The organism is Pelagimonas varians, from assembly GCF_003208435.1.
GTDB lineage: Bacteria > Pseudomonadota > Alphaproteobacteria > Rhodobacterales > Rhodobacteraceae > Pelagimonas > Pelagimonas varians.
In genome coordinates this window covers 336,724-394,394 of record NZ_QKMF01000002.1, presented here as the reverse complement: position 1 = coordinate 394,394, position 57,671 = coordinate 336,724, and the positions used below count along the sequence as shown (strand labels likewise).

At 56.2% G+C, this 57,671-nt stretch carries 47 protein-coding genes and 1 pseudogene (2 of these 48 only partly in view); 21 read left to right on the top strand and 27 right to left on the bottom strand.

Annotated elements, in window-relative coordinates; translation table 11 throughout:
• Window positions 1-329: pseudogene (locus tag C8N36_RS04340) on the top strand (IS3 family transposase); its annotated part reaches 80 nt to the left of the window's first position; the annotation flags it as partial.
• Window positions 330-1,790: 1,461 nt separating this feature from the next.
• Here the strand turns inward: C8N36_RS04340 and C8N36_RS04335 are convergent.
• The 3 genes from C8N36_RS04335 to meaB all read right to left on the bottom strand — a co-directional run bounded on the left by C8N36_RS04335 (window position 1,791) and on the right by meaB (window position 4,295).
• Entirely contained in the window at window positions 1,791-2,678 is an 888-nt protein-coding gene (locus tag C8N36_RS04335) for an NAD(P)-dependent oxidoreductase (RefSeq protein ID WP_097803380.1), read from the bottom strand.
• A gap of 143 nt (window positions 2,679-2,821) precedes the next feature.
• Window positions 2,822-3,121, bottom strand: coding sequence for a 50S ribosomal protein L28 (rpmB, locus tag C8N36_RS04330; protein WP_097803379.1), 300 nt, complete (start codon window positions 3,119-3,121; stop codon window positions 2,822-2,824).
• Window positions 3,122-3,311: 190 nt separating this feature from the next.
• The gene (gene meaB / locus C8N36_RS04325) at window positions 3,312-4,295 is read right to left on the bottom strand and encodes a methylmalonyl Co-A mutase-associated GTPase MeaB (RefSeq protein WP_097803378.1); all 984 of its coding nucleotides are present in this window, start codon (window positions 4,293-4,295) and stop codon (window positions 3,312-3,314) included.
• A 99-nt stretch (window positions 4,296-4,394) separates the two neighbouring features.
• Between meaB and hrpB the strand changes: the two genes are divergently transcribed.
• Window positions 4,395-6,857 carry an ATP-dependent helicase HrpB gene (gene hrpB, locus C8N36_RS04320; RefSeq protein WP_097803422.1) on the top strand — a complete coding sequence of 821 codons (2,463 nt, stop codon included), beginning with the start codon at window positions 4,395-4,397 and terminating at the stop codon, window positions 6,855-6,857.
• 64 nt (window positions 6,858-6,921) lie between these two features.
• Here the strand turns inward: hrpB and argF are convergent, their stop codons facing one another.
• The 5 genes from argF to C8N36_RS04295 all read right to left on the bottom strand — a co-directional run bounded on the left by argF (window position 6,922) and on the right by C8N36_RS04295 (window position 11,989).
• Window positions 6,922-7,848: an ornithine carbamoyltransferase gene (gene argF / locus C8N36_RS04315; RefSeq protein WP_097803377.1), complete on the bottom strand. Its 927-nt coding sequence runs from the start codon at window positions 7,846-7,848 to the stop codon at window positions 6,922-6,924.
• Window positions 7,849-7,926: 78 nt separating this feature from the next.
• Entirely contained in the window at window positions 7,927-9,108 is a 1,182-nt protein-coding gene (locus tag C8N36_RS04310) for an aspartate aminotransferase family protein (RefSeq protein WP_097803376.1), read from the bottom strand.
• A gap of 289 nt (window positions 9,109-9,397) precedes the next feature.
• On the bottom strand, window positions 9,398-10,180 hold the full coding sequence (gene truA / locus C8N36_RS04305; protein WP_097803375.1) for a tRNA pseudouridine(38-40) synthase TruA: 783 nt from the start codon (window positions 10,178-10,180) through the stop codon (window positions 9,398-9,400).
• Window positions 10,181-10,231: 51 nt separating this feature from the next.
• Window positions 10,232-10,663, bottom strand: coding sequence for a hypothetical protein (locus tag C8N36_RS04300; RefSeq protein WP_097803374.1), 432 nt, complete (start codon window positions 10,661-10,663; stop codon window positions 10,232-10,234).
• Between the two features lie 72 nt (window positions 10,664-10,735).
• The gene (locus C8N36_RS04295; protein ID WP_245910719.1) at window positions 10,736-11,989 is read right to left on the bottom strand and encodes an MFS transporter; all 1,254 of its coding nucleotides are present in this window, start codon (window positions 11,987-11,989) and stop codon (window positions 10,736-10,738) included.
• 201 nt (window positions 11,990-12,190) lie between these two features.
• Here C8N36_RS04295 and C8N36_RS04290 point away from each other — a divergent pair, with 201 nt between their 5' ends.
• From C8N36_RS04290 to C8N36_RS24820, 6 genes are all read left to right on the top strand, one after another.
• Window positions 12,191-13,606 (top strand): YcjX family GTP-binding protein, encoded by a 1,416-nt coding sequence (locus C8N36_RS04290; RefSeq protein ID WP_097803372.1) that lies wholly within the window; start codon window positions 12,191-12,193, stop codon window positions 13,604-13,606.
• The gene (locus C8N36_RS04285; protein ID WP_306456904.1) at window positions 13,603-14,100 is read left to right on the top strand and encodes a GNAT family N-acetyltransferase; all 498 of its coding nucleotides are present in this window, start codon (window positions 13,603-13,605) and stop codon (window positions 14,098-14,100) included. The genes C8N36_RS04290 and C8N36_RS04285 overlap by 4 nt, the downstream gene beginning before the upstream one ends.
• A complete protein-coding gene (locus tag C8N36_RS04280; protein WP_097803371.1) occupies window positions 14,097-15,107 on the top strand; it encodes a YcjF family protein in 1,011 nt (336 codons plus the stop codon). The genes C8N36_RS04285 and C8N36_RS04280 overlap by 4 nt, the downstream gene beginning before the upstream one ends.
• A gap of 139 nt (window positions 15,108-15,246) precedes the next feature.
• Window positions 15,247-18,021 (top strand): DUF2339 domain-containing protein, encoded by a 2,775-nt coding sequence (locus C8N36_RS04275; protein WP_097803370.1) that lies wholly within the window; start codon window positions 15,247-15,249, stop codon window positions 18,019-18,021.
• Between the two features lie 81 nt (window positions 18,022-18,102).
• A complete protein-coding gene (locus C8N36_RS04270) occupies window positions 18,103-18,825 on the top strand; it encodes a VIT1/CCC1 transporter family protein (RefSeq protein WP_097803420.1) in 723 nt (240 codons plus the stop codon).
• 126 nt (window positions 18,826-18,951) lie between these two features.
• Window positions 18,952-19,248 carry a CBU_0592 family membrane protein gene (locus C8N36_RS24820; protein WP_097803369.1) on the top strand — a complete coding sequence of 99 codons (297 nt, stop codon included), beginning with the start codon at window positions 18,952-18,954 and terminating at the stop codon, window positions 19,246-19,248.
• Between the two features lie 164 nt (window positions 19,249-19,412).
• Here the strand turns inward: C8N36_RS24820 and C8N36_RS04260 are convergent, their stop codons facing one another.
• Window positions 19,413-20,771, bottom strand: a complete 1,359-nt coding sequence (locus tag C8N36_RS04260) for an MFS transporter (RefSeq protein ID WP_097803368.1) — start codon at window positions 20,769-20,771, stop codon at window positions 19,413-19,415.
• 148 nt (window positions 20,772-20,919) lie between these two features.
• Here C8N36_RS04260 and C8N36_RS04255 point away from each other — a divergent pair, with 148 nt between their 5' ends.
• Window positions 20,920-21,984: a hypothetical protein gene (locus C8N36_RS04255; protein ID WP_245910718.1), complete on the top strand. Its 1,065-nt coding sequence runs from the start codon at window positions 20,920-20,922 to the stop codon at window positions 21,982-21,984.
• Between the two features lie 61 nt (window positions 21,985-22,045).
• On the opposite strand, the gene C8N36_RS04250 is transcribed toward C8N36_RS04255, so the two are convergent.
• From C8N36_RS04250 to C8N36_RS04225, 6 genes are all read right to left on the bottom strand, one after another.
• Entirely contained in the window at window positions 22,046-23,383 is a 1,338-nt protein-coding gene (locus C8N36_RS04250) for an SPOR domain-containing protein (protein WP_097803367.1), read from the bottom strand.
• Between the two features lie 67 nt (window positions 23,384-23,450).
• Complete coding sequence (upp, locus tag C8N36_RS04245) at window positions 23,451-24,083, bottom strand: uracil phosphoribosyltransferase (RefSeq protein WP_097803366.1); 633 nt, start codon at window positions 24,081-24,083, stop codon at window positions 23,451-23,453.
• On the bottom strand, window positions 24,080-25,087 hold the full coding sequence (locus tag C8N36_RS04240; protein ID WP_097803365.1) for an adenosine deaminase: 1,008 nt from the start codon (window positions 25,085-25,087) through the stop codon (window positions 24,080-24,082). Before C8N36_RS04240 ends, upp begins: the two co-directional genes overlap by 4 nt.
• Window positions 25,084-26,286, bottom strand: coding sequence for a phosphopentomutase (locus C8N36_RS04235; RefSeq protein WP_176527066.1), 1,203 nt, complete (start codon window positions 26,284-26,286; stop codon window positions 25,084-25,086). Before C8N36_RS04235 ends, C8N36_RS04240 begins: the two co-directional genes overlap by 4 nt.
• The gene (locus tag C8N36_RS04230) at window positions 26,283-27,578 is read right to left on the bottom strand and encodes a thymidine phosphorylase (protein WP_097803363.1); all 1,296 of its coding nucleotides are present in this window, start codon (window positions 27,576-27,578) and stop codon (window positions 26,283-26,285) included. The genes C8N36_RS04235 and C8N36_RS04230 overlap by 4 nt, the downstream gene beginning before the upstream one ends.
• On the bottom strand, window positions 27,575-27,994 hold the full coding sequence (locus C8N36_RS04225; protein WP_097803362.1) for a cytidine deaminase: 420 nt from the start codon (window positions 27,992-27,994) through the stop codon (window positions 27,575-27,577). Before C8N36_RS04225 ends, C8N36_RS04230 begins: the two co-directional genes overlap by 4 nt.
• A 177-nt stretch (window positions 27,995-28,171) precedes the next feature.
• Here C8N36_RS04225 and C8N36_RS04220 point away from each other — a divergent pair, with 177 nt between their 5' ends.
• Together C8N36_RS04220 and prpE are read left to right on the top strand one after the other, a co-directional pair.
• Entirely contained in the window at window positions 28,172-30,451 is a 2,280-nt protein-coding gene (locus C8N36_RS04220) for an NADP-dependent malic enzyme (RefSeq protein WP_097803361.1), read from the top strand.
• A 249-nt stretch (window positions 30,452-30,700) separates the two neighbouring features.
• Window positions 30,701-32,593, top strand: a complete 1,893-nt coding sequence (gene prpE, locus C8N36_RS04215) for a propionate-CoA ligase PrpE (protein ID WP_097803360.1) — start codon at window positions 30,701-30,703, stop codon at window positions 32,591-32,593.
• A gap of 88 nt (window positions 32,594-32,681) precedes the next feature.
• Here the strand turns inward: prpE and C8N36_RS04210 are convergent, their stop codons facing one another.
• The 7 genes from C8N36_RS04210 to C8N36_RS04180 all read right to left on the bottom strand — a co-directional run bounded on the left by C8N36_RS04210 (window position 32,682) and on the right by C8N36_RS04180 (window position 45,289).
• Window positions 32,682-34,718, bottom strand: a complete 2,037-nt coding sequence (locus tag C8N36_RS04210; protein WP_170125796.1) for an ATP-binding protein — start codon at window positions 34,716-34,718, stop codon at window positions 32,682-32,684.
• Between the two features lie 406 nt (window positions 34,719-35,124).
• The gene (locus C8N36_RS04205; protein WP_097803358.1) at window positions 35,125-37,242 is read right to left on the bottom strand and encodes a HEAT repeat domain-containing protein; all 2,118 of its coding nucleotides are present in this window, start codon (window positions 37,240-37,242) and stop codon (window positions 35,125-35,127) included.
• 78 nt (window positions 37,243-37,320) lie between these two features.
• Window positions 37,321-40,002 carry an arsenate reductase (azurin) large subunit gene (locus tag C8N36_RS04200; protein WP_097803357.1) on the bottom strand — a complete coding sequence of 894 codons (2,682 nt, stop codon included), beginning with the start codon at window positions 40,000-40,002 and terminating at the stop codon, window positions 37,321-37,323.
• A gap of 12 nt (window positions 40,003-40,014) precedes the next feature.
• Window positions 40,015-40,602 (bottom strand): arsenate reductase (azurin) small subunit, encoded by a 588-nt coding sequence (locus C8N36_RS04195; RefSeq protein ID WP_097803356.1) that lies wholly within the window; start codon window positions 40,600-40,602, stop codon window positions 40,015-40,017.
• A 17-nt stretch (window positions 40,603-40,619) separates the two neighbouring features.
• Window positions 40,620-41,747 carry a cytochrome-c peroxidase gene (locus C8N36_RS04190; protein WP_097803418.1) on the bottom strand — a complete coding sequence of 376 codons (1,128 nt, stop codon included), beginning with the start codon at window positions 41,745-41,747 and terminating at the stop codon, window positions 40,620-40,622.
• A gap of 11 nt (window positions 41,748-41,758) precedes the next feature.
• Window positions 41,759-42,832 carry a cytochrome-c peroxidase gene (locus C8N36_RS04185; protein ID WP_097803355.1) on the bottom strand — a complete coding sequence of 358 codons (1,074 nt, stop codon included), beginning with the start codon at window positions 42,830-42,832 and terminating at the stop codon, window positions 41,759-41,761.
• 243 nt (window positions 42,833-43,075) lie between these two features.
• Window positions 43,076-45,289 (bottom strand): hybrid sensor histidine kinase/response regulator, encoded by a 2,214-nt coding sequence (locus C8N36_RS04180; protein ID WP_170125795.1) that lies wholly within the window; start codon window positions 45,287-45,289, stop codon window positions 43,076-43,078.
• A gap of 90 nt (window positions 45,290-45,379) precedes the next feature.
• Between C8N36_RS04180 and C8N36_RS04175 the strand changes: the two genes are divergently transcribed.
• Window positions 45,380-46,099: a response regulator gene (locus C8N36_RS04175; RefSeq protein ID WP_097803353.1), complete on the top strand. Its 720-nt coding sequence runs from the start codon at window positions 45,380-45,382 to the stop codon at window positions 46,097-46,099.
• 11 nt (window positions 46,100-46,110) lie between these two features.
• Here the strand turns inward: C8N36_RS04175 and C8N36_RS04170 are convergent, their stop codons facing one another.
• On the bottom strand, window positions 46,111-46,872 hold the full coding sequence (locus tag C8N36_RS04170; protein WP_097803352.1) for an NAD kinase: 762 nt from the start codon (window positions 46,870-46,872) through the stop codon (window positions 46,111-46,113).
• Between the two features lie 180 nt (window positions 46,873-47,052).
• Here C8N36_RS04170 and glyA point away from each other — a divergent pair, with 180 nt between their 5' ends.
• The gene (gene glyA, locus C8N36_RS04165) at window positions 47,053-48,339 is read left to right on the top strand and encodes a serine hydroxymethyltransferase (RefSeq protein WP_097803351.1); all 1,287 of its coding nucleotides are present in this window, start codon (window positions 47,053-47,055) and stop codon (window positions 48,337-48,339) included.
• Window positions 48,340-48,428: 89 nt separating this feature from the next.
• Here glyA and C8N36_RS04160 read toward each other — a convergent pair whose 3' ends face one another.
• Window positions 48,429-49,235 (bottom strand): phytanoyl-CoA dioxygenase family protein, encoded by an 807-nt coding sequence (locus C8N36_RS04160; protein WP_097803350.1) that lies wholly within the window; start codon window positions 49,233-49,235, stop codon window positions 48,429-48,431.
• 162 nt (window positions 49,236-49,397) lie between these two features.
• Between C8N36_RS04160 and C8N36_RS04155 the strand changes: the two genes are divergently transcribed.
• Entirely contained in the window at window positions 49,398-49,610 is a 213-nt protein-coding gene (locus tag C8N36_RS04155; RefSeq protein WP_097803349.1) for a hypothetical protein, read from the top strand.
• A gap of 29 nt (window positions 49,611-49,639) precedes the next feature.
• Here C8N36_RS04155 and C8N36_RS04150 read toward each other — a convergent pair whose 3' ends face one another.
• Window positions 49,640-50,227: a class I SAM-dependent methyltransferase gene (locus C8N36_RS04150; RefSeq protein ID WP_097803348.1), complete on the bottom strand. Its 588-nt coding sequence runs from the start codon at window positions 50,225-50,227 to the stop codon at window positions 49,640-49,642.
• 99 nt (window positions 50,228-50,326) lie between these two features.
• Here C8N36_RS04150 and C8N36_RS04145 point away from each other — a divergent pair, with 99 nt between their 5' ends.
• The 6 genes from C8N36_RS04145 (at window position 50,327) to C8N36_RS04125 (ending at window position 56,016) form a co-directional block, all read left to right on the top strand.
• Entirely contained in the window at window positions 50,327-52,537 is a 2,211-nt protein-coding gene (locus C8N36_RS04145; protein WP_097803347.1) for an NADP-dependent isocitrate dehydrogenase, read from the top strand.
• Between the two features lie 99 nt (window positions 52,538-52,636).
• A complete protein-coding gene (locus C8N36_RS24095; protein ID WP_170125794.1) occupies window positions 52,637-52,774 on the top strand; it encodes a hypothetical protein in 138 nt (45 codons plus the stop codon).
• Between the two features lie 42 nt (window positions 52,775-52,816).
• Window positions 52,817-52,984 carry a hemin uptake protein HemP gene (gene hemP / locus C8N36_RS04140; RefSeq protein ID WP_097803346.1) on the top strand — a complete coding sequence of 56 codons (168 nt, stop codon included), beginning with the start codon at window positions 52,817-52,819 and terminating at the stop codon, window positions 52,982-52,984.
• Between the two features lie 68 nt (window positions 52,985-53,052).
• Window positions 53,053-53,538, top strand: a complete 486-nt coding sequence (locus C8N36_RS04135) for a histidine phosphatase family protein (RefSeq protein ID WP_097803345.1) — start codon at window positions 53,053-53,055, stop codon at window positions 53,536-53,538.
• 146 nt (window positions 53,539-53,684) lie between these two features.
• Window positions 53,685-54,449: an IclR family transcriptional regulator gene (locus C8N36_RS04130; RefSeq protein WP_097803344.1), complete on the top strand. Its 765-nt coding sequence runs from the start codon at window positions 53,685-53,687 to the stop codon at window positions 54,447-54,449.
• A 130-nt stretch (window positions 54,450-54,579) separates the two neighbouring features.
• A complete protein-coding gene (locus C8N36_RS04125) occupies window positions 54,580-56,016 on the top strand; it encodes an aldehyde dehydrogenase family protein (protein ID WP_097803343.1) in 1,437 nt (478 codons plus the stop codon).
• 5 nt (window positions 56,017-56,021) lie between these two features.
• On the opposite strand, the gene C8N36_RS04120 is transcribed toward C8N36_RS04125, so the two are convergent.
• Both C8N36_RS04120 and hpaR read right to left on the bottom strand, forming a co-directional pair.
• The gene (locus C8N36_RS04120; RefSeq protein WP_097803342.1) at window positions 56,022-56,783 is read right to left on the bottom strand and encodes a DeoR/GlpR family DNA-binding transcription regulator; all 762 of its coding nucleotides are present in this window, start codon (window positions 56,781-56,783) and stop codon (window positions 56,022-56,024) included.
• A gap of 4 nt (window positions 56,784-56,787) precedes the next feature.
• Window positions 56,788-57,225 (bottom strand): homoprotocatechuate degradation operon regulator HpaR, encoded by a 438-nt coding sequence (gene hpaR / locus C8N36_RS04115; RefSeq protein ID WP_097803341.1) that lies wholly within the window; start codon window positions 57,223-57,225, stop codon window positions 56,788-56,790.
• A 208-nt stretch (window positions 57,226-57,433) separates the two neighbouring features.
• On the opposite strand from hpaR, the gene C8N36_RS04110 reads away from it, so the two are divergent.
• Window positions 57,434-57,671 carry the beginning of a DUF2478 domain-containing protein gene (locus tag C8N36_RS04110; protein WP_097803340.1) on the top strand. Its footprint extends 269 nt past the window's final position, so 238 of the gene's 507 nt are visible here — the first part of the coding sequence; it begins with the start codon at window positions 57,434-57,436; the stop codon falls past the right edge of the window.

Here is a 57,671-nt window from a genome sequence, read left to right as displayed (position 1 = left end):
TGGCCATCGCGTTCCGACAACCGCCCAAAGGCTGCATTCATCACACAGATCGCGGGTCGCAATATTGATCCCACGACCACCAGAAAATCCTGCGCCAGAATGGCTTCAAGGTGTCCATGAGCGGCAAAGGCAATTGTTACGACAATGCCGCCGTCGAGACGTTCTTCAAAACCATCAAGGCTGAACTGACATGGCGGCATCCTCGGGAGACAAGGCGCAAAGCTGAAATGGCAATCTTCGAATACATCAACGGCTTCTATAACCCACGTCGCCGCCGCTCAGCACCGGGCTGGAAAAGCCCTGTCGCTTTCGAAAGGAAAGCGGCCTGAACGAGCACTAGGAGCGCCACAAAAGCGGGACAGGTCCACACTCGCTCGCACAGATAACGTGTTGGATAGGAGGAAAGCAGTAGGAGCAAACATGATAGAACTGGCACATCGGACGATAAACGATGGACGTCCAGAACCGCCACGAGCGAGAACTCTGGTCAAAGGAAACTGAATTTCGATCACCAAGCCTCTCATAGAGAAATCGCTAGGTCGAAGTTTCCAAAAATTCAAAAAACGCATCCAATTTGATCGCAGCATGCGCATTCTTAAAAGCACCGGAACGTGACGAAGATGAACACCTAGCCAATCCTGTTCGCTCGCTGGAGGCCGGAAAAAGCATAAGGGTAGAACTCGGACAACTGCCCCTGAAATTCGTAGACCCAGCAGATGAAATCAGCAACCACGAGCCCAACGTGGCGCACGACCGAGCATTTTTCTGGAAGCATGTGCCCAAAGCCTAAAAAAACAACATACTATTATAGTTCCTTACCTATCTCGCAGGCGACGAGGAAGAAAGCCCGGAACCTGGACCAGAACCGAAACGGCACTCAGCTCATTGGAAGTGACAAAAGCAACCGGCCAGCACCTTCCCAAGTGGACGATATAGATACTCGTTGCCGCCGTCAGCCAATGTCAAGCAGGCCCAACTCAGCTTGGTCCAACGACCTGGGTGTTTCATGGTTGCCGCAAGCGCAACAAAGGGGCTCCGTCTCGACGAAGTACAATATGAGCCCGACGGATTATGCGCCCCACCCGCATTGCTTAAATTGTGCGGACGTTTTGTTACTTAAGGGTACCCGCCACGTTTTCAGCAAAGCGCTAGATGAAGGTTTGGTTGAACGCTGCTCAGGGTCCTTTGTTGCGTCAATTGCTATGGTGAAAAAACAGGCATGGAAAGCACATGCATTGGCTACATAGCACCTCCCACCGTGAAAACTCATACCAGTAAGGAGACAGATCTTATGCCGTTGGTGATTCCCCTTGGCGACCCCTCGAAAGCCTCCGGCTTCGGAGCCTCCTTTAACCATATCGAATTTAATTTACCGAGATTGATCTGAATGCATGATACGTTTTGTTAAACCCTTCATTTTAATAAATAATTTTCGAGTTAATCCACTCGGATCTCGAAGCACCTGTCGACTGTTGCTAAAGTCACCCTAAGCCATTGATAATTAATGTGATCGATGCCCCACGCTACCACCGTTTTCCCAAAGTTGGTTTTCCCGACTCCCGCTGAATGCACTGACCCTAATTTTGGCCGGTTAAGCAAGCCCCCAAGGCGCAGCCATACACTGTGCGCGCCTTAGGTCGGGCCCTGCCCATCAATCCGCAAACCGGTGATCCCAGAAGCAGGAAGGTGCTACGAACGCACACCCGAAAACAAAGGCAGACCGCTACCAATAGGGCCTGCCCAGTTCTTCACTCAAGACTCCGTCGGCGCACAGGGCGGCTTTTCTTATCTCAGCGTTTGATACCATTCTGACGGGCAACAAAATCGACCAGATGCGGAATGTAGTCTTGGTCACCATCTCCCCCGGTCGACACCGCCATGGCAAAGCTGTTCTTGGCCGCGTTGCCGATCGGATTGGCCAAGCCCGCTGCATCCGCCATGCTTTCAAGATAGCGCATGTCCTTGAGCGCATTGGTCAGTGTAAATTTGTGCGACTCGCGGTTTCCCTCAAGCGAATAGGCCATAAACGTCTGATAAAATCCGCAATCCATCCGGCTGCCGCGAATTGCATTGTCAAAAGTTTGCGCCGAAATGCCGACCTTTTCGCCCAAGGCCAGTGCCTCGGAATACATCGCAGCGTACCCCAGCGACAAAAAGTTATTGAGCAGCTTCATCTTGTGGCCATCGCCCGGTCCACCAATATGAACCACCGTGCCAGCCCAAGCGTCGATGACCGGCTTCAAGCGGTCAAACACCTCTTGCGAAGCCCCAACCAGCGCCGACAGCTGCCCCTCTTCGGCCTGAACAGGAGTTCCCCCAAGCGGCGCATCGACCAGATGCAGCCCCTGCCCTGCCAGCTGTTCACCCAGCCGCAATGTCGACACCGGATCAGAGGTGGAACAATCCACGATGATTGCACCTTTGTTCAAAGTGGCCATCAGTTCCGCCACAACGGCTTCGACCTGCGGCGATCCGGGCAGGCACAGAAACACAATGCTGCTGTTTGACGCGACCTGTGCCAATGACGTGGCCTCTACCGCGCCAAGCGATACAAGATTATCAACAGGCGTGCGATTGCGGTGCCCCATAATCGTCAGCGCATAGCCTTGTTTCAAGATGTTCTTGGCCATGCCGTGGCCCATTAGGCCGACACCGATAAATCCAACTGTCTCTGTCATGTTTCTCCCCCGCAGGTGTGCAATGGCGAATTTCGCCGTCCTGCACACAAGACCCTACAAAAGCCGACAGCGCAAAAGGAAAAACCCCCGCCGAGTTGCCTCAGCAGGGGTTCAAAATCATGAGCCCGTTAGGGCAGCCTGGATCAAGCAGTCGCTGCAGCAGCAACCTGAGCCTTAGTGATTTCTTTTTTGACCTTCAGGGCGCGGTCAGACAGTTCAACGTCCTTGGCTTTGGCAAGGAACTTGTCCAAACCGCCACGGTGGTCGACAGAACGCAGCGCGTGCGCGGAAATGCGCAGTTTGATGCCGCGACCCAATGTTTCGGACTGCAAAGTCACGTCATTCAGGTTGGGCAGGAAACGGCGGCGAGTCCTGTTGTTAGCGTGGCTAACGTTGTTGCCCGACATCGGGCCCTTGGCGGTCAATTCGCAAACACGCGACATGGGTTCATCCTCATCGTAATCAGGGCAAGGATGCGGCCTTGCCAATGTCAAAGGGCACCGTTCGGAGCGAAGTATCAAGGCCACCGGGCGAAACCCTAAGTGATTCCCAAATACATAAGCCCGAGTGGCACCCGGAATCTGGTCGGGGTGGCATAGACTCACCCCTGCCCCGCGTCAAGGGTATGGCGGGTTAATCCAAGGAAAGATGTTCACAAAGCAGCGCTTCGGCCGCCGCCGAGGGGGTTAACGCCCCGTTTTCCACCTTTGAGCCCAAATCCTTCATCACACTGCGCACAGGATCAACCGCCAAACGGGCCAATAAACGCTCACGGACTTCGGCCTCGAACCAGTGGCGGGCCTGCGCGGCACGACGTGCCTTAAAATGCCCGTTCTCACGGCGCCAATTGTTCAATGTCGTCATCTCGGCCCATGCCGTATCCAACCCGTTTTGCTCGACCGCTGAGACGGTCAGAGCCTTCGGAAAGTCTTGAGGGTCTTGGGGGCGTTTGCGCAGCAACCGCAGCGCGCCGGAATAATCCGCGCAGGTCCGCATCGCGGTCAACTTCAGATCGCCATCCGCTTTGTTAACCAGCAAGATATCGGCCATTTCCATGATACCCCGCTTAACGCCCTGCAGCTCGTCCCCGCCAGCCGGTGCCAGCAACAGCAAAAACAGGTCGGACATTTCAGAGACCATGGTTTCGGATTGCCCAACCCCAACGGTTTCGATCAATATCACGTCAAAGCCCGCCGCTTCGCACAGATCAATCGCCTCGCGTGTGCGGCGCGCCACCCCGCCCAACTGAGTTTGCGACGGCGAGGGCCGGATGAACGCCATTTTGTCACGGCTCAACCGTTCCATCCGCGTTTTATCACCCAAGATCGACCCGCCAGAACGCGCCGAGCTGGGATCAACTGCCAAGACTGCGACGCGCAGACCTTGCGCGGTTAACATTAGGCCGAAAGCCTCAATGAAAGTGGATTTTCCAACCCCCGGTGTGCCGGACAGGCCCACCCGCAAGGCAGTCCTTCCATGGCCGCGCAGGGTCTCTAGCAGCTCAAGCGCCTGTTCTCTGTGGTCTGCGCGTCCGCTTTCAACCAATGTTATTGCCCGCGCCAAAGCCCGGCGATTGCCCGCCAACACCTGTTTGGCCATGTCTTGGATGTCTAGCATTGCGCGCCCTCACTTAATTTGCGCCCGTTTTGCCCGCCAAAGACCGCCTTTGTCCAGAGACCCATGGACGCGGGCGCAGCGCTTGGGGATAAGGGGCGCATGAAAACCGCATTGCCCATTGATGACGCCCTTCCTGATCTGATTGACGCCCTGCGCCGCACGGGCCGCGCTGTTTTGCAAGCCCCACCCGGTGCAGGCAAAACCACCCGCGTTCCGCTGGCAATGCACGAAGCTGGCCTCACCAAAGGCCGGATAATAATGCTGGAACCGCGCCGTTTGGCCGCGCGGGCAGCGGCGGCGCGGCTGGCCGAACATTACGGCGAAAAACCCGGCGAAACCGTGGGCTACCGCATGCGCGGCGACAGCAAGGTGTCAAAGTCCACCAAGATCGAAGTCGTCACCGAAGGTATTTTGACCAGAATGATCCAATCCGACCCCGAACTAACCGGCGTCGGCGCTGTGATCTTTGACGAATTTCACGAACGCAGCTTAAATGCGGACCTCGGGCTGGCACTGAGCCTCGAAATCGCCGCAGCGCTGCGCGAAGATCTGATCTTGTTGGCGATGTCGGCAACCTTGGACGCAGGACCAGTGGCTGCGTTGATGGAAGCCCCGATTGTTACATCGGAAGGGCGGTCCTTTCCGGTCGAGAGCCGATGGTTGCCCGCCCCTTTGACAAAACGGGCCCGCTTTGATGACGCGATGGCGGACCTCATTATGACAGCAGTGGCGGACACCACAGGTGGGATTTTGGCATTTCTTCCCGGCGAAGGTGAAATTCGCCGCGTCGAGGCACAGTTGAAAAGACGGCTGCCCGCCGATGTCAATTTGCGACCGCTCTTTGGCGCGATGGAACTGGGTGCGCAGCGCGCGGCCATCCGGCCCGAAACCGAAGGGCGCAAACTGGTTCTGGCGACATCGATTGCGGAAACCTCGCTTACGATCGAAGACATTCGGGTGGTCGTGGATGGCGGCAAGGCCCGCCGCGCCCGATTTGATCCCGGTGCTGGCATGTCACGGCTGGTCACCGAGCGGGTCACCCGCGCCGAGGCAACGCAGCGCGCAGGACGGGCCGGACGTGTCGCGCCGGGCTGTGCTTACAAGCTTTGGACCAAGGGAGAAGAAGGCGCGCTAAGCCCCTACCCACCCGCAGAAATCGAAGCGGCCGACCTTGCCGATCTCGCGCTGGAACTGGCGGTGTGGGGCGCGGCCCCCGACCAATTGCCGTTTCTGACGCCCCCGCCTGAAGGTGCCTATGCCGAAGCCTGCGCCCTTTTGCAGATGCTCGGGGCATTGGACAACTGCGGGCTGATCACGGCCCATGGTCGCGCTTTGGCCCGTTTACCGCTCCACCCCAGACTAGCACATATGTTGGTCACATCCGGCCCGAATGCCGCAAGTTTGGCTGCACTCTTGTCTGATCGCGATCCCCTCACAGGGGCACCCACAGATCTAACCCTTCGGATTGAGGCCCTGACCGACCTGCGGCGCTTCACTGATGCGCGCCCTTATGGCGTCCATCGGCCCAGCCTAGAGAGGATCAAACAAGAGACCAAACGGCTGAGGCAGATTGTCAGCAAAAGCTCTCAACATTCCTTTAATCAACAGAATTTGTCTTGGGCAGAAATGGCGGCGCTGGCCTATCCTGATCGCATAGGTATACGGCGAAAAGGGGATGCCGCACGGTTTCAATTGTCGGGGGGCAAGGGTGCCGTTCTGGATGATGGCGATGCATTGGCAAGTCAACGGTTGATCGTCGTGACCGACACCGATGGCAACCCCCGCGAGGCCCGCATTCGCCAAGCCGTTGCCATTTCACTGGCTGAGGTTCGGGGGCTGTTTGCCGAGCAAATTCAATGGCATGACAATTGTTCATGGAGCAAACGAGACCGCCGCGTTGTCGCCCGCCAGCAAGAAAAAATGGGGGCCATCGCCCTTGACGACCGGATTTGGAAAGACGCCCCTGATGAGGATATTGCACGGGCAATGCTGGACGGCGTGCGCGATCTGGGCATCAGCCTAAGCGATGCAGCCAAACGGTTTTGTGCCCGTGTCGCGCTTGGCCGGCATGGTGGGTTGGATTTACCCGACATGTCCCCGGACGCGCTAGCCGAGGGTATTGAAGATTGGCTATTGCCCTATCTGTCAGGTGTAAAAACCGCAGAGCAGTGGAAACGGTTTGATCTGCTGCCTGCCTTGCGTGCCCAGCTGGACTGGGGGCAAACACAAGCCTTGGACGCTGCAATTCCGGGGCAGTTCCAGACACCTTTGGGCAACAAAATCCCGATCGATTATGCGGGGGAACACCCGGAAATTCAGTTACGGCTACAAGAACTGTTTGGCCAGACCACCCATCCTATGGTTGGTAAAACGCCCCTGCGAGTCACGCTGTTGTCGCCTGCCCGGCGAGCTGTACAAACCACGATGGATTTGCCCGGTTTTTGGGCTGGCTCATACGCTGATGTACGCAAAGACATGCGTGCAAAATACCCCAGACACCCTTGGCCTGAAGATCCGACACAAGCAGACCCGACCCTGCGTGCCAAACCGCGAGGACGGTGATCATCCGGGATTGAGAGAAAGGCGAGCGCAGCCCTACCAATGGTTTTGCTGCACTCACTTTAAATCAAACGCCCAAGCACCAACGCATGACAGCCTTTTGCGCGTGAAGGCGATTTTCGGCTTCGTCCCAGATCACGGAGTTCGGACCATCCATCACCTCTGATGTGACTTCTTCTTCGCGGTGGGCTGGCAGGCAATGCATAAACAGCGCATCCGGCTTGGCTGCATCCATCAACTTTTGGTTCACCTGAAAGGGTCGCAGCATGTTGTGACGCCGTTCGCGGGCCGATTGCGCGTCATGCATCGATACCCACGTGTCCGCCAGAATCAGATCAGCGCCTTCAACAGCCTTGAACGGGTCACGCTCAATCACGATCGAAGATCCTTGGTTGCGGGCCAAGCCGACAAATTCCATCTCAGGGTCCAGCTGAACAGGGCCGGTAAATGTCAGATCGAAGCCGAACTGCCCCGCAGCATGCAAGAAGGAGGCGCAGACGTTGTTGCCATCGCCGCACCAAACCACCTTTTTGCCCTTGATCGGGCCGCGGTGCTCTTCGAAGGTCTGAATGTCAGCCATGATTTGGCAGGGGTGCGTGCGATCTGTCAGGCCGTTTATGACTGGGACCGTGGCAAATTCTGCCATTTCTTCGAGCACGCTTTCGTCGAAGGTCCGGATCATAATCATATCGACATAGCGGCTGAGAACACGGGCCGTATCAGCAATGGTTTCACCGTGGCCCAGTTGCATGTCATTGCCTGACAACACCATGGTTTGCCCACCCAATTGCCGCACACCAACGTCAAAGGACACGCGCGTCCGAGTTGACGGTTTTTCAAAAATCAGCGCAACCATGCGGCCATCTAGCGGTTTTTCGTCGTCAAGCATTGCCTTGGGGCGACCCAGACGTGCTTGTTTCATGGCCATTGCATTGTCGATGATCGACCGCAGTGCAGCTTTGTCAGTTTTGTGGATATCCAGAAAATGGTTCATTGCGATGTTCTTTTTTTTACGAGGTGGTACCGGGGGCCGGCCCCCGGACCCCCGGGATATTTCAGGACAAAAGAAGCCTTAGACGGCGCTTTCTTCGAGAGTGGTTGCAGCAGCATCAAGGCGGGTTAGGGCCTCGTCTATTTCCGCTGCGGTGATGTTCAGTGCGGGCAGTAAGCGCGCGACATTGTCGGCCGCCGGCACGGTGATGACATCGTTGTCATACCCGGCTTGAACCACATCGCCTGCGGGGATTTTGCAGCGCAGCCCCACCATGAGGCCAGAGCCGCGCACTTCTTCGAAGATGTTTGGATGCGCGGCGACCAACCCTTCTAGTTTTTGGCGCAGCAGCCCTGCGCGGGCATTCACGCCGGCCAGAAATTCCGGTTCTGCAACAATGTCCAGAACGGCTTTGCCAACAGCGCAGCCCAAAGGATTTCCGCCGTAGGTAGACCCGTGGGTGCCAACAACCATACCCGAGGCAGCCTTTTGGGTGGCCAAGACTGCCCCCAAAGGGAAGCCGCCGCCGATACCTTTGGCGACCATCATAATATCAGGCGTGATCCCCGCCCACTCATGGGCGAACAGCTTACCCGTCCGGCCAACGCCGCATTGCACCTCATCCAGGATCAACAGAATCTTGTTTTCGTCGCAAAACTCGCGCAGCGCTTTGAGGCAATGATCCGGGACTGCCCGGATACCGCCCTCACCCTGCACAGGTTCGATCAGTATCGCGCCCGTGTTTTCAGTGATCGCCGCTTTGAGCGCATCAGTGTTGGCCCAAGGCACCTGGACAAATCCGGGCAGCAACGGGCCAAACCCTTCGACCATTTTTGGTGTATTTACCGCGGCGATAGCGGCGGACGACCGGCCATGGAAGGCCCCTTCGAAGGTGATGATATCGGTTTTCTCTGGAGCACCTTTGTCATGCCAATATTTGCGTGCCATTTTTACAGCCAATTCGCAGGCTTCTGTGCCAGAGTTGGTGAAAAATACGGTGTCGGCAAAGCTGTTTTCGACCAGTTTGTCAGCCAAGGCTTGTTGTTGGGGGATGTCGTATAGGTTCGACACATGCCACAGATTTTGGGCCTGACTTGTCAGTGCATCCACCAGTGCGGGATGCGCATGGCCCAAAACATTCACGGCGATGCCAGATCCCAAATCGAGCATGCGGCGACCATCCGCCGTGGTCAGCCAGCTGCCCTCACCTTTGGTGAATTGTAACGGAGCACGGTTATAGGTCGGCAAGACGGAAGAGATCATGGCTTTGTCCTTCGTTTGAGGCTCTGATGGCCACACAAGCGGGAAGCCGATTGGTGGCAAGGCAGCAAGAGCCTGTCAAGTTGAGATAGTTGGGATGTGACGCAAAGAGGCAAGGCGCGCCTTTGAAGGCACGCGTGGGCAAAGTGAGCTTATGCTCGTCGGAGATGTGCCAGTTTGGTCATGGGGACGCTCTTAGGTGGATATAGGGAAATTCACAAGCAAAAAGACAGCGTTCAAGTTCAGGCACACGGTTTCGGTTCGCGCGAGTCGAATTTTCGACGAAAATTCGTTACCGCTCTGCGAGATGCGCAAAGGGATCGTCGTGATACCCAACGCCCATCAGGTACAGCCCTGCCCCAGGACAGACCGTGCCGCAGGCCGCACGCGAACGCGCTTCCAGCGCTCGCTTCATCCGCAGCGGCTCCCAGGTGCCAGATCCCACTTGTTCCAATGACCCAACGATGCTGCGCACTTGGTTGTGCAAAAAGCTCTGCGCCCGCAGACGGAAATGCACCTCGGGGCCGCCAAGACCTACTGCTGGTTCAATCGTAATTTCTGTCATGGTTTTGACGGGGGACTGCGCCTGACAGTTCACACTGCGAAAGGTTGTAAAATCATGCTTTCCAATCAAATGCGCTGCACCTTCGCGCATTTTATCGATATCCAACACGCTGCTGACACGCCACACCTGACCTCTCTCTAGAGTTTCAGGCGCGCGCCGGGTCATCAGCCGAAACATGTAGCGCCGCTCGATCGCTGAAAAACGGGCGTGCCAATCATCCGCAACCAAAGCACAAGCGCGGATCGCCACGGGGGCCGGTTTCAAATGAAAGTTTACTGCTTCGGACAGCCGGAACGGGTTCCAGTCTTTTTCCATGTCACAATGGGCCACCTGTCCGCGGGCATGCACCCCGGCGTCCGTGCGTCCCGCCGCAATGATTTTATGTTCGCGCGGCTCAAGGCGTGACAAAGCATCCTCAATCGCACCTTGGACCGAAATCTGATCCACTTGACGTTGCCACCCTACAAACGGGCGACCATCATATTCTATGAGCAAAGCATATCTGGGCATAAAGCGGCCAATACCCCGCCCCGCGCTTTGGGGCAAGACGCCAGTCGCCCCTTACATCCGCCATAGGTCATGCGTGACAATCAGCTTGGCAATTTCCCCATCGGCTTCGGCCCAATAGAACCGGTAGGCGTGTTTTATCAATCCTGCCGCGACAAAGGGGGCTTGGATCTTGGTGGCCATAAAATAACGGCATGCCTCCTCCTCGCAGGCTTGTACTGAAGCCAGGTTTTTGGGAAAATGAGCGCTGGCCTGTTTGATTGGTTGTCCGCCTTGTAGCCACTGGACCCCATCAAATTCAGCCAGTTTAAACCGATATCGCGCGACCAGCTTGTGCGCGGCTTCCGCCTTTGAGCCCACCAAGATATCTTCGCCCAATGTGGTAAAACGCCGGTCGGGCCAGATTTCTGGACCGATTTTATATCCGGCCCAGCCAAGTGCAATTGCCACGATGATAATTCTGAAAAGTCCAACGCTTCGAAACATTGGCAATTTCCTCACTCAAAACGTCACTATGTCAGACGGCGGCAGCAAACCCTAGTCGGGCATTCCGGAACGTTAGATCCGCAGACGGCGCAATCCGTAAATGGCAAGCCCCGCCATTCCAAAACCCGCGCCCCAATACGGAAGCCGCAAGGCCAGCTCACGGCCCAAAGAGGGTTCGAAGAACGCGACAACCGCTCCGCCCAAGACAGCCCCAATCGGAATACCGCCCCAACCGAAAAAGCGGTAAACGCTGTTCACACGGCCAAGCAGATCGTCCGGGATCATCCGCTGACGGTAGGACACAGTCACAATATTCCATAGCAGCGCCGCCACGCTTTCGACGAACAAAGCACCTGCCACAACAAAGGGCGAAGACGTCAGTGCAATCGCAAACATCGGCAGCGGAAACATCACCAGCGCCAACCAAAGGCTGCGCCCCTGCCCCAGCCGCTTGATCACTTTCGGCCCCAACACTCCGCCGGTAACGCCCCCGCAGGCCGCAGCCGTCAAAAGCAAACCATGGGCCGCTGCATCCAGCCCCAGTATCTCCTGACTGACCAGCACAACAAGCGTCATGCCCATGATAGATAACCCGTTGAGCAACCCCAACATCAGCGCCAGCTGCAAAACAACAGGATGGGCGCGCATCCATGTCCATGCTTCGCGCGCCTCGGAAACCGGGCTGCGCTGGACGCGTGCTTCGCGGGTCTGAATGGCAAGTCCGCCAACCAATACAGCCGCAATGGCAAAACTGGCTGCGTCCAAAACAAACGGCAACGGCAAGGCCAGCGCGATCAACACTCCGGCCAAGGGCGGGCCAATAAAATGCCCCATGACATTTTCGACGGTCCAAAGCCTGCCATTGGCGGCCTCAAGGTCATCGGGCTGAACAATAGAGGGCAACAGCGTTTGCGCCGCATTGTCCCGCAGCACTTCTGCGCTGCCGAGCATAAATGCCAAACCCGCCAAAGCTGCAATATACAGACCGCCATTGGCCGGCGGAAAATCCGCAACCGACAGAATCAGCGCGATAACCCCCAGCGTCAGACCAAACCGCAGCCAATCACTTCGTAAAATCAACTGCTTGCGGTCGCCGCGATCTGTGATCACCCCTGCGGGGATCGAAAACAAAAGCCAAGGCAAGCGCACTGCCGCCCCGACAAGCGCGATCAACAAAGGATCGCGGGTGATCAAAGTCGCCAACCAAGGAAACGCCAAGGCAGAGACACCATCCCCAAGATTGGTCACAGCAGATGCGCTGAGCAAACGGGCATAACCGGGGTTTCTGGAAAACAAAGACATAGGCACATGTCTGACCAATGCCATCGTAGGGTCAAGCCTTTGCGACTTGCGTTTGCATCCCTTCCCTGGATGCCACCAAGACCGTGCTTTCAAGGTGACGCCCCCAAAAGCAGCAGGTTTGGCCTTTGCAGCACAGTTTGTCGAATTCCCCGTCCTGCGGGCTCTGGTTGTTCGGGGCCGGGATGACTAAGTTGCATCCGAGTTTGAACCAAAGGGCGCATTTTTATGGTGATTGGCACGATTGCAGATACGGTTGCACGCTCTGTGGGCAATGTGACGGACACCATATCCGAAACATTTATGGAACCGACCATTCGCCTTGGCGTCACAGGTTTGGCACGCGCAGGCAAGACGGTATTCATCACCTCGTTGGTTGCCAACCTGCTGGATCGCGGGCGTATGCCGCAATTGGTGGCCCAATCCGAAGGCCGCATTCTATCAGCCTATCTTCAACCGCAGCCCGACGACACAATCGCCCGGTTCGATTATGAAAACCACCTTGGTGCGTTGACAGCGCGCGAACCGCATTGGCCAGACAGCACCCGCGCGATTTCCGAATTGCGTTTGTCGTTGAAAGTAGCGCCCAGCGGGCTTTTGTCCGGTTTCCAAGGCCCGCGCACCGTTCATGTTGATATCATTGACTACCCCGGTGAATGGCTGCTGGATCTGAGCCTGATGCACAAGGACTATGCCGATTGGTCGTCGGAAATGCTGACGCGGATGGAGCATCGGCCCGATGGTCCAGCCTATGTCGCAATGGCCAAGGCCGAAGACTGCGCCCAAACCTTTGACGAAACCCGTGCCCGCGCATTGGCGGACACATACACAAAGGCGCTGCATGTCGCCCGCAAAGCCGGATTTTCCGATTGCTCGCCCGGGCGGTTTTTGCTGCCCGGCGAACTTGCCGGATCGCCTGTGCTGACCTTTGCACCGCTTCCGCCCAAAGGAACTGTGCCGCGCAAATCGCTGTGGCGAGAGATGGAGCGCCGATTTGAAGCCTATAAATCGCGGGTGGTGAAACCGTTTTTCCGCGATCATTTTTCGCGGATAGACCGGCAGGTCGTGCTGGTCGATGCCTTGGGGGCAATTCATGCCGGACCGCGCGCGGTTGAAGACCTACGCCAGACTATGGCGGATATTCTGACCGCTTACCGCCCCGGTGCGAATGCCTTTTTGACCAATCTGCTGCTAGGGAAGCGGGTCGAAAAAATCTTGTTCGCGGCCACCAAGGCCGACCACCTGCACCATTCTCAACACCCGAAATTATCCGCCATCATGGAGGCCCTGATCCGCGATGCCCGCGATCGCGCCCGCTTTGCGGGGGCCGAGACCCAAGCCATGGCTTTGGCAAGTCTGCGGGCGACCACCGAACAAACCATCAGCCACGGCGGACGTGATCTGGATTGTGTACGCGGCACTTTGTTGGAAACCGGAAAGCAAGCAGCGTTTTTCCCCGGCAACCTGCCCGATGACCCATCGCACCTGCTGGGACCGGCGCGCGACGGAGCAACCGGTTGGCTTGATCAGGATTATCAGGTGATGAATTTTGCCCCTGCCCAACTGACTCTAAAACCCGGCAATGGCCCGCCGCATATCCGTCTTGACCGCGCAGCCCAATTCTTGCTGGGCGACAAGCTGTGACACAGGTCACACTGCGAACAGCAAGGTCAACGGACGCCGGCAAATTAGGGGCGATGATCACCGAAGCCGTCGCGGCCAATCCGTGGAAACCGCGCCTGCACAGCGGTGCCGAAGACATTTCGCATGCAGGACGCATGATTGACCATGGCTGGGTTTCTGTGGCCGAAGATGATGCCGGTCAAATCATCGGTTTTATTGCCCGCGAAGCCGCTGATGTGCACGCGCTTTTCGTCATGTCCAAAGCACAGGGCAAAGGGGTGGGCACCGCGCTTTTGGACCATGCAAAAACACAGGTCGACAGTCTGAACCTTTGGACATTTCAAGCCAACACCGGCGCGCAACGCTTCTATAAACGTCATGCTTTTGCCGAGGTCGAGCGAACCTCAGGTGCCGACAATGACGAAGGCTTGCCGGATGTGCGCTTTTTATGGTCCAAGCCAAAATCTGCCACGATCGAAGCCCTTGCCACCAAATCAAAGGACGCCACCACATGACTGACACAAAAGGCCCCGTCCTGATTGATCTCGAAGATGATGGCCCCGCCCCTTCCCCCTCAGAGGTGGCCCCCGTTCCCGAAACGCAGTCCGAATTGCCTCCGCAAGGGCAAGCCATGGCAACCGTGGCCGCACTGGCAACCCGCCAGCCGTCGCAACTGGCCCGCTGGTTCTGGAGGTTGTTGCTGGCCTTACTCAGCACAGTTGTCTCGATTGCGGCGTGGAATTATGTCACCGCTCTGATCGCCTCCAGCCCCATGCTAGGTTGGGCAGTCACCGGGCTGCTCGGTCTGTTTTTGCTGGTGTGTATGCTGATAATAATCAAGGAAGTCGCCGCATTTTCCCGCCTGTCGCGTATTGATGCCCTGCACCGTGCCGCCGACAGTGCGCTTGCCGATGATGACCTGCAAGCCGCCCGATCCGTCAACACCCAGCTTTTGGCCCTGTATCAATGCCGCGATGACACACGTTGGGGCCGCACACGTCTGATGGAGCGGCAAGACGAAGTCTTTGACGCGTCGGGACTGTTGGCCTTGGCAGAAACCGAACTTTTGGTGCCGCTGGATATCGCCGCGCAACGCGAAGTCGAAGCCGCTGCACGGCAGGTCGCCACCGTCACCGCATTGGTGCCAATGGCGCTGGCCGATGTTGCAACCGCGCTCACCGCCAACCTGCGGATGATCCGCCGCATTGCTGAAATCTATGGTGGCCGGTCTGGCACACTCGGCAGTTGGCGCCTGACCCGCGCCGTGATGTCCCATTTGGTGGCAACCGGCGCTGTGGCCGTGGGTGACGATATGCTGGAACCCATCCTTGGCGGAAGCATTCTGGGCAAGCTGTCACGCCGCTTTGGCGAAGGTGTCGTGAACGGATCATTGACTGCCCGTGTTGGCGTTGCTGCCATCGAAGTGTGCCGCCCGCTGCCATTTTCTGCCGCCAAGCGTCCTTCTGTCAGCGGGATCATCCGGCAGGCATTGGGCGGGTTGTTTTCCTCGGGAAAAAGCTAACTGCGCGCGCCCCTTTTCATCGTTACCGCCTATGATCGAAAGGGGTAAGGCAGGTCCGGTTTGCCCTACCTCCCTTTGCTAAAAATCCGCGCTACGGTGCCGGAGCGCGTTTTCGCAGGGCCAAGAAGGACCATGAACAATGTATGACTTTCTTTATCTTGTTATTGGTCTGCTGGTCTTGGCGATACCGGCCTCAGTTGTTTATTTGCTTGTGTCCCACGTCAGGTTGCGCCGCCAAGTTGCGGAGCTGACAGCGCAGTTGGAGCTGCTTTGGCGCGATTCCGGTCCACCCAAGGCTCCGCCAGCCAAAGCCGCAGAAAATGTGGTGCCTTTAGGCACGTCGGCGCGCCCAGCCGATCAAATTCAAAGCGCGCCGCCTGAAATCACCGTCCCCAAGCCCCCGTGGAAACGGCCCGATCACCCAAAAACCGACAGCAAGCTACAGCGCCAGCCCAGTCAGGCCACGGTTTTGAACGCACAGCGTTTTGCGGCCTTAACGCGCTGGCTCACCGCAAACTGGTTTTACGTCGCCGCCGCTGCGTCGCTTGCCTTGGCAGGTGTCTTTTTTGTCCAATACGGGATCGAAACCGGGATCTTGAGCCCGACGGCCCGCATCGCAAGCGCCCTTGTCTTTGGGGCGTGCCTGATCGTGGCCGGTGAATGGATCCGTCGCAAATATGGTGATGACGAATCCAGCGCCACTGCCTATTTGCCGTCGGTCCTGTCCGGTGCAGGCCTTGTGTCGCTGATGGGCGGCATACTGGCGGCGCGGATGATGTACGGGCTGATCGGCGCAACGCCCGCATTTGCCGGATTGTTTGCCGTTGCCATGCTTGGCATGGTTTTGGGCTGGTTTCATGGATCTTTGCTGGCGGCCATCGGATTACTCGGTGGTTTGGCTGCGCCGTTTTTGGTCGGTGGCTCATCCCAAACGCCGGAATGGCTGTTTCTCTATTTCGGGTTGATGGTCATCTTGGGTCTGGGCATCGATACGGTGCGCCGCTGGGCTTGGATCAGTGTGCTGACCTTGGTTGCAGGCATGGGGGCCGGAGCCGCTTTGTGGGCATCTGGCATGTCCAACGCAGCCCTCAATGCAGGATTTGCTGCTTATTGCTCCGGAATGATAATTGCAGCGGTTTTGATCCCGTCACGCGGGTTATGGCCCGATCATGGCGGGCCTTCTTTTGTCCAAACATTTTGGGACCTGAAGCAGAACAAGATCAGAGCGGTTTGGCCGATTTTTCCGGTGCGCTTGTCCATGGGCATCACAACCGCAGCCTGCGTGCCGCTGGTCTTGACCGCGCAGAACAGCGTCGGCACTTTTTGGCTCAGTTTGGCGCTGGCGTCCGGGCTGGCTGTGCTTTTCATCTTGTGGGTACGCGCCGCCCCCGCCATTCAAGATCACACTGTGATCCCCGCAGGCATAATCCTTGCCTTGTTGGCGTGGCCCGACGCGAACTGGCATGTCCGTCAGTTGATGCATGACACATTGTTAGCACATGAAGGCCAGACCGAAGTCCGGATGCTTTGGGGCGTATCCATGGCTCTTTTGGCAGCTCTCGTGCCAACGCTTGTCGCGGCTTGGCGCAGCTTTAACGCCGTCCAATATCAGGCGGTTTGGACGGCGTTAGCGGTGTTACTGGCCCCACTGGCAGGGATTGCGCTGGAGCTGACATGGCACCCCGTCGATCTGATCGGGGAATGGCCATGGGCGTTTCATGCTTTGGGTCTGTCCTGTTTGATGACAGCATTGGCCGTTCAATATGCCCGCACCGAGAGCGCCAACAAAATGCGGATATCTCTTGCGGTGATTTCGGCCCTGGCCTGTCTGGCGTTTGCGCTTGGCATCGTGTTGACCGAAGCGGCGTTGACGCTCGCCCTAGCTGCCACTGTTTTGTCGGCTGCCGCATTGGACCGCCGGTTCGATCTGCCCTTACTCGGAGCCTATATCCTGTCCGGTGTCATTGGCGTTGGCTTTCGGTTGGTCTTTGACCCCGGCCTTGACTGGGCCACTATAGCCCCCTTCTGGGAGATGTTCCTGACCTACGGGGGGACCTCGATTGCCTTGTTCGTGGCCTTTCGTCTGCAAATTCCGTTGCCGCGTCCCAAGGCGCAGGTGGTTTTGGAAAGCGCCACTTGGTCCGTCGGCGGGCTTACACTAAGCCTCGTTCTTTACCATGCAATCGAACACTTCGCGGGTCACGATGTCACTGGGATGCACTGGCAGATGGGCCTTTACGCAACCATCTGGGTTTTGCTGGCATCCGCGCAAATTCATCGTATGCAACTGGGAGGTAGCCTACTTTGGGTACGCGCAGCCCTTGCCGCAACCTATGCTATTTGCGCCGCCGGAGCGATTGTCGTTTCCGTAACCTTGGCAAACCCGCTGCTCGAGCCGCAAAACGTTATTGGGGTGGTGATCGTGAATACTCTGCTCGCGGCTTACTTATTACCAGCGGGTGCCTTGGTCTTATCCAGTCGGATTCTACCAAAAAAGTTTGTGCGGTTGCGTTTTGTTGTCAATGCTTTGGCCATACTGTTGACGGTGGTTTGGACCGCGTTGGCGATCCGCCACGGATGGCGTGGCAATGCAGCTATGCCCGTGCAATTTGGTCTGACCCAGCCCGAACTCTATACCTATACTGTGACGCTATTGCTGACCGGTGCCTCCCTGTTTTATCAAGCATTGGCCCGCAAATCAGACCTGTTGCGCCGCGCCGGAGTGTTTGTGATGGCACTGGCCGTCGCCAAGGTGTTTTTGATCGATATCTCTGGATTGCAAGGGTTGGTACGGGTGTTCTCTTTCCTCGTCCTTGGCCTGTCTTTGGCCGGTTTGGCGTGGCTGAACCGATGGGTCGGGCTGCGGGCGGATGATCCCGAGCCAGAAGCAAAGGCACAATCAGAACCGGATTGATACAGCGCATGGAAACGCCAAGCCGTGAATGACATGTTGCCGATGGGGCGCGAACGCGTCCGGACATGCGAGGACGTTACCATGGACAATACGCCGCTAGAACATGGACACAGCCAAAAAGAAATCGACAGCCGCTTGGCGCAGCCTCCGGGCCGCGGGGATTTGCGTGATGTGGTTTATGGCGCGATTGACGGATCCGTCACAACCTTTGCCATTGTCGCCGGGGTCGCAGGCGCGGGACTGTCGCCATTTATTATCGTTGCCTTGGGCGTTGCAAATGTGCTGGCAGATGGATTCTCTATGGCTGCGGGCAATTATTCAGCTACCAAGGCTGAACTTGATGACATCCAACGACTGAGATGCATTGAAGAACGCCATATTAAAATCACCCCCGAAGGCGAGCGGCGAGAGCTGCGCAGCATCTTGGCCCAAAAGGGCTTGTCCGGACGCACCCTAGAGGATGCGGTTGATCAGATGGCCGCCAATCGTGAAGCGTGGATCGCCACAATGCTTGACGGGGAATACGGGGTGGCACCGGTGGATCCGCATCCAATGCGGGCTGCGCTGGTGACATTCGGGGCCTTCTTGATCGCAGGCTTCATTCCCTTGATGCCTTTTTTATTGGGCCTTGAGAGTGCCTTTAGCATTTCCATCTGGCTGACAATGATCAGCTTTTTTGTGATCGGAACGTTGAAAAGCGTCTGGTCGCTCAGCCCGTGGTGGCGCTCCGGTTTAGAGACTTTGGCAATTGGCGGGGCTGCAGCCAGCATTGCCTATGTCGTTGGATCGTTGTTTCACGGCTGATTCTAGAAGGTCATAGATACATGCGTGACAGTCAGGAATACGTGACTGTCACGCCCCTCTTTGCAGGCATAGTATCCAAGGACATTTCAAAACTATCTTTTTTATGTCCATTATCGGAGGTCAGAAGTGACCGATTTAGTCGCCGGATCCAGTCCGGATCTATTTTATAGGTACATCGGAGTTGCTGGCTTTTTGCTCTATGTCACCGTCTATTCCTGCCTCTGTTTGCGGATTTTGAGCAGTGAGAGCATCAGATATTTTGTCTGCAACACCTTTGCCGCCTCTCTTGTTCTCATTAGCCTGAGCAATGAATTCAATTTGGCCTCGGCGCTGATCCAGATTTTTTGGATTGTTCTCGGAGTGATCGGCATTACCTTGAGGATTTTGCACCGCTGGCAGGACACTTTATACACTCGGAGGTAGCAGATCGCGGCCAAGTCCAGCTCGCAAATCCCTGCACCGACAATCGCAATTTCAGCCGGTGATTTTGTTTGCGTGCCTTTGTCTCCGGCCTAAAGAAAAAGCCCCGTTTCACAAAATTCCGGCACGCGTATTCAGCAAGGGCGCGCGTGCCTTTCTCGCTCTGGCTAGGTTTCGCCACTATCAGTAGGTCTTTGTGCATTGGGCCATTTAAGATGCGCGTCATCAATGACAAACTCATGTGAGTGAAACAAAAACCCCTCCTTTGTCGCTTCATCTTGTATCAATAGATCCGTGGGATGCTGGTCCATTGGCAAAGAATGGCTGTGCATTATCCGGGCGGGATCGCGTTTGGGCCAAACCCACATTGCGCAAATGGTGGCCGCCATGGCGATACCCGACATGACAGCAAAAGTCACGGGCAGGCCCAAGTTTGCCCCCATCACCCCCGCCAAAGGATAGGCCAGTAACCAAGCTGAATGGGACAGCGCAAATTGCGCCGCAAAAACCGCGGGTCTGTCTTCCGGTTGGCATGATCGCGTGATCAACAAACCGGTGGGCGTTTGGATCAACGACGCCCCAGCCCCAAGCGCCACCCAAAGCACCAGCCCCAAAGCGGCCCCTGGACCAAAGGCCGCCATAGCCAAGACCAACGCCAGGCATACCCCGCCCAAGAGCATTACGGTTCTCGGAGATTGTTTGCCCAGTATTCTAGGCAGCACCAATGCCACACACATTGACCCCAAACCACTGGCGGCAAAATACAGCGCGACCGCCTCGTCCCCCATTCCAAGAACCTGTTTGACCTGCACAACAGTGTTCACAATCACCATCGCAGTCGCCACGGCAACGGCCAGATACAAGGCCAACACGCCGCGCAATCGCGGCGTTTTCAGGTAGATCTCGGAACCTCGGGTCACACGCTTGCGAAAGGACAGCGCGACAAGGGACCGGCTTTGCGCCGGCAAAGTGACGGACAGCACCAAACCAGCCGAGGCCAGAAACCCCAGTGCCGTACCGACAAACAAGACGTCAAAGGAAAAGACCACCAAAAGCAGCCCTGCGGCCAGTGGACCCAACAAAGCTTCGAGATCATAGGTCAAACGTGAAAAAGACAACGCTTGGGTATAGTCTTCTTCGGACTTCAAGATTTCAGGGATGATCGCTTGAAACGTGGGCGTAAACGCCGCCGAAAAAGCCTGAAATCCGAAGACCAACACATAGATGTGCCAGATCTCGGACACGAAAGGCAAAACAAGCACCAGACAGGCGCGCGCCAGATCAAGCCCGATCAAAAAGGCGCGTCTCGGCAAATGCGCTGCCAATGCTGCTGCAATCGGTGCCAAACCGACATAGGCCACCATCTTGATGCCCAAAGCCACACCCAAAACAGCACCTGCCTGCGCCCCCGCCATCTCAAACGCCAGCAAGCCCAAAGCAATGGTCGTTAAACCAGACCCAAACACAGACAGTATCTGGGCAAGCAGCAAACGGCGGTACGTGGGGGTCCCAAGGGCTCCGATCATAGGCGAACACTACGCCAGTTTGAAGTCCATTCAACCGGTTTTCTATAGCGGCCAGAAACCCAAAGATTGGCCGGCACGGGAAGAGTTCTCCGCAAGGGCTGCGCCATTTCCTTCCAATTTGCTGCAAGATTGCTCCGAGGCGGCACACATGATATTCTGGTGCGAAACAGAGGCAGAGCAGCCCAAAATGACAGCACTGAAGAAATTTGAACGGCTTGAAGCAACCGGATTATGGCGGCCCAACATCGCTGAGCAACGACGCGAAGTTGTGGTCTCGCTCGGTGATGCAACACTGACCATCACCGATATTCCAGGCCGTGTTTTGGCGCATTGGTCTTTGGCTGCAATTGTGCGGTTGAACGGCACGGCCTTGCCGGCCATTTTCCACCCTGATGGCGACCCCGAAGAAACACTCGAACTGGACGCATCCGAAGCCGTTATGATTGACGGGATTGAACGGCTTTTGAAGGCCATAGATCGACGCCGCCCGCGTCCAGGGAAACTGCGGTTGATTTTGGGAATTGCGGTCGTGGCTACGGTCGCAACCGCCACGGTGCTTTGGGTGCCGGGTGCTTTGCAAAACTATGCTGTTCAGGTTGTCCCTGCTGTGAAACGGGCTGAAATCGGCGTGGCCTTACTGGGGCATATGGCGCGTGTGACCGGTCAACCCTGCATGACAACCGACGCCCGTCCGCCCTTGAGAAAGCTCGCCGGGCGGGTTCTAGGCCCGAACCGAACCGACACTGTCATCGTTTTACGCAGCGGGGTGCAGCAAAGCACGCATTTGCCCGGCGGGATCGTGTTGCTCAACAAGTCCATTATAGAAGACTATGAAGACCCCGGTGTTGCCGCTGGCTTTATCCTGTCGCAGGACACCAAGGCAAAAGCAAATGATCCGCTCAAGGATCTACTGGACCACACAGGCCCGATTGCAGCCGTCCAATTGATTACAACCGGCCAACTTCCTGACACAGCCCTCGCCGGCTACGCTGAATATATGCTCACGGTTCCTGACAGCGGCGACGATATCGACCTCTTGCTCGCGGCCTTTCAAAAGGCCGGTTTGCGTAGCACGGCCTATGGCTATGCGCGCGATATGACGGGCGAAACCACGCTGGAACTGATCGAGGGCGATCCACATACTGCCAGCGACGACAAAGACCTTCTGAGCGACGGCGACTGGCTACGGCTCCAAAGCATTTGCGAAGAATAGCAGACACGAAAAAGCCCGCCGGATTTTGTCAGGCGGGCTTTGTAACAAGAAGAAAACAGGTTTAGCGGGTGTATGCCTGCGTATAGCCGACAGAGCGAACAGACTTCAGACCAGCGTTCAAAGCACCAGCTGACCCGTAAGGCCCAACCATGACCCGCCGCAATGTTTGACCGTTGCGCTTGTAACTGCTGACCTTCACCGGCAAACCGGCTCCGTTCAAGCGTGCAGCTGCTGCCCGTGCTTTGGGTTCCGTCGTAAAGACACCGATTTCAACGAATCGAGCAGAACCGGCAACCGCCTTGGGGGCTGAACGGGTTGAAATGACAGGTGCAGCACTGACTTGACTGGTTGGCACAGCATGCGCGCGGCGCGTGGAATAGGCGATGACCGGCGCTTTGACCTCGTGCTTTTTGGCTTGAACGACCAATCCGCGCGGCACGGTGTTGGTCCATTCTTTTTGCGTCGCATAGTAACCGTCAACGGTTTGATACGCGCGGTATTGGTTCAGACGACCATCATCCCACGCAGGGCGATAACCAGCAGGAACGACGGCAACTTGGGTATCGCGCTGTTCATACACATGGCGCGGAACGATCCGCGTTTGACCTGGCAGTTTTAAATCACTGCCTTCCCAGCCTTGGCTGTTGTCATGGCGCGTACCAGGGCCAGCCACAGTGCCGCGGCGGATAACAGTCACATGCGGCGAAGTCTGCGGACCGCAACGCACTTTGTAGGTGCGCCCATTTACAACCCGCGTTCCACCACCACTGCTGCACGCATTAAAATCAGGAACGACGGCATATCGGCCCTTTGTTGGTGGTTTGGGAGCCGCCGTTGCGACCGATGCCTTTGGAACGCTGCGCACAACTCGAGGTGGCTGAGCGGCGACTGGCTTGGACGCGGGGGCGCGAACAACCCGCATTTGCCGTTGGGGCGCAGCGGTAACCGTTGCGGGTTTGGGCTGCGGCTTGGGTGCCACACGCGCAGTTTGGGTGGTGGTCCGTGGCTGGGGCGCAGGCTTGGCAGCAACACGCGGGGCCGGAGCCGCAACAGGTTTGGGCTTTGGCTTGGGCGCTGCGGTCGGGGCCGCGATCTGAACAGGCTTTGCCGCTGGTTTCGCTGGTGGTTGCGCCGCAGCGGTGGTTGACCCGAACGTTGGTTTTTGACCGCACAGTTGCGTGCGCTGACGCGATACGCGCGGCACCCAGTTTACAACTCCGTCAAATCCAGCGCGTACATAAACGCAACCGCGGCTGTCCACGAATTGTTTGCCCGTGTAAGACGCAGGCGGAAAGCTTGACGGGACGGTGTTGATTTTGCTTTGCGCCAAAGCTGGCTCAGATACGATTCCGAAACCTGCTGCCACTACGGCCAAAATAGTTAATGTTTTCAATGTCATGTCTGCCCCCACAGATGTAGGGGACAGAATGCCCGATCAACCAAGGTCTGTAAAGCGTTGAAACCGCCTATTTTGTCCCGAACATCCGGTCACCGGCATCGCCAAGACCGGGAACGATGTAACCGAGTTCATTGAGTTTTTCATCCAAGGACGCAGTCACAATCGGCACATCTGGATGGGCTTCTTTCATCCGCGCAACGCCTTCCGGGGCAGCCAGCAGACACAAAAACCGGATGTCAGTTGCACCAGCTTCCTTGACCAGATCAATCGCAGCAGCGGATGAATTTCCGGTGGCAAGCATAGGATCAACAACAATCGCGGTGCGTTTTTCCATCCGCTTGGGCAGCTTGTTGTAATATTGAACCGGCTGCAGGGTTTCTTCGTCGCGGTACAACCCAATGAACCCGACGCGCGCCGCTGGAATCAATTCCAGAATACCGTCCATCAAGCCGTTACCAGCGCGCAAAATTGACACCAAAGCCAGCTTTTTACCTTCGATAACAGGCGCTTGCATCTTCATCAGCGGCGTTTCAATTTCACGTTTGGTGACCGGCAATTCGCGCGTCACCTCATAGGCCAGAAGCAGGCTGATTTCGCGCAGCAATTGGCGGAACGACGCGGTAGACGTGTCTTTTTCGCGCATCAAACTCAGCTTGTGCTGCACCAGCGGGTGATCGACGATGGTCAGATGTTGGGTCATGACGCCTCCAATAGCTTGCGAATCCGTGCCTTTGTATCTGCCCCACAGAAGGCGGCGTCCATGGTGTTGCGGTCGATTTGGTCAAAGATTTCTGCATCCCAGTCAAAAACCCGCATCAGATCGGCATATTCCTTGCGCATGGTGGTGCGAAAGAACGGCGGATCATCCGTAGACACGGTCACTTTGACGCCCCGTTCGCGCAGTTTTTCAATCGGATGCTGTTCTAATTTGTCATAAACCCCCAAGAAAACGTTGGAGCCCGGGCAAATCTCAAGCGTGATTTCCCGTTCAATCAGCATGTCCACGACGGCCAGATCTTCGATGACGCGCACCCCATGGCCGATTCGGGTCACACCCAAATCTTCGACGGCGTCGCGCACTTCTTGGGGGCCGCGCCATTCACCAGCATGCGTGGTCAAATGTAAACCAGCCTCGCGGGCCATGTCGAAACTATAGGCAAAGTCGCCTTGACGGCCTTGGTTTTCATCGCCGCCCATTCCGAGACCCACGATAAATTCCCCGGCCGTCTCCGCCGCACATCTAGCAGCCAGTTTGGCCTTGTCCGGTCCAAAGTGTCGGATCGGCGTTGCAATGCCGCACAAAGTTATGCCCATGTCGCGCTGCGCCGCATCAGCCGCGTCTTGGATCGCGTGCAGGTATTCCTTCCAAGCCGCAACATCGCTGCCGCCGCAAAAGTCCGGACTGATGAACGTCTCCATGTAGACTACACCGTTTTCGGCGGCTTCCGTCAAAATTGCGGTGGTCAGGCGGGCAAATTCCGCAGGGCCAGTCAAAACAGATGTCGCTGCCTCATAAACCGATAGGAAATGCACAAAATCGCGATAGTCATAAGAGCCGTCTTCGCGAAAGATCCGTGAAATATCGATGTTTTTCTCTTTTGCCAGCCCCTGAATGAAGGCAGGCGGTGCAGCGCCTTCAATATGCGTATGCAATTCTGCCTTCGGACGATTGAGGATGGCGCTTTGACGGTCTTCGTCGATCATAGAAAGCTCCTGCCCGGACCTTGCGCCGGTATATTAAGATGAGCAGCGATGCTGGCTGCGACGTCAGCAAAGGCGATCTGTCCGATCTCCCCCTCGCCCTTGCCCGTGACCAAAACCGGAACGCGTTCGCGGGTATGGTCCGTGCCGGGCCAACTGGGGTCATTGCCGTGATCGGCGGTGAGAACCATCATGTCCCCGTCGCGCAAACGGCCCAACAATCGGCCCAGTTCAGCATCGAACCATTCCAAATGTCGTGCGTAGCCCGCAATGTCCCGACGATGGCCGTATTCAGAATCGAATTCGACAAAATTGGCAAAGGTCAGACTGCCATCCCTTGCGGTATCTACAAGATCGGACAGGTGGCCCATCAAGGTGACGTCGGTTCCCTTGCGCACTTCATCAATACCGGTCATCGAAAAAATATCGCCAATCTTGCCGACGGCATAAACGGCGCGGCCAGCATCTTGGGCCCAATTTGTGACGACCGGACCAGGCGGGGTGATCGCGAAATCGCGGCGGCGCGCTGTACGCTTGAAATTCCCCGGTGTGCCGACAAACGGACGCGCGATCACTCGGCCCACTTTCATCCCGTGCAACATAGGCGCGAGCCCTTTGCACATGTCATACAGGCGGTCCAAACCAAACACCTCTTCATGCGCCGCAATCTGGAACACGCTGTCGGCAGAGGTGTAACAGATCGGCATGCCTGTCTCGAAGTGCTCCTCCCCGAACCGGTCAATCATCACGGTTCCTGATCCGTGGCAGTTGCCCAAGATACCAGAGGTTCCCGCCAGTTCGCAGGCTTTGGCCGTCACATCGGCAGGAAACGCAGGCTGCGCATCCGGAAAATAGTGCCAGTCCCACGGCACCGGAAGTCCGGCCAGTTCCCAATGGCCGGACGGCGTATCCTTGCCTTTCGACACTTCGGTTGCCGCAGCAAACCGGCCGGTCACATCCTGATTTCGGGATTTTTTCCCAGCAGCAAGGTCCAAAGCCTGAAACAGCCCCAGCGAAGCCAGATTCGGTACATTCAACGGCCCTGACCGCCCCTTATCGGCACGGCCTGCCGCGCAGGCTTCGGCAATATGCCCCAGTGTATTGGAACCGGTGTCGGGCAAGTCCCCGTTGAAATAACTTGCGGCATCAGGCGCGCCGCCAATACCAACTGAATCCATCACAACTAAGAAGGCTCGCATCACGCCACCCTTTCAAGAGTCAAAGGTACAGGTTGCGGTGCAGCATCACCCAAAGTGATGGCCGCACGGATCGCTTCGGCAGCCGCATCGGCTTGTTCTTCGCGGGCAGCATGGATCACGGCCAGTGGTTGGCCCCTTGCCACTTTGGCCCCCAAGCGCACCACTTCGGTCAGCCCGACGGATGGGTTCACTTGATCGGTTTCCACACGGCGCCCGCCGCCCAGATCGACCACCGCCAATCCCAAAATCTCGCCGTCAATCGCCGTCACAACCCCAGAACCGCTGGCTGCGACTTCGCGAATAACCGGTGCTTCGGGCAAGAATCGGCGCCAGTCTTCGACAAAGCTAAGCGGACCACCCAAGGCATAGACCATCTTGCCAAACCGTTCTGCTGCTGCCCCCGATGCGATGGATGCGCGCAGTTTTGCCTCGCCACCCTGAATGCCCGCGGTTTTTAATAACTCGGCCCCCAAATCGACGCTCAGCTCCAACAGCGGCCCTTCAAGCTTGCCAGTCAAAACCTGCATGCTCAGATCGACCTCAAGCGCATTGCCAAGCGACGGGACTAAGGGCTGAGACATATCCGTGATCAGCGCCGTTGTCGGGCACCCTGCCGCGTTGGCGGTCGCCACAAGCGATTTCGCCAACGCCCGCGCGTCATCCGCAGTTTTCATAAAAGCACCGGAACCGACTTTGACATCTAAAACCAAAGACTGCAGCCCTGCCGCAAGCTTTTTGGACAAGACGGACGCGGTGATTAAATCAAGGCTCTCGACCGTGCCGGTCACATCGCGGATCGCATACAGCCGTTTGTCTGCAGGCGCGATATTCGCCGACGCACTGACAATCGCACAGCCCACATCCTGAACAATCTGACGAAACCGCGTCTCGTCGGGGGCAACCGAATACCCCGGTATCGCCTCGAGTTTATCGAGCGTGCCGCCGGTGTGGCCCAACCCGCGGCCCGAAATCATCGGATTGTACACGCCGCAGGCGGCCAACATCGGAGCCAGAACAAGGCTGACGCAATCGCCGACGCCGCCGGTGGAATGCTTGTCGACAACCGGCGCGTCCAAATCCCAGTCCAACACATGGCCGGAATCGCGCATCGCCAAGGTCAAGGCAACGCGCCCTTGCTCCGACAACCCACGCAAACAGACCCCCATCGCAAAAGCGCCCGCTTGGGCCGCACTGACCCGACCATCCGCCAATCCATGCGCAAACCAGTTGAGTTCGGCGGGACTGGGGTCCTCGCCCTTACGCAGCGCTGCGTTGATTGCCCGCGCGTCTGTCATGTTTTGTCTCCTGCTTCGGCAGCCATGTGATCGCGGCCAAAGGCACCGGGCAGTAAATCTGCGACCGTTACCTTCTGTTCTGCGCCATCAATGGTTGCCAAGGTCACCAGCACGCCCGACTTGGCGAATTCCGCCAGCTTTTGCCGGCATCCCCCACAGGGCGGCACCGGGTGCGCGCTATCAGCGATAACATAAGCTTCGGAGATTTCTGTTTCACCGGCTGCGACCATCGCGGCAATCGCGCCCGCCTCGGCACAGGTGCCTTCTGGATATGCAACGTTTTCGACATTGCATCCGGTGTAGATGTTCCCCGCAGGGGTGCGCAGCGCGGCCCCCACTTTGAAGTGGGAATATGGGGCGTAGGCATTTTCGCGCACGGCGCGGGCCAAATCAGACAACGACTCAGGGCGGGACATTATATACTCCGGTAATCTCCGCAGCAGTTTGCGAAGCGGCCTGACAGAATGCAAGACCCACGCCCTAGCGTCAATTCCGTTTTCTTTTTTAACGAGAAACTGTTAAGCCGTTTGGGAAACACACCCCCACAGACAAAATAGTTTAGCGCTAAACTATATTGAGAATCAGGACTTAAGATGACCGACTCAGCCAAGGAAACATTGCGTCAGGCCGCGCTTTTCTATCATGAAAATCCCAAACCGGGAAAATTGGAAATCCGTGCAACCAAGCCTTTGGCCAACGGCCGTGATCTGAGCCGGGCCTATTCACCGGGCGTCGCCGAAGCCTGCCTTGAGATCAAAGACGATCCCGAAAACGCTGCGCGCTATACAACGCGGGGCAATTTGGTGGCCGTTGTTTCAAACGGAACAGCGGTCCTAGGGCTTGGAAACATTGGCGCATTGGCCTCAAAGCCGGTGATGGAGGGCAAAGCGGTTCTGTTCAAGAAGTTCGCAGACATCGATTGCTTTGACATCGAAGTTGACCAGCCCGACCCCGAAAAGCTGGCCGAGATCGTTTGCGCATTGGAACCAACATTTGGTGCGATCAATCTGGAGGACATCAAGGCCCCGGATTGTTTTATCGTTGAACGAATTTGCCGCGAGCGGATGAACATTCCGGTTTTTCACGACGATCAACACGGTACCGCCATCGTCGTCGGCGCAGCCGCCACCAATGCGCTGCATGTCGCCGGTAAAAAATTTGAAGACATCAAAATCGTTTCAACCGGTGGCGGCGCAGCGGGGATTGCCTGCCTGAATATGCTGCTGAAACTGGGGGTGAAGCGCGAGAACATTTGGCTGTGTGACATTCACGGCTTGGTCTACGAAGGCCGCATCGAAGACATGAACCCGCAAAAGGCCGCTTTTGCGCAAAAGTCCGATTTGCGAACGGTTGACGACGTGATCGATGGGGCGGATCTCTTCCTTGGGCTCTCAGGGCCCGGCGTTTTGAAACCCGAACATGTCGCCAAAATGACCAAACGCCCTGTGGTTTTTGCGCTGGCCAATCCAACCCCTGAAATTATGCCAGACCTCGCACGTCAGGTCGCTCCGGATGCGATTATTGCCACCGGACGCAGCGACTTCCCAAATCAGGTCAACAACGTGTTGTGTTTCCCCTTCATCTTTCGCGGGGCCTTGGATGTTGGCGCAACCGAAATCAATGACGCGATGCAAGTTGCCTGCGTCGAAGGTATTGCCGCCCTTGCCCGCGCCACAACCAGCGCCGAAGCCGCTGCTGCATATAGCGGCGAACAGCTGACATTTGGCGAAGACTATCTGATCCCCAAACCCTTTGATCCGCGCCTGTCCGGTGTCGTGTCGACCGCGGTGGCCAAGGCCGCAATGGAAACGGGTGTCGCAAAACGCCCCCTAAAAGACCTGAACGCCTACAAGCAAAAATTGGACGCGAGCGTTTACAAATCGGCCCTGTTGATGCGCCCCGTGTTCCAAGCCGCCGCGACCGCATCACGCCGGATCGTCTTTGCTGAAGGCGAAGACGAGCGAGTTTTGCGTTCAGCCCAAGCCATTTTGGAAGAAACCACCGAAACACCTATTTTGATTGGCCGCCCCGAAGTGATCACACATCGCTGCGAAAAGCTGGGACTGGAAATTCGCCCCGAACGCGACTTCAAAATCGTAAACCCGGAAAACGATCCGCGCTATCGCGACTATTGGATGGAATACCATCAGATTATGTGCCGCCGCGGCGTATCGCCTGAAACCGCCCGCGCCATTATGCGCACAAACTCGACTGCAATTGGCGCAATCATGGTGCATCGCGGCGAGGCAGACAGCCTGATCTGCGGGACATTTGGTGAATTCCGCTGGCATTTGAACTACGTAAATCAAGTTCTTGGCACCCCCAGTTCCCATGTGCACGGGGCACTGTCGCTTATGATTCTTGAGGATGGGCCACTGTTCATTGCGGATACGCACGTGCGGTCCCGTCCCTCCCCCCAAGAACTGGCGGAATCCGCAATTGGCGCGGCGCGGCATGTAAAACGCTTTGGGTTGGAGCCAAAAATTGCGCTGTGCTCCCAGTCTCAATTTGGCAATCAGGCCGAAGGGTCCGGCCAACGCTTGCGCGAAGCCATCACCATTCTGGACAGCGAACCACGGGATTTTTGCTACGAAGGCGAAATGAATGTCGACGCCGCCTTGGACGAAAAGTACCGCGAAATGGTCTTGCCCGGAAACCGAATGACCGGCACCGCAAACGTGTTGATATTTGCGCATGCAGATGCCGCTTCGGGCGTGCGCAATATCCTCAAGATGAAGGCCGACGGGCTGGAGGTCGGACCCATTCTGATGGGTATGGGAAACCGCGCGCACATCGTGACGCCGTCAATTACAGCGCGAGGATTGCTGAATATGGCGGCTATCGCGGGGACACCGGTGACAGCCTATAGCTAAAGCACGCCGCGCGAATCTTTTGCCCGGCAGTCTCAAAAACTTCGCAACATGAATTTGCAACTTTGCAATTATTCGAAAACTTTGCTGCGAAACGGCTAAAACGCAGGGGCTTTGCATAAATTTGCAAGGCCCTTTTTGAAAAACCATATATTCTCGTGCGGTAATCTGTCCACAAACAATCATGAGGCTTGCCCGGATCAACCCCCGCCCCTTATCCCATTTGAGAGGATAGAATTAGTGGAGGATGCCATGGGCTATCAAGAGGTTTACGACAGCTGGAAATCAGACCCCGAAGGGTTCTGGATGGACGCGGCCGAAGCAATTGATTGGGACAAAAAACCAAGCAAAGCGCTGACAGACCTGGGCGACAACCTGTATGAATGGTTCGCGGACGGTATGGTCAATACATGCTGGAACGCTGTCGATCGCCATGTCGAGGCTGGCCGCGGTGAACAAACCGCCATCATCTATGACAGCCCAATCACCCACACAAAACGCGAAGTCACTTTTGTTGAACTGCGCAACCGCGTTGCCAATCTGGCCGGTGCTCTGCGCGCCAAGGGTGTCGAAAAAGGCGATCGCGTTATCATCTACATGCCGATGATTCCCGAAGCGCTTGAGGCTATGTTGGCCTGTGCCCGCCTTGGCGCGGTGCATTCAGTGGTCTTTGGCGGGTTTGCCGCAAATGAACTGGCAGTGCGTATCGACGATGCCAAGCCAAAGGCCATCATTGCCGCGTCTTGCGGAATGGAGCCGGGTCGGGTTGTGCACTACAAACCGCTGCTGGATGGTGCCATCGAACTGTCAAACCACAAGCCCGATTTTTGCGTTGTATTCCAGCGTGAACAAGAGGTTGCCGAACTGATCGAGGGCCGCGATTTTAACTGGCACGGTTTCCAGTATGGTGTTGAGCCGGCAGAATGTGTTCCGGTTGAAGGCAATCACCCCGCCTATATTCTTTATACGTCCGGCACCACAGGCCAACCCAAAGGCGTGATCCGCCCCACTGGCGGCCATCTGGTGGCGTTGAACTGGACAATGAAAAACCTGTATAACGTTGATCCCGGAGATGTGTTTTGGGCAGCTTCAGATGTTGGTTGGGTCGTTGGCCACAGCTACATCACCTACGGGCCGCTGGTGCATGGCAACACGACGATTGTTTTCGAAGGCAAACCTGTTGGCACCCCGGACGCTGGTACATTCTGGCGCGTCATCTCCGAATACAAAGTCAAAAGCTTCTTCACCGCCCCGACGGCCTTTCGCGCTGTCAAACGCGAAGATCCCAAAGGCGAATTCGTTGGAAAATACGATCTGAGCTGCCTGAAAGCCGTTTATCTGGCAGGCGAGCGTGCAGACCCAGACACGATTACCTGGGCGCAAAACCAGCTGAAAGTGCCTGTTATCGACCACTGGTGGCAGACTGAAACCGGTTGGGCCATTGCTGGCAACCCGCTCGGCATTGAAGAGCTGCCAACGAAATTAGGGTCCCCTGCCAAACCCCTCCCCGGCTATGACGTTCGTATTCTGGATGAGGGCGGCAACCCGGTGGCTCCTAATGAAATGGGCGCGATTGCGATCAAATTGCCCTTGCCCCCAGGCACTTTGCCAAACCTTTGGAACGCTGAAGAGCGTTTCAAGAAAAGCTATTTGGAGCATTTCCCCGGCTACTATGAGACCGGCGATGCGGGCATGATTGACGAAGACGGCTATCTGTACATTATGGCGCGCACCGATGACGTCATCAATGTTGCCGGTCACCGCCTATCGACAGGTGGCATGGAAGAAGTCTTGGCTAACCACCCTGACGTTGCAGAATGTGCTGTGATTGGCGTTACCGATCAGCTAAAGGGCCAGCTTCCAATGGGCTTTTTGTGTCTCAATGCAGGCACGGAAAAACCTGATGCAGATGTGGTAAAAGAATGCGTTAAACTGGTGCGCGAAAAGATCGGGCCCGTCGCGGCATTCAAGCTATGTTGTGTTGTCGATCGCTTGCCAAAAACACGGTCGGGCAAGATTTTACGCGCAACCATGGTTAAGATCGCAGATAGTGAAGCGTTCAAAATGCCCGCCACAATTGATGATCCAGCTATTTTGGATGAAATCAAAGTGGCTCTTAAGGGGCTGGGTTACGCCAAAGACTGAGCTCTTTTGAGGCTATCACACTCTACAAGAAACCCGGCGTAAGCCGGGTTTTTTCGTTTACGCCAGTTCTACCCGTCAAAGGCACACATCAGCCGGTCCGTTTTGTGGAAGGCAAATCCTTTTGCCCCATTGAGAGGTCCCATTTGGATTGCTTTTCTTGCCAATAACTGACGATCCATTCGATCAATTCTTTTTTCCGAATGGGCTTGGTCAAGAAGTGATCCATTCCAGCGTCAAGACAAGACTGTCTTTCAGTGTCAAAGGCGTGCGCCGTCAATGCGACAATACTTGGCTGCGCTATTGGCAGTTTCCGAATTTGACGCGTCGCATCCAGCCCACTGATTTTGGGCATCGACACGTCCATAAAAATCAGGTCGGGTTCAAAACTGGCTGCCACAGCAACCGCTTCAGCGCCATCTTTCGCAAATTTCAGCTTAACAGGAAGAGCTGATAGATATTTTGACAAGAGTAACCTGTTGGTTCCGTTGTCTTCCGCGATCAGTATCTTCGCACCGGTCAGAAAGGAATAGTCTAACACGGTCTTCGCGACAAATTTGTTGGCAGGTGTGCTGGAAGCACCTATCGCCACAATGGGAACCGAAACCGAAAATACAGAACCTTTCCCGACTTCTGAAATTACAGAGATTTCACCTTTCATCACCTCGACAATATGTTTGGAAATTGTCAGGCCTAAACCGGTTCCCCCAAATTTTCGCGTGGTTTCCGCTTCGGCCTGTGTAAACCGGTCAAAAATGCGATCCAACTTGTTCTCCGGGATGCCAATACCGCTGTCTTCAACTTCGAATACCAGCGTTCTGGTCACCCCAAGCCCCAAACAACGGACACGGACAGTGACCTGTCCGCGCTCAGTAAACTTGATTGCATTGCCAATCAAATTGATCGCAACTTGCCGCAATCGACTTTCGTCTGCCGTGACGATGTCGGGGCAGTCAGGATCCAAATCCAAACTGACAGTCAGGTCCTCGCTTTTTGCCGAGACGGCCAGTAAGGAAAGCGTATCTTGAAAGAAGTGACTGAGCGAAAATTCAGACGGGCTAAGTTCCAAACGCCCCGCATCCAGCTGGGACAGATCCAAGACATCATTGATCACCCCCATCAGCGATTGGGAAGACCCGACCACTGTTCGCACATACATTTGCTGTTCTTCTGATAGTTGGGTTTCAGATAGCAAATCTGCCATCCCGATAATGCCAGACAACGGCGTGCGAATTTCATGGCTCATATTCGCAAGGAACTCGGCTTTGGCGCGGGCCCCTTCTTCGGCGGCGCGGCGGGCTTCTACCATTTCGTTGGCGAAAATCTTGGCTTGCGTAATATCCCGTTCGATCGCGACGAAAAATTCAACTTCACCATCGTCATCATGCACCGGAAACAAGTTTACATCGACCCAGATGCGGCGGTTGTCTTTGGTGATATTCTCAAATTCACCTTGGAAAGCCTCGCCGGCTTCTACTGCCCTATCAATGCTTTGAGGTTGCTTGAGTGCGTCATCATTGCCGCCAAGCAAATCGACAATTCTTTGTCCCCTTGCCTCCTCAAAGCTAAAACCGGTCACCCTTGTGAAGGCCTCATTTGTCCAAATGATCTTGCGATCAGGATCGCTTAGCACCACGCTGTCATTCGCTTTTCGGGCAACCAAAGACAACTTTCGCAATTCTTTTTGATGGCTTCGCATATCCGTGTTGACCTGCAGCAGCTCTGCTTCTTTGGCCGCAAGGGACTGATTTGTGCGAAAGCTTTGCATACCCGACCTGGTAAAGGCGGCGAACATGTAGATCATGCACAACAACAACATGACGCCTGAGACGTCTGTGAAGTTAAACACGTCGAGGGTTTTCAGTTCGATGGCTCGATACGTCAGTAAAATTACAGGGGTCACTGCGCAAATTCCCAAGCGAACCAATCCGACCAACGGGAATTTCGGCAATGAAATCGCCGAATTTACCGCAGTTAAGCCCATAGCACCTATGACAAACAAAATATTGGCTTCATTGCTGGCAATAAAAAAATAGACCGCTGTCGCCACCCCCAGAGAGGCGGCCTGAATGGCACCGGTGAAGACGGTTATTCGTTCTGCCAGCACCAATTTGTCTTCTGCAAGCATCCTTCGAACCACAGTTTTCAAAAACCAGCAGTCAATCAGATCGCAGATCAACAAGCATGAATACGCAAGCATGGACGGCACAGGTCCAATCGCGAACCACGCCAACAAACATCCACAGGTATATAAAAACAAACGTACAAACAGGCTGTCGACGCGTTCGTTGGACAGGGAAAGCAATAGCCCCTTGCGTGCCTCACAAGAGTACGCGTCGTTATGCCTTTGCCTCACTTCCAAATCGGGGTGCCCTGTGTTTAGTGGAGTGCACGTTAACTAAACAGATGCCCGTTAATATACAGCTAAGCTGGCACGATCAGCGGAGCCACAAAGCCACGAGCCGGAAAGCAAGCAAACACCCCTTCGGAAGAAAGGGGTGTAAGAACTTTGTCTTTATACTTTCGAATTTGGCTTAAATCTGTGGGGACAGCGCGCCCAGAACAACATGTAAGTCCAGTTTAGACAAATCAGCCTCGTCCAGTTTGCTTAGGGCCAAGTCGCGAACCACCAGATCTTTTTGCGCTGAGGATCGCAAAGTATCGATGCGCCCGGCAGCCAGAAGGTGATCAAAGGCCGTTGCCGTCAAGTCCGCTGACATCAAATCGCGCAACCGTTCAAACGCCATTTCGCGTATCTGGCCGGCACTGTCGGATAATACGCCCAACAAAGCATCCGGATCGTCCGACGCCCCAACTGCGGCCACACGCACCAGAACATCAGGATCGTTTATCAAGGCGGCGACCCCATCACGCAAAGCGGGGTCTTGGCTGGCCAAACCGGCAGCAATGGCACGCACGCTGTCGTTTCGATCCATCAACGCACGGGCAATCAATTCGCGGGCCTGACCAACGCGCAGCTTTTCCGCAGGCTGCTGAGACAGCGCACGGTAGGCCGCCACACGCATCACGTCATCCGTGTTTGATGCCTGCCCCAAAATAGCTTCGAAAACCTGATCCGAGGTCAACTTGCCAAACAAACCCAGCGCAACGCGAGCCAAATCCTGCGCGATTTCATCCGGGCCTTCGACTGCACGGCGTTTGCGTTTTGCGCGGGCCTTTTTGGTCGTCTCACTGGGGACCCGGGCCAGTTGGATGGCTTGCAGGGTCGAGACATTTTCAGATGTTTGTATTTGGTCTTTGGTTGCATCAACAACATCGCCATCTTCGGTAACACGCAAACGTGGCCCTTCATCTTCCTCTAGATCATCGCGGTCGGCAGCAGCGTCTACACCTTGCTCTTTGGCACGCTCAATCACGCTGGCATCGGGTGACAAAAGTACCCCTTCGGCGGCCAAGGTCAGCGCCTCCGTTGCCTTTTCATCGCCTTGGCTAGACCGGGTCACGAGATGGGTCAGCGCCACCAATCGCACCTGCTGCGCAGAATTGCCAAGCAAAGACACCAACCGTTCAGTGGCTGCATCATCTTGCGCGCCTGCCAAAGCATCAATTGCGGCAATACGTGCCTCAAGCGGACGCATTTCATCACGGATAAGATCAAGCAATGGGGCGTGAGGTGCGGCGGGGAACACACGAAACCAGTTGCGTGCTGCTGCAGTCGAGAGATTGCCGTCACCGGTGGCAAGCCACGCTTGCATGTTGCCAGCCAATGCCTCTTGCAAATTTTCCGCAACCGGAACTTCTAGATGGTCGAGCGCCACAGCCTGTACCACTGCCGCAGAGTCGCTCAGCGCAGGCACTGCCAAGTCGGGCCGGTCTGGCGCGAAACCGGCCAAGGCTTCGGCGCGCAGTCCGGCATCCGGATCCGCCAAACAAAGCTGCCTCGCCAGATCGTCCTTGGCGTTTACCAATGGCAGGGCCAAACGGCGCACCTGCGCAGCCTTATCCGCCAGCAGATACTCCATATGATCGCGCAAAGCCTCAGGATCGGCCATTGCCATTGCCTCTAACGCGCGCTTGCGGGGCAATCCGGTTTCGGTCTGCGCCACAGACAAAAGCCATGTCAGCCCTTCACTGCCCATCTGGGCCAGCGCAGAAAACACCGGAAGATCGAGGTTTTGACCAAATTCGTCATCGCGCGCTGCCAAAAGATCGCGGGCCAATTCAGCGCCGCCCAATTGGCCTAGTGCCCGGATCACTGCGACCTGAATTTCCAGCCATTCATCCCAAAGTCCGGCTTCGTCTTCCCATGCCACCTGATCTTCGCAGCGGTCTTTGGCCAAAGCGCGAAACAAGGACACCGACCCCTCATCTTTGAGATCCACCAACAGTTGAATAGCAAGCTGTTTGACTTCGCGCACCGGATCCCCGACCAGACTTTCACGGATCACATCCGCATCCTCAGGCAAGGCAAAAACGGCAAGGGCGTTCATGGCATCGGTGCGCACGTCAAGGTCTTCGTCGCGCAAGGCGTCCAGCAACACGCGGCGGGCCCGATCGTCGCCGGGCGCTTGGGCCGTCAAAGCCTGCACAACCCCGATACGGATCACATCATTGCCAGTTTCCAGATGCCGCAACAGTGTTGGTACTGGATCGGCATGGTTATTCAAAGAGCTTGGATTGCGCGTCAGCATAGCGGCCTCGCTTTGGTCGTCTGTATTTCAAATACGGGTGCCCAACCCCGATTGGCCGGGCACCCAAGATTGCGGTCCTTAAGCGATGTCGCGTCTTGCGAAAGACATCGACCGGAACTGCGATTTATATGGGCTTTCGCCCATCTTGCGGACGTTGCCGACACCCATCTTGTAGTTGTAGTTGCCAGAAATCTGATCAACCACGCGTCCGGACAGGGCATTTGCGGGCTGTGATGTGTGCAAGAAATCCATGTAACCCATGTTTTCCTTCACCGCTGGCGTAACGATCGCAACCGCAGTGATCGAGGCTTTGGTCAGCTCGATATGTCCATTCTTCATCAAGCTGGCAAAATCGAAATCATCGCCCTCTACGCCAACAATTGTGTCGGTCTGCACTGGAATGCGGTCAGAATAGACCTGAACATAGTCCCCGCTTTCGATGCCGTGTTTTTCGGCAAAACTCGGGTGAACTTCGATCCAGTTTTCCGGCCAACGCTGTACGATATACGGGCGGCGGCGGTCGTCATACCCAGATTGCCAACGCTCGTTGATCCGGCCGGACGTAATCCAGATCTCGCCATCCTCTTCGCGCGGCTTGAGCCATTCCCAATAGGAAGAGAACAGATCCCATGGTGCTTTCTGGATGTTGCACTTGCCGGTCTGGCTATTGAAATGCGTTAGCTTCTTGTTGAACATATTCGCTGCGGCTGGACCGGTCTCCGGCAGGACACGGGTGGTATCATGCAACCGTTTTGTGCCTTCTAGGGTGCCATCTTCGTGCATCAAGACCGGACCTTGGATGCCGTTGGTGCCAAACTGACCCAGCTTTTCGTGCAAGGTGATGCCTTCGCGCCGCGCTGCAACCAGAACCATGTTAAAGTCCTTGCGCGAGCCCCGTGAATGGCGGGCCCCCTCTTCGATGACATCGTTCGAGTTTTGCCAATCAAAGCCCTCAAAGCCCATTTTCTTGGACAGTTGCGCGATGATCCACCAATCCGGTTTCGCCTCGCCCGGTGCGTCGTAGAATTTGGGATAGACCCGCAACCGGCGTTCGCCATTGGCACGGGTAAAGGTATCTTCCCCCCAGCCCGAGGCCGGGAACACGATATCGGCATAGCGCGCACCGATCGGGTCGACCAGATAGATATCTTGATTCCACACCACTGTGCCGCCACTGTCTGCGCGCGCCTTTAGTGTATCGATGATGTCTTGTTTATCATAAGACATCACCTGATGCGGATTGCGGACTGTCAGCTCTTCGAACTTGGCCTGCAAGGACTGCGTTCCGCACATAGCCTGCACCCAAGTGGTGCCGATGACATGGGCCAAACGTGTGTGACCAGACATAAAGTAGCGGTCACAATCCATCGCACGACGGCGACGGCCCGGCAGTTTTTCAGGCGATTTGTTGCGGGGATACCCGCCGCCGCGCAGACCACCGCGTTGGTGACCACCGGCACGGCCAATCACCTGACCGGGACGTCCGCCCGCGCCAACAGCGATGCCCAGCGCCGAAATCGCCTGGGTGTTGCCGGTATTATTGGACCAGTAGAACCCTTTTTCGATCATGATCGAGGTTTTCGGGCGTGTGCCGTCTGCCTTGGGTTTCGCCATCCATTCGGCGGCGGTGTAGATTTTTGCAACGTCGATCTGCGCGATCTCGGCGGCCTTTTCAGGCTCGGCATAGTCCTGCGCCATGAGCCATTCGACCCAATCATCAAAGCCTTTGGTTTGGAATTTCCCCCAAGTTGTCCGCCACTGCCAAGGGGTATTCCGTGTTCCTTGACCAAAGCCCGAGGAGCTTTCCCATTTGTTATTGACCCATTTCTCGACCCATTCTTTGTCCTGCCAACCGTTTTCAACGATGACACGGGCAATCGCCAAAACGACCGGAAGGTCGGTGCCGGGCTGGATGTCCAGAACCAAACCGCCGTTGGCCTCTGCAAAGGCTGTTCCAGAGCTGCGGCGCGGGATCATAAAGATGGCTTTTTGTCCGCCTTGAATGGCGGGCATAATCCAGTCGGTGAACAAGATTGTCTTGGTTTCATAAGGGTCCGTGCCGCACATCATCAAGGTGTCGGCATTGGCCCAATCTTCGTAAGCGGGACCAAAGTTGTCGAAACCTGCGTCACGAAAACCGGGGGTCGACGACACATCAGAGGGTGTATCGTGGAACGTAAAGTTCGCAGTCCGCACATTGCCCAGCGCATATTTCGTGATGGCATAGGTGTTTTCCATGTAGCCATACGAAAAGGTTTTAACACCGTAGGCATTGGTCCCGTGCTTTTCCAGAATATGCTTGCCGACCTCTGCTGCGATTTCCAGCGCAAAGTCCCAAGTCACCGGCATCAGCACACCGAACATCCGAACCATCGGGGTTTTCAAACGGTCACGGGTTGGCGTTTGCGGATTGTAGACCTTTTGCGCCAAAGCGCCGCCCCGGATCGAGCTGTTGCCCTGTGGGTTTACGAATTCAGCATCCTTGTCGGGGATGATCACCACGTGATGTGGCTCGCCGTTGTGCAGCACGATGTTGTGCTGGTTGGGGGCAACCCACGGACCCAAAGGCGACACGGGGAAATCTTCGCCAAAGGCGTTTTGATCCGCAGCAGGGCCACCGTTGCGGCCACCGCGGACCGGCCAGCGATAAACTTTGTAGCCGCAAGCCACGATGCAATAGTCACACGCGGTTGAGATCACATCCGCATCTACCGGTGGTAGGGGGACGCTTTCTTCGGGGACATAATATGGTGTGGACATGGGGGTTCCTCCTTAGCCCTGAAGATTGTCGTAACGGCCATAGATCAGGCCAAACATGCCGACGGCGTAAATGTCGTCGCCATCCACTTCGAGCAGCACTTGCGGAAGCGATTGATAGGCCTGACCGGCAATAAAGATGCCGTGGCGTGTCAGATCAAAGGTGGTCAGGTGCAACGGGCATGGGCCCAAAGCCTTGTCTGCGGCTTTGTAGGTGCCCTGAAGCGGCCCGCCTTGGTGGGTGCAGGTGTAGTTAAAGGCAACCACGTCCTCTTCGGCCCCGATACCGCCGCCCGCTTTGGTGCCCAGCTTGACCAGAATGCTTTCGGCATATTGGCCTTCATCAGGGTATTCGAACGACAATGGCTCATCTGTCTTCAACTCCGACAATTTACCGATCAGCTTGCGCGGATAGGTCGACACAACGGCGGGGGTTTCCGCCTCGGGCATGCCGGGAATGCCGACCATGACAACCGTTGTGGTCAGGCCGGATGTCAGCAAGAACTGCCGCCGGTTCATCAGGCACTTGCGGGTGCCTGCCTTGGCAGCTTCGCCGTTTTCGCCGTTCACGGCAGCGGCGATTTTTGGATCAAGATCTTTCATTGTTTCCTGTCCCTCTCTCAGTTCGCGGCCGCAGTGGCGGGCAGCGGTTGCATTTCAGGCAATTCAGGCGCGTCGATCAGCAGTTCCTCGCCCGATAGGCTTTCGAGGAAAGCGACCAGATCGTCCATTTCACCATCGCTCAGGCCCAAGGGCTGGATCATCGCGGTTTTGTTGTCGGCAAATTCATTCACACCGCCACCGTCGTTGTAGAATTCGACCACATCGCGCAGCGTCTCCAACATGCCGTTGTGCATGTAGGGATAGGTGTATTTAGTGTAGCGCAGGCTGGGTGTGCGGAATTTGCCTTTGTCGGCCTTTTGCTTGGTGCGGAAATACAAGCCCGGATCATCCTTGGTTGACCGATACATCTCCTCGGTCGATCCTTTGGCGAACAATTCGAACCGGAAAGTGATTTGCGCGATCTCGTCTTCTTGCCAACCGGAATAAGGCGGCACGCCGAGGTTATAGTATTTCTCGTCCGTCAGCATGGGACCCGTGTGACAGCTGGTGCAATTGGCCTTGCCAGAAAACAGTTCAAGCCCGCGCACCTGCGCCTCGCTTAGGGCTGCATCATCACCGTTCATGTATTTGTCAAACGGTGTGTCGGTCTGAACGATGGTCCGTTCATAGGCCGCGATGGCATCATAGGCATGGCGGATGTTGGGCCAGTCATCACCAAAAACGTCGGCAAACTGTTCGCGGTATTCCGGAACAAAGGCCAGCCGCGCTTCCATCATGTCGTCTTCGCCGTTGCCAGCAACCCCGCCGCGTGCCGCAGATCGGGCCTGATGTTCAAGCGATCCAGACGATCCCGCCCAGAACAACTTGCCATAATAGGCCGAGTTCACAATGGTTTGGCTGTTGCGCCAATGCGTTGTGCCCGGATAGCCAAAGCTGATCGGTGCCTGAACCGCCCAGCCCGCATCGGGCAGGTGGCACGCCGAACACGGCATGTCGTAATTGCCCGACAAAATCGGATCAAAGAACAGCATTTCGCCAAGCGCGATTTTTTCGGGGCTCATGGGATTGTCCGCCGGAATTGGCGCGTCGCCCAAGGCCGACAGCCCGTCAGGGCGCGGCATATCTGCAAGCAGCGGGGTCGCCAGAAGGGCCAACCCAAAGGTGATTGCGGTTGTGTGTTTCATCATCCGGCTCCTCAATTCTTTGCGTTGCGCCAGTCTTCGATCAGCTCGTAATCGAAGTCGTCCTCGCGCCAGACGTAAGCGTCTATGTCAAAGGTTTCGCCCGACAGCGCCTTTAGGAATGCAACCAGATCGGCCTTTTCGCCTCGGGTCAGTCCGAGGGGCTGCAAACGCGCATCCTTCAAGGAGTCGTCGCCGCCGCCAGCGTCATAAAACTCCACCACCTCTTCGAGCGTGCCAATGGTGCCATTGTGCATGTAGGGGGCGGTGTAGGTCAGTTCGCGCAAAGTCGGGGTCAGGAAGCTGCGTTTCGTTTCATCGCGGTGGGTGCGGATATAGGCCCCCAGATCTTCGCGCAGGGCCATATAGTTTTCGACACCCATGAATTTACCATAGGTGACAAAGGCCGAATGGCGCGCGGGGTCTGCCCAGATGTCAGGGTTATCGCCGACACCGGTGTTGTGCGGCTGGTCGTCGGTATAGCGCGGGCCGGAATGACACGACGCGCAGTTCGCGCGATCTTCAAAAACCAGTTGGCCACGCTTGGCAGCATCGCTCATCTCTCCGCTATCGATCGGGGCACCGCGCGATACGATGGTTTTCATAAAGTCCATCAGCGCATTGCGCGCACCGCCATTGGACGGCTCAGACATACCAGCGGCTGCAAACATCTCGACGTATTTGGGATCTTGCTTCATGCGCTCTTGCATGATGCGCATGTCCATATTCATCAGATAGGTTTCCGTGATCATCTCACGGGCCACATCGTTCAAATTGGTGCCAAGGCGCCCATCATGAAGCCAGGCATCGCGATAGCCAACATTGGCCAATGTCGGAGAGTTCCGGAAATGCCCCGCGCCGGTGTAGGCTTGGCTCAAAGCCTCGCCATCTGTGAAAGCCATTTCAGGGGAATGACAGCTGGCGCAGGCCAACGTGGTGTCTCCTGATAGGCGGGTGTCATAGAACATGCGCTTGCCCAGCTCGGCCCGGGCTGCGTTCACATCCATCGGCTGGATGGGCACGCTGTCCTGAGCCAGTGCTGCCGTGCCGGCAAGCATCGCGCCCAGTACGGTCAGAGTTCGGATCATCTTTCGCCTCCTGTCCGGTCGAAACACGCCAATAGCGCAATCGACCCTTTCGAATAGGCAAGGGCGTCAATGGTTGCTGGCTGAAGCTGGTGACGCTCTTGCTGGCACTCGAAACCGGGGATCACCCCGGCCCGAATGACTTAACCAAAGTCAAGCTACGCCCGCCAAGCGGCAGAAGTGTTACGGGCCGCGTGACGCAACCTTTAGTTTTGTTGCGTTTTGTAACGATCCGGCGGTCAGGGGTTATTTTACGGCGTTTGCATCCAGTTCCGCGCGGATATGGCGGGCAAGGTGCTGTGGATCAATCGGCTTGGCCAGAATCACTGGTGCTTGGCCGGTGACATCAATCGCAGAAGGTGAATACCCGGTGCATATTATCACGGGGATATCGGGGCTTACGCTGCGCGCATGGTTCGCCAATTCTTCGCCAGACAGATCCGGCATCACCATGTCGGTCACCAAGAGATCAAACTTTTTCGGCGTCGCAGACAGCTTTTCCGCCGCAACAACAGAACTGGTGTAGGCCTCGACCTGATAACCAAGCCGCATCAGTACCCGCCGCCATGTGGCGCTGATTTCCGTTTCATCATCGACCAGAATGATCCGTTCGTGGCCGCGCGGGGTTTCGCTTTGCCTTTGTTCCTGAGCGGCTTCGGGTTGCGATGTCGCGGGCAGGTAAATGACAAATTTCGCCCCCTCACCGGGGGCGCTATCCACTTCGATCCGGCCGCCCATTTCTTCGACCAATCCCGCGACAACAACCAGCCCCAATCCGGACCCTTTGCCAAGCGGTTTGGTGGTGAAAAACGGATCGAACAGACGGGCACGGGTTTCCGCAGACATCCCTGGACCGGTGTCGGCGATTTCCATGACCATCCAGCCATCGGCCCGTTCCGCCAGTTCGGGCGGCGTTCCGTCAACGGCGGCTACACGGACGCTGATCACTCCTTCTTCGCCGCCAATCGCCTCGGCTGCGTTGCGCGACAGGTTCATCACAATCTGATGCAGGTTGGTGTGATCGGCCATCACCATTTTGTGGCCGACAGCATCCGAGCAATCCAGCTTGACCGTCGGTGGAACCGAGGCCTTCAGCAGCCGGGCTACCTCTTTAACAACACCGCAAAGGTCCACAGGTTGCGGTTTTCCGGGTTCGCGCCGCGCAAAGGTCAACAAGCCATGGACAAGGCTTTGCGCCCGCTTTGCCGCGATCTCGATTTGTTCGATCTCACCCGCAATATCGCTGCCCTCGGGCGCATCAAGCGATGCCAAATGCGCCGCGCCAACGATGGTTGTCAAAACATTGTTGAAATCATGCGCAATGCCCCCCGCCAGCAGACCAACCGCCTCAAGCTTTTGCGCGCGGGCCACTTGCTCGCGGGCTTGGCGGCGCTCGGTGATGTCTTCGCCAATGCTGATATAGTTTTGCACATCTCCGCCCGGGCCCAGCAGCGGCAAAATCCGAGTGTCGGCCCAATAGGTCGTTCCATCCCGTTTGCGGTTGCGAAAAACCCCGTGCCATTCTTCGCCCCCAGCCAGTTTTTCGCGAATATCCTCATAGGTCTCGGGCGAGGTATCCCCCGATTGCAGAAACTTGGGTGTCTGTCCCGAAACATCATCACTGCTCCAGCCTGTCAGCTCTCGAAAGCGGCGATTGGCGTATACGATTTTGGCGTCAGTGTCGGTCATTACAATGGTCGCCGGGCTTTGTTCGACCACACTGGCAAGACGTGTTTCCCCCGCCTCGGCTTTGCGCCGCGCCGAAAGTTCACGCGCCAGACGCTCTAACGCGGCCCGCATATCGCCCAGCATGAAAACCAGCAGCGCGCCAATGGTCAAAGCGGCCAAAACCAGCGCCACAATCGATGCAAATCCGACACCGATCAGCTTTTGACCCTGTGCAACCGCCGAAAAGATACGCCGGGTCGACATCACCCGCGTGCGGGTCCAAATCGCCTCAAGGTCAGCAAGCGCCTGCTTGGCTGCAGAATCGTCAATTCGGACCAGCGCATCAACTGCTGCTGTGCCGCGCCCCTTTTGGATCGCTTGCTGTGCAACCTGAAGGTTCCGGCTATACAGCCCAATCGTAGCTTGGAGTTCGAGCAAGGCTTTGCGTTCTGCCTCGTTTCGGGTTTGCCCCAAGAACGCATCGACCACTTCGTTGAATTGGTGGATCTGGGAATCGACCCGGTGGAAATAGATTTCATCACGCCGCAGCACATAGTTTTTGAAATTATGGATGATGCCGCCATAACCAAGGTGCCCGCGAATAGAGCTGATCCAGACGCCTTTTTGCCCGACCTCGCCGTTGTAATCGCTCCAACTGTCTTGGATTTCACCAAACTGGCGGCGCGTCTCTGTCCCCAAAAACAGCCCAAGCGACACGGTGACAACCAATAGCGCGATGGCTGCAAATCCGATGGAATAAAAGCGGGCAGAGTCAAATGATCTGGCAGGCATGGGCTGCTCCTTGGGCGTCAGGATTGCGCTCTTGCGCAAACTGGTGCAGCACGGCAGTGTTAGCGCTGCGCGCATCTGTTAGGATAAGACATGGACCAGAGCATCTTGATTGTCGATGACGACATGCAGCTGACGTCCTTTTTGACCCGCTTCTTGGTGAAGCATGGTTACAAGGCGCACACAGCGTCCTCCGGTGCGCAAACCCGGGCACTTTATGACCCGAACACCTGTGATCTGGTTGTGCTTGATTTAAACCTCCCGGACGCAGATGGTCTTGATCTGGCTAGAGAAATCCGCGCACAGGCCAGCACCCCGATTATCATGCTCACCGCCCGCGACGAGGTGTTCGACCGTATCGTCGGATTAGAGCTGGGGGCCGATGATTACCTGACCAAACCCTATGAGCCACGTGAGCTTCTGGCGCGGATCAAAGCTGTGCTGCGGCGGGCGCAAACCACCGCGACACCAGAAACCGGCGCAGATATCAAAAGTCTCGAATTTGGCGGATTTGAGCTGAACCTAAAGCAACACAGTCTGAAACGGCTGGCCAATGAAGAGACCATTGCCCTAACGGGGGCCGAGTTTTCATTGCTCCGCGCCCTTGCACTTTCTGCCGGAACAATCTTGCCGCGCGACACGATTATGACCGAGCTATATGGCAACAATGTCTCGATCACCGATCGTTCTATTGATGCACACGTGTCGCGGCTGCGGCGCAAGATTGACGCGCCGGATGCCCAAAATTCGCTGATCCAATCCGTCCGCGGACGCGGCTATGTATTGGCGATTGAATCCGAAGTGATTGGCTAGACGGCTTCCGTCTACACGAACTGTTCGCGGATCAGGCGTTCTTCCAGTCCGTGACCGGGGTCAAACAACACGCGGTGTTCAATGCCCGGTTCCGATTTGATATGCACCTGCAAAACATCCCGCACAGAATCGCCGTCCGCTTCGGCCATCACTGGACGTTTTTCAGGGTCCAACACCTCCATCGACACTTCGGCAGATTTTGGCAGCAAGGCACCGCGCCACCGCCTTGGACGAAATGGCGCAACAGCCGTCAGCGCCAGAACATCTGACCCGATTGGCAAAATCGGGCCATGTGCGGAATAGTTGTAGGCCGTTGACCCTGCTGGCGTGGCCACAAGCGCGCCATCGCAGACAAGTTCCGACATGCGCACCTGACCATCGACACTGATCCGCAACCGTGCCGCTTGCGGACCTGCCCGCAGGATCGACACCTCATTGATCGCCAGACCACGATGTTCCACCCCATCGGTACAAATGGCCCGCATCACCAGCGGATTAATCACGGTGACCTCGGCTGCTTTCAGGCGCTCCTCAAGGCCGTGTTCCGAATACTCATTCATCAAAAAGCCGACTGTGCCACGGTTCATACCGTAAACAGCGGCTGGATTGTTTTCGGTCCTGTGCAGCGTTTGCAGCATAAAGCCATCGCCACCCAGCGCGACAATCACATCTGCTCCGTGCTCGGAATGATTGCCAAAGCGGCGCGTCAGACCAGCCAATGCCGCCTGAGCGATAGGCGCGCGCGATGCGCAAAAGGCAATTCGAAGGGACATGGTGTTTCCTGTCTGTCGCTTTTGTCTCCGAAACAATCACAAGTTCCCCCTACACACCAGAGATGCCGCAAGAATATTGCCTTTCGTCGCTTTAGCGCCTTTGCCTCTGGGATCGTTTCCGATACGAAACGTCGCAATTCGATTCCGCATCCATCCCGCCCCCAATCAAGGAGCAGCCCAATGACTGCATCTCGCGATTTCTTTTCACAGTCCCTTGCCGACAGTGACCCTGAACTATTTGGCTCGATCACCAACGAACTTGGTCGTCAGCGCGACGAGATCGAATTGATCGCCTCGGAAAACATCGTGTCCCGCGCGGTGATGGAGGCCCAAGGGTCCGTGATGACCAACAAATACGCCGAAGGCTATCCCGGCCGTCGCTATTATGGTGGTTGCCAATATGTAGACGTGGCAGAAAATCTGGCCATCGACCGTGCCAAACAGCTGTTTGGCTGCGACTTCGCCAATGTGCAGCCCAACTCGGGGTCGCAAGCCAACCAAGGTGTGTTCCAAGCGCTGATCCAGCCCGGTGACACCATTTTGGGCATGAGCCTAGATGCCGGTGGTCACTTGACCCACGGTGCGCGCCCCAACCAGTCGGGCAAGTGGTTCAATGCTGTTCAATACGGTGTGCGCCGTCAGGACAACACGCTGGACTACGATCAGGTCGAAGAGTTGGCGAAAGAGCATAAGCCAAAGATGATCATCGCCGGTGGCTCTGCCATTCCGCGCCAGATCGACTTTGCGCGCATGCGCGAAATCGCCGATATGGTTGGTGCCTACCTGCACGTTGATATGGCCCACTTTGCCGGTCTGGTTGCGGCGGGCGAACACCCCAGCCCCTTCCCGCACGCGCATGTGGCCACCACCACCACGCATAAAACATTGCGCGGCCCTCGTGGCGGCATGATCCTGACCAACGACGAAGCCATCGCCAAGAAAATCAACTCGGCGATCTTCCCCGGTATTCAGGGTGGTCCTTTGATGCATGTCATCGCGGCCAAGGCAGTTGCCTTTGGCGAAGCGCTGCGCCCCGAGTTCAAAGAATATGCCAAGCAGGTCATCGCGAACGCTCAAGCGCTGTCAGATCAGTTGATCAAAGGCGGTTTGGACACTGTGACCCATGGGACCGATACACATGTTGTGCTGGTTGATTTGCGTCCCAAGGGCGTGACCGGCAATATCGTCGACAAAGCCTTGGGCCGTGCGCATATCACCTGCAACAAAAATGGTGTGCCCTTTGACCCCGAAAAGCCAACTGTGACTTCGGGCATCCGCCTTGGGTCGCCCGCCGGCACCACACGCGGCTTTGGCGAGGCAGAGTTCCGCCAGATCGCGGATTGGATCATCGAAGTGGTCGATGGGATCGCCGCTAATGGCGCAGACGGCAATTCCGCCGTAGAGGAAAAGGTACGCGGCGAAGTGGCCGCCCTTTGCGCCAAGTTCCCGCTGTACCCAGATCTTTGATCGCTTGAGCATCTAAGTTTCGGGAGCACTTGATCCGCTGAACAGTACAATCAAAAACCGCGCCTGATATCAGGCGCGGTTTTCTATTTTCAAATGATGTCTTTGCGTTCAAAAATCGTGGGAAACCAATCTTCGCGCAGGCGCTGCCCCGGCTTCATGTCATGCCCTGGAAATGGCGGCGAAGTCGGCCCCGGCCGCTCAATGTACCTTGCGTCATCCCCCAGCAACCTCAGGGAAAAAGCCCGCCGCCGTGTGCTGGCCTCATTCCCGCGCGCTCCGTGCAAAATCCCGTAGTTGAACGCAACCGCATCGCCCGGTTCCATCTGCCATTCCTTGATGTCCATACCCTCTGCGTCGGGATCAGGGACGGGCATATATTCGTCCTCATTGGCATAAAAGCTGGTCTCGGCCAACCAGCGCGTCGGTAAAACCGGTTTGTCCCACGCATGACTGCCCGCGACGCAGCGCAGGCTGTTGTCATTCACAGGATCCATGGGCGACCAAAAACTGACGTTTTGAATACCATCCACAAAGTAATAAGGACCATCTTGATGCCATGGCGTTGCTTTGGATGTTCCGGGTTCTTTGACAAGAACATGGTCATGAAAGACCTGCACACGCTGTGACCCCATCAGGTCGGCAGCCACCTCAGCGGCGGGCGAAGTGCGGATCACCTCTTCGAACTCGGGGATACGCGTCCAGTTGCAATAGTCGTCAAAAAACCGCCCCGCCTCGCCCTCTTTCAGGTTCTCAGCCGCATAGGGGCCCGGCTTTGCCATATTGCGTTCAATTCCGCTGCGAATTGTGTCGATGTGGGACTTAAACAATCCTTTGATCAAAACAACGCCTTCAGTTTGAAAGGTGTCAATCTGGGCTTGTGTAACGAGTGGGTGCATCTGTGTATCCTTCGAATTCGGATGACTTTAGGCAGGCCCGTTCATAGGGTCCATTGCAATACACTCACAATATTTGCCCGCCCCTTGAAAAAATCTCATCCAATACCGACGAAACTTGTCGGCACCAACGTGTAACCTGTCAAAGAACAACAGGAGACCGTCATGCGAAGCCCGATCAACGCCCCCATTCTTGCCACTGCTTGTGTGATTGGCCTTGGGATTTTTGCCCAATCCGTCAGCACAGGCGAGCCTTACGAAGGCCCTCTTGTCAAAATGTGGAACGCCGCATTTCAAAGCGACCCGCTGGACACCGTTGCCCGCCCAAGCTTTGACCTGCACGGCCCCCAAAAGGATGAGGCCGGCCACTGGCTCTGACAGTGTCCCAAAATGGGGCAATGCGCTGGCTAGCTGCGTTTTAAAAACAAGGTGCCTTTTTTCGCAACTTCGGTGGACCATTGTTCGCAATGCGCATCAAACACGGTTTTGAAGCCGGCAATGTTGCTGCTTTCGTCCACGATCAAGACCCATCCGTTTGGGGCCACATGATCAATCAACCTACCCAAGGCTTTTAGACGTGGTCCCGCATCTAACATGTGCAGCGTTCGGTCGATCAGCAGAATGTCAAAATCACCTTCGGGCGTGAATTGTGTAATGTCTGCAACAATACCCGTGATTGCCAAGTTTTGCTTCTGCGCGCTGGCGGTCAGATCTGCAATTCCACTCGGGGACAAATCAACACCCACAACCCTATGACCAAGCTCTGCGATAAAAAGCGCATCCCGGCCCTGCCCACAGCCGACGTCGAGAACGCGCAATCCCTGCCCTAAGTCCCGCCTCGAAAAGAAATCGACAAACGTCTTGGTCGGATCGCCCAAGGCGTTCGGTGTGGTTTTGTAGAGGTCGTCGTAATTATAGGCCATGGTGCGACCATAGACTTCGGCTGCAAGAAAGCCAAAGGTCACACAGCCGCTATCGCAGCGGGGCCACTTCATTTACCACGCGACGAAATGCTCCACGGTATACGCTGGTATACTGTAGACGTTTCCCCTGCTATGCCCTAAGGAGAGCCCAGCAAACGAAAGGCAGAAATCATGTCGAAGAACACTCCAGATATCATTTATACTATCGTAGACGAAGCGCCCGAGCTGGCCTCGGCTTCGTTCCTGCCCATCATTCAAAGCTTTGCGGGGGCCGCTGGCGTATCCGTGGGCACCAAGGACATCTCGCTGGCAGCTCGAATCATCTCGACCTTCCCTGAGAACCTGACAGAAGAGCAGCGTCAGTCCGACGATCTGGCCGAACTTGGCAAGCTGGTGAAAACCGCCGAAGCCAACGTCATCAAACTGCCAAACATCTCGGCCTCCGTACCGCAGCTGGTTGCTGCCGTAGAAGAGCTTCAGGCGCAGGGCTACAAACTGCCCGATTATCCTGAAGAGCCCAAAACAGACGCAGAAAAAGCCGTTCGTGCACGTTACGACGCGATCAAAGGCTCTGCCGTGAACCCTGTGCTGCGCGAAGGCAACTCTGATCGCCGCGCCGCCAAGGCTGTTAAGAAATTCGCCCAAAACAACCCGCATTCGATGGGCAAATGGGCGTCTGAGAGCAAAACCAAAGTATCGTCGATGCCCGGCAATGATTTCTACGCAAACGAGAAATCCGCCACCATCACCGAGGCGCAAGCCGGCGACGCGAAAATTGAATTTGTTGCCAAAGACGGTTCTGTCACCGTTTTGAAAGACGGCTGGCCGCTGGAAACCGGCACAATTGCTGACGCGACATTTATGTCCGCCAAGGCCCTGGGCACCTTCCTTGCCGGCGCAATCGAAGACACCAAAGCCGATGGCACCATGTTCTCCTTGCACATGAAAGCCACAATGATGAAGGTCTCTGACCCGATCATCTTTGGCCACGCGGTCAAAGCATGGCTGGCCCCAGTGTTCGAAAAATTCGGCGCAGAGTTGGATGCATTGGGTGTGAACCCGAATTCCGGCATGGGTGACCTGCTGGAACGTGTTGCTGGCAACGCCGACATCATGGCCGCAATCGACGCCGTAACCGCCGATCGCCCTGCCATGTATATGGTCGACAGCGACAAAGGCATCACCAACCTGCACGTCCCGTCGGACGTTATCATCGACGCCTCGATGCCTGCGGTTATCCGCGCGGGCGGCAAAGGTTGGGACGCTGCTGGGAATAAAGGCGATACCAACTGTGTGATCCCCGATCGCTGCTACGCCACAATCTATGACGAATCGATCAACTTTTTCAAAGCCAACGGCGCGTTGGATGTGACCACCGCCGGTTCCGTCGCCAACGTCGGTCTGATGGCGCAAAAGGCCGAAGAATACGGCTCGCACCCAACCACCTTCGAAGCGGCTGCTGACGGCACCATCCGCGTTGTTCTGGCCAACGGTGAAACACTGCTGAGCCATGACGTCGAAGCAGGAGACATCTGGCGGTCTTGCACTGTCAAGCAGGCACCGATCGAAAACTGGATCCAGCTTGCGTTGGACCGTCAGCGCCTGACCGGTTCCGAAGCGATTTTCTGGTTGGACGCAAACCGCGCCCATGACGCCGAGCTGATCAAATACGTGCAGCCAGCTCTGGAAGCCGCCGGCGTTGCCGACAAATTCCAGACTATGGCCCCACGCGAAGCCACAGCCCAGTCTTTGAAGACAATCACCGCAGGGAATGACAGCATCGCCATCACCGGTAACGTGTTGCGCGACTACCTGACCGATCTGTTCCCCATTCTTGAGCTGGGCACATCGGCCAAAATGTTGTCGATTGTGAAGCTGATGAACGGTGGCGGCTTGTTCGAAACCGGTGCGGGCGGCTCAGCCCCCAAGCACGTTCAACAGTTGGTCGAAGAAAACCACCTGCGTTGGGACAGCATGGGCGAATTCTGCGCCTTGGGTGAAAGCCTCAACTTCCTTGCGGACAGCCGTGGCAATGCCAAAGCTGGCGTTTTGGGTGTAGCAGCCGAAGCCGCCACGCAGGGCATTCTTGACGACAATCGTTCGCCTTCGCGCAAAGTTGGTCAGCCTGACAACCGTGACAGCCACTACTGGTTTGCCCGCTATTGGGCCGAAGCCTTGGCCGCGCAGTCAGACGACGCTGATCTGGCAGCCCATTTTGCCCCAATCGCCAAAGCTCTGGCAGATGGCGAATCCGCGATCTTGGCCGAATTGGCGGCTGCTCAAGGTCCTGCGGCGGACATCGGTGGCTACTACCGCCCATCTGTAGCGAAAAAGGCCGAAGTTATGCGCCCCAGCGCCACGCTGAATGCAATCTTTGCCTAAACACCTGATTGGTTAGCCAAAAGAACCCGCCGCACGATTGTGTGGCGGGTTTTTCTTTATTGAAAAATATACCTTATTATTTCAATCAGGATTGACTCGATGGAATTCACCCCGCATATTGCCATCGTCAGCCAGCCCGTTAGGTCAGCCAGTCAACAAGCGACGCAGGAAGAAGTTGATGAAGTCACAAAGCCCGTTTTTCATCTTTTTGGCACTTCCACGTTTGCGCAATCTTGAAACCCTCTTCGATCTGATCGAGCATACCAGAGGCACTGATACATGACCTTGAATATCGCCCGCGAACTGGCAAACCAACCCGCACAACGCCTGCCGATTTATGACGCCAATTCCCTGACGGACGGCGGCAGTTTGGCCAACATCCAACTGGGTGAACAAGTTTACACCCTGCGCATAACCCGCGCTGGCAAGCTGATCTTGACCAAGTAGCCTGACGCAGATTTGTCGAAATTCAGGCTGACCGCTATACTGAAGGGATAAATCTTCGGAGGTCAGCTATGTTCCGTCGTTACTTTTTGATTTCGTCCCTGCTCGCAGTTGCGGCCTGCAGCGGACCGCAGGGCGCGTTTTCCCTTGCTCCAAATTCGACTTTGATTGTTGTGCGCCATGCCGATCGCGATGGCGACGATCTGAGTGCAAAAGGCAAAATTCGATCGCGTGATTTGGTTCATGCTTTGAATGGTATGCCCTTGGATGCGATTATTTCGCCCGGAATCAAACGCAATATGGATACCGCAGCGCCTTTGGCCACTGCGCGAAATCTACCCGTTCAAAACCTGCCCAGCGAAATGCCGACAAGCGGCTTGATCGCTGCCAGTGCTGGGCGCAGCGTTATTTGGATTGGCAACAAGGGTAATCTCAAAGCCATCTGGAAAGACTTGCGGCTCAGCAATCCGCCCCCGCTGGAATACGGCGATCTGCATATCATCCGCTCAGACGCGGGCGGCGCGGTAAGTATCGAGCGCCGCCACTTTGGGGGCTAACCCCTCATGTGCCCGTCGCAGCAGCCCTTTGCTTTCGCGCAAGGGGCGTTCCCTAGTTCCCTTTGCTACGCTATAACGGGCATCAACCGATTTCGTCGAATGTGGCCTAACATCAGCCCAGCGACCAGCCAAAGACGGAGCCAGCTATGGACGGGGACAAACAAGACATCATCCCAACCAACCTCAGATTGCTTTTGGTTCTAGAAGAAGTCGCGCGGGCGGGCGTTCCCGTCACCCCAACATCGGTGAACGAAAAAATCGGGTTACCCAAGCCTACCATTCACCGACTGTTTGCAACCCTTGAAGACGAGGGTTTTTTGCAGCGCGATTTGGACGGCCGGACCTATTCCCCCGGCCCACGCTTAAGGATCATGTCTGGCGGCATTTTGTCATCGCTGCGCATTCGAACGGCTCGTCAGGCAATTTTGGGAAAACTCAGCCAGCAGATTGGCGAAACCTGCAACATCGCCCTGCCCGACCGGCATGCGATGACCTATGTTGAACGGGTTGAAACGGAATGGCCATTGCGCATTCAGCTTCCTATCGGAACCCGGGTGCCCTTTTACTGCACCGCATCTGGTAAAATGTACCTAAGTTCGCTTACCCGCAATCACCTGCAACGATATCTTGGCGCGGCTGACCTTGCGGCCCGTACCGTAAACACGATCATCACCCCGGAAGAACTGATTTCTGAAATCACCCAAGTCCGAAAAAACGACTACTCATTGGACCGCGAAGAATTCATGGATGACATGATCGCAATTGCGGTGCCAGTCCGCGATGTGCATGGTCGGTTGATGGCCACTTTGTCGTTTCATGCACCGACCCAGCGATTTGACGTGCAACATGCAATGAGCTTCTTGCCACAAATGCAAGGGGCCGCATCCGAGCTTTCGGATTTGGTTTCCTGACTTTGACCGGTCGGTCAGATCACGTTTCCTGTTCCTAGGTGAAATCCGCTTGATCTTCGCGCCCAGCCCCTCGCAAATGCGCGGGTTGGCCTATGGCCATCACGGGCTTTGGTAAAGGGATACGGGCTGAATGACACTCTACGACCAGCTCTATTATGATGGATCTTGGCACGGGGCCAAAGGCGCGCGGCGCGATCTGGTCAATCCGGACACAGAACTGGTTTCTGGCATTTTGCAAATGGCCACCGATGAGGACTGCGCCAAGGCCGTTGCCTCCGCCCGCAAGGCGTTTGCCTCCGGCTGGGGCCGATCCAGTCTAGCTGACCGCAAGGCCGCTTTGCTGCGGATCATCAAACAGCTGGAAATGCGTGCAGATGCTTTGGCAGAATGCATCAGCAACGAAATCGGTGCCCCGATCGAGTTCGCCCGCACCGGCCAAGTGGCCGCTGGTTTGGCCCATTTACACGCGACGGTGACCGCTTTGGACAGCCTTTCCGACGACCACCCGCTGACAACGCATCCAGACCACCGGATACGCTATGAGCCTTTGGGCGTCGCGGCCCTGATCACCCCTTGGAACTGGCCCTTGAATCAAGTTGCACTAAAGCTGGCCGGAGCCTTGGCTGCGGGCTGCACCATGGTTCTCAAACCATCAGAGCTTGCCAGCAGAACGGCCTTGATCCTTGCCGAGGCGATGGATGCAGCGGATCTGCCAGCCGGTGTTTTCAATCTGATAACCGGAGACGGCGCTGTTGGTGCGAATCTGATTGCGCAGCCGGATGTGGATATCGTTTCCTTTACCGGATCAACCGCCACAGGACGGTTCATTGCCGCCGAAGCCGCTGAACGCATGACCCGGACCACGCTGGAACTGGGCGGGAAATCCGCCAATATCTTGTTCGAAGATTGCGATGTTCACACAGCCATACAGCAAGGGCTGGCACATTGTTTTCGCAATGCAGGACAGTCGTGCAATGCGGCTTCGCGGATGTTGGTGGCGCGGGAAATCTATGACGATGCCGTTCAACTGGCCGCGACCCTTGCTGCCAAAACACAAGTAAACAGGCCAGATCAATCTGGCGCACATATCGGCCCGCAAATCAGCGATGCCCAATACATCCGCGTGCAAAACTATATCGAAACCGGCCTTCACCAAGGTGCCAAACTGATTGCCGGCGGATCTGGCCGGCCAACACATCTGGCGCAGGGATACTACACCCAGCCGACGGTCTTTGCCGACGTCACACCCGAAATGACGCTGTTCCGTGAGGAGATCTTTGGGCCAGTCCTAACGATGACCCCCTTTGACAGCGAAGCAGAGGCAATCGCGCTGGCCAATGCATCGTCTTACGGGTTGGCAGGATTTATTCAAACCGCCGACCTTCAGCGGGCTGATCGGGTCGCACAGGCTTTGCGGGTGGGAATGGTACAGATCAACGGGCAAAGCCGCGAAGACGGGGCCCCATTTGGCGGACGTGGTTTGTCTGGCTATGGCCGCGAGGCCGGCATATGGGGCATTCGCGCCTTTCAAGACATCAAATCCATCAGTGGCGCGGCCCTAGCTTAAGGCCATTACTCAGCCACAAACACCGCTGTTTGCCAATCCGCGCAACGACTGGCCAAAGGCTTGTCCAGCGGAGCATCGGTGAAAAAGCTATCAATCTCGGCAAGGGACGCGATCCGTGCAGGTGCCGTTCGGGTGAATTTAGAACTATCTGCAACCAAAAAGGTCTTGCGTGATTGGCGCAAGATCGTCTGACTGACCCCGACTTCTTGAATATCAAAATCAAGTAAATCGCCATCTTGATCCAAAGCAGAGCAGCCGATCACAGCCAGATCCACTTTGAATTGTTCGATGGTCTTTGCGGCCAGATTGCCGACCAACCCACCATCCGTACGCCGCAGATTGCCGCCCGTCACCACAATTTCGCAACTCGAATGGCCTGCCAAAATATTGGCCACGTTCATATTATTTGTCACCACCATCAAATTTCGGTGCCCGTGCAGGGCATGGGCAACTGCCTCTGTGCTGGTGCCGATATTGAGAAAAAGAGAAATATTATCGGGGATCTGCTCGGCGCAGGCCCGTGCGATTGCGGCCTTGGATCCCGGATTCAAAACCCGTCGTTCTTCGTAACCGATATTCGTGGTGCCCGAGGGCAGAACCGCACCGCCATGCACACGTTCCAACTGGCCGCTATCCGCCAAATCGGTCAAATCGCGACGGATCGTTTGCAAGGTCACTCCGAAAAATGCCGCCAGACCGTCGACCGTGACTTTGCCTTCGCGGCGTGCCATTTCAAGAATTTCAGGGTGGCGTATCGTTTGAGACATCGGGTTATTCGTCCTCACACAGGGCGTTTAACGCATCAATCAACGCCTCGTGTTGTGCCTCGCCCAACCGATCGCGAAATCCATCCATAATCTCTGCGGCGACTTTGAAATTGCGATCAATGATGTCTTGGCCAGCCGGGGTAATCGCCAAATTCTGGCGGCGGCGATCTTCTTGATCCTGGTCACGGGTGAGCAGCCCTTTTTCAGTCATCGCCCGCACAATCCGGGTCAGGCTCGGCAGCAAGAGGCAAGCGCGCTCGGACACCTCTGTCGCATCCATGGAACCGTTTTCGGACAGCACCCGCAAGACCCGCCATTGTTGCTCGGTGATCCCCTCTTCGGCCAGCATTTTGCGGATCGGGGCCATGATATGCTCGCGCGCCCGTATCAATGAGATCGGAAGCGAGCGAGAGGTAAGAGGAAGTGTTGGTCTGCCGGTCATATATATTGCCATAGTCTTGTTGCAGGCAACCTAGTTCGGTTTCATTAGTAATGGAAGGGATTGCCGCAATACGCAAAAATTGCCCGGCGCTCTGCGACTTTGCCCCAATACCCATGATGCGAACCGAAGCCCCCCGAGGCGTAACTAATTGGTTGACGGTCCAACAAAAGGGCGCCCCTATAAGGTGCCTGTACTGATGAGGGTCTATATGACAATTGCATATCTCAAGTCCCAGAAAACCGTGGATGTGAACGGTATGCTGGCGCAGTTGGCTGCCCGCCTTTTGGACGATGGGCTGCGTGTTGTAGGAACCACTCAAACCAACACGCCGCGCACGGATACGCATAAATGTGATATGGATGTGCGGGTTTTGCCAGACGGCGACATCATTCGCATTTCGCAAAATCTTGGCCCAAAGTCGCGTGGATGCCAATTGGACCCCGACG

Bases quoted from the DNA above. Each gene is read 5' to 3' on its own strand.
- C8N36_RS04335 (WP_097803380.1), bottom strand. From the start codon at position 2,678: ATGACAGAGACAGTTGGATTTATCGGTGTCGGCCTAATGGGCCACGGC.
- rpmB (WP_097803379.1), bottom strand. From the start codon at position 3,121: ATGTCGCGTGTTTGCGAATTGACCGCCAAGGGCCCGATGTCGGGCAAC.
- meaB (WP_097803378.1), bottom strand. From the start codon at position 4,295: ATGCTAGACATCCAAGACATGGCCAAACAGGTGTTGGCGGGCAATCGC.
- hrpB (WP_097803422.1), top strand. From the start codon at position 4,395: ATGAAAACCGCATTGCCCATTGATGACGCCCTTCCTGATCTGATTGAC.
- argF (WP_097803377.1), bottom strand. From the start codon at position 7,848: ATGAACCATTTTCTGGATATCCACAAAACTGACAAAGCTGCACTGCGG.
- C8N36_RS04310 (WP_097803376.1), bottom strand. From the start codon at position 9,108: ATGATCTCTTCCGTCTTGCCGACCTATAACCGTGCTCCGTTACAATTC.
- truA (WP_097803375.1), bottom strand. From the start codon at position 10,180: ATGCCCAGATATGCTTTGCTCATAGAATATGATGGTCGCCCGTTTGTA.
- C8N36_RS04300 (WP_097803374.1), bottom strand. From the start codon at position 10,663: ATGTTTCGAAGCGTTGGACTTTTCAGAATTATCATCGTGGCAATTGCA.
- C8N36_RS04295 (WP_245910719.1), bottom strand. From the start codon at position 11,989: ATGGCATTGGTCAGACATGTGCCTATGTCTTTGTTTTCCAGAAACCCC.
- C8N36_RS04290 (WP_097803372.1), top strand. From the start codon at position 12,191: ATGGTGATTGGCACGATTGCAGATACGGTTGCACGCTCTGTGGGCAAT.
- C8N36_RS04280 (WP_097803371.1), top strand. From the start codon at position 14,097: ATGACTGACACAAAAGGCCCCGTCCTGATTGATCTCGAAGATGATGGC.
- C8N36_RS04275 (WP_097803370.1), top strand. From the start codon at position 15,247: ATGTATGACTTTCTTTATCTTGTTATTGGTCTGCTGGTCTTGGCGATA.
- C8N36_RS04270 (WP_097803420.1), top strand. From the start codon at position 18,103: ATGGACAATACGCCGCTAGAACATGGACACAGCCAAAAAGAAATCGAC.
- C8N36_RS04260 (WP_097803368.1), bottom strand. From the start codon at position 20,771: ATGATCGGAGCCCTTGGGACCCCCACGTACCGCCGTTTGCTGCTTGCC.
- C8N36_RS04255 (WP_245910718.1), top strand. From the start codon at position 20,920: ATGATATTCTGGTGCGAAACAGAGGCAGAGCAGCCCAAAATGACAGCA.
- C8N36_RS04250 (WP_097803367.1), bottom strand. From the start codon at position 23,383: ATGACATTGAAAACATTAACTATTTTGGCCGTAGTGGCAGCAGGTTTC.
- upp (WP_097803366.1), bottom strand. From the start codon at position 24,083: ATGACCCAACATCTGACCATCGTCGATCACCCGCTGGTGCAGCACAAG.
- C8N36_RS04240 (WP_097803365.1), bottom strand. From the start codon at position 25,087: ATGATCGACGAAGACCGTCAAAGCGCCATCCTCAATCGTCCGAAGGCA.
- C8N36_RS04230 (WP_097803363.1), bottom strand. From the start codon at position 27,578: ATGACAGACGCGCGGGCAATCAACGCAGCGCTGCGTAAGGGCGAGGAC.
- C8N36_RS04225 (WP_097803362.1), bottom strand. From the start codon at position 27,994: ATGTCCCGCCCTGAGTCGTTGTCTGATTTGGCCCGCGCCGTGCGCGAA.
- C8N36_RS04220 (WP_097803361.1), top strand. From the start codon at position 28,172: ATGACCGACTCAGCCAAGGAAACATTGCGTCAGGCCGCGCTTTTCTAT.
- prpE (WP_097803360.1), top strand. From the start codon at position 30,701: ATGGGCTATCAAGAGGTTTACGACAGCTGGAAATCAGACCCCGAAGGG.
- C8N36_RS04210 (WP_170125796.1), bottom strand. From the start codon at position 34,718: ATGCTTGCAGAAGACAAATTGGTGCTGGCAGAACGAATAACCGTCTTC.
- C8N36_RS04205 (WP_097803358.1), bottom strand. From the start codon at position 37,242: ATGCTGACGCGCAATCCAAGCTCTTTGAATAACCATGCCGATCCAGTA.
- C8N36_RS04200 (WP_097803357.1), bottom strand. From the start codon at position 40,002: ATGTCCACACCATATTATGTCCCCGAAGAAAGCGTCCCCCTACCACCG.
- C8N36_RS04195 (WP_097803356.1), bottom strand. From the start codon at position 40,602: ATGAAAGATCTTGATCCAAAAATCGCCGCTGCCGTGAACGGCGAAAAC.
- C8N36_RS04190 (WP_097803418.1), bottom strand. From the start codon at position 41,747: ATGAAACACACAACCGCAATCACCTTTGGGTTGGCCCTTCTGGCGACC.
- C8N36_RS04185 (WP_097803355.1), bottom strand. From the start codon at position 42,832: ATGATCCGAACTCTGACCGTACTGGGCGCGATGCTTGCCGGCACGGCA.
- C8N36_RS04180 (WP_170125795.1), bottom strand. From the start codon at position 45,289: ATGCCTGCCAGATCATTTGACTCTGCCCGCTTTTATTCCATCGGATTT.
- C8N36_RS04175 (WP_097803353.1), top strand. From the start codon at position 45,380: ATGGACCAGAGCATCTTGATTGTCGATGACGACATGCAGCTGACGTCC.
- C8N36_RS04170 (WP_097803352.1), bottom strand. From the start codon at position 46,872: ATGTCCCTTCGAATTGCCTTTTGCGCATCGCGCGCGCCTATCGCTCAG.
- glyA (WP_097803351.1), top strand. From the start codon at position 47,053: ATGACTGCATCTCGCGATTTCTTTTCACAGTCCCTTGCCGACAGTGAC.
- C8N36_RS04160 (WP_097803350.1), bottom strand. From the start codon at position 49,235: ATGCACCCACTCGTTACACAAGCCCAGATTGACACCTTTCAAACTGAA.
- C8N36_RS04155 (WP_097803349.1), top strand. From the start codon at position 49,398: ATGCGAAGCCCGATCAACGCCCCCATTCTTGCCACTGCTTGTGTGATT.
- C8N36_RS04150 (WP_097803348.1), bottom strand. From the start codon at position 50,227: ATGAAGTGGCCCCGCTGCGATAGCGGCTGTGTGACCTTTGGCTTTCTT.
- C8N36_RS04145 (WP_097803347.1), top strand. From the start codon at position 50,327: ATGTCGAAGAACACTCCAGATATCATTTATACTATCGTAGACGAAGCG.
- C8N36_RS24095 (WP_170125794.1), top strand. From the start codon at position 52,637: ATGGAATTCACCCCGCATATTGCCATCGTCAGCCAGCCCGTTAGGTCA.
- hemP (WP_097803346.1), top strand. From the start codon at position 52,817: ATGACCTTGAATATCGCCCGCGAACTGGCAAACCAACCCGCACAACGC.
- C8N36_RS04135 (WP_097803345.1), top strand. From the start codon at position 53,053: ATGTTCCGTCGTTACTTTTTGATTTCGTCCCTGCTCGCAGTTGCGGCC.
- C8N36_RS04130 (WP_097803344.1), top strand. From the start codon at position 53,685: ATGGACGGGGACAAACAAGACATCATCCCAACCAACCTCAGATTGCTT.
- C8N36_RS04125 (WP_097803343.1), top strand. From the start codon at position 54,580: ATGACACTCTACGACCAGCTCTATTATGATGGATCTTGGCACGGGGCC.
- C8N36_RS04120 (WP_097803342.1), bottom strand. From the start codon at position 56,783: ATGTCTCAAACGATACGCCACCCTGAAATTCTTGAAATGGCACGCCGC.
- hpaR (WP_097803341.1), bottom strand. From the start codon at position 57,225: ATGACCGGCAGACCAACACTTCCTCTTACCTCTCGCTCGCTTCCGATC.